The 57,225-nt window shown below is 71.3% G+C and carries 51 protein-coding genes (1 of these 51 running past the window's edge); 7 read left to right on the forward strand and 44 right to left on the reverse strand.

Annotated elements, in window-relative coordinates; translation table 11 throughout:
• Positions 1-277 precede the first annotated feature (277 nt).
• Positions 278-1,552, reverse strand: a complete 1,275-nt coding sequence (locus tag ACZ7EG_RS36315; RefSeq protein WP_471088527.1) for an ROK family transcriptional regulator — start codon at positions 1,550-1,552, stop codon at positions 278-280.
• Between the two features lie 136 nt (positions 1,553-1,688).
• Here ACZ7EG_RS36315 and ACZ7EG_RS36320 point away from each other — a divergent pair, with 136 nt between their 5' ends.
• Positions 1,689-2,894 carry an MFS transporter gene (locus tag ACZ7EG_RS36320; protein ID WP_471088529.1) on the forward strand — a complete coding sequence of 402 codons (1,206 nt, stop codon included), beginning with the start codon at positions 1,689-1,691 and terminating at the stop codon, positions 2,892-2,894.
• An 86-nt stretch (positions 2,895-2,980) separates the two neighbouring features.
• The gene (locus ACZ7EG_RS36325; protein ID WP_471088531.1) at positions 2,981-4,375 is read left to right on the forward strand and encodes a uracil-xanthine permease family protein; all 1,395 of its coding nucleotides are present in this window, start codon (positions 2,981-2,983) and stop codon (positions 4,373-4,375) included.
• Here the strand turns inward: ACZ7EG_RS36325 and ACZ7EG_RS36330 are convergent.
• Complete coding sequence (locus ACZ7EG_RS36330) at positions 4,339-5,484, reverse strand: glycoside hydrolase family 6 protein (protein ID WP_471088625.1); 1,146 nt, start codon at positions 5,482-5,484, stop codon at positions 4,339-4,341. The two genes, ACZ7EG_RS36325 and ACZ7EG_RS36330, sit on opposite strands and share 37 nt — an antisense overlap.
• Positions 5,485-5,659: 175 nt before the next feature.
• Here ACZ7EG_RS36330 and ACZ7EG_RS36335 point away from each other — a divergent pair, with 175 nt between their 5' ends.
• Positions 5,660-6,370, forward strand: coding sequence for a DUF5995 family protein (locus ACZ7EG_RS36335; RefSeq protein WP_471088533.1), 711 nt, complete (start codon positions 5,660-5,662; stop codon positions 6,368-6,370).
• Here ACZ7EG_RS36335 and ACZ7EG_RS36340 read toward each other — a convergent pair.
• Both ACZ7EG_RS36340 and ACZ7EG_RS36345 read right to left on the reverse strand, forming a co-directional pair.
• Complete coding sequence (locus ACZ7EG_RS36340; RefSeq protein WP_471088535.1) at positions 6,367-8,064, reverse strand: flavin monoamine oxidase family protein; 1,698 nt, start codon at positions 8,062-8,064, stop codon at positions 6,367-6,369. The genes ACZ7EG_RS36335 and ACZ7EG_RS36340 overlap by 4 nt on opposite strands.
• 53 nt (positions 8,065-8,117) lie before the next feature.
• Complete coding sequence (locus ACZ7EG_RS36345; protein ID WP_471088537.1) at positions 8,118-8,906, reverse strand: carbon-nitrogen hydrolase family protein; 789 nt, start codon at positions 8,904-8,906, stop codon at positions 8,118-8,120.
• A 308-nt stretch (positions 8,907-9,214) separates the two neighbouring features.
• Between ACZ7EG_RS36345 and ACZ7EG_RS36350 the strand changes: the two genes are divergently transcribed.
• Entirely contained in the window at positions 9,215-9,808 is a 594-nt protein-coding gene (locus ACZ7EG_RS36350; protein WP_471088539.1) for a Repetin, read from the forward strand.
• Here ACZ7EG_RS36350 and ACZ7EG_RS36355 read toward each other — a convergent pair.
• From ACZ7EG_RS36355 to rpe, 7 genes are all read right to left on the reverse strand, one after another.
• Positions 9,777-10,973, reverse strand: coding sequence for an MFS transporter (locus ACZ7EG_RS36355; RefSeq protein WP_471088541.1), 1,197 nt, complete (start codon positions 10,971-10,973; stop codon positions 9,777-9,779). The genes ACZ7EG_RS36350 and ACZ7EG_RS36355 overlap by 32 nt on opposite strands.
• A gap of 136 nt (positions 10,974-11,109) precedes the next feature.
• On the reverse strand, positions 11,110-11,562 hold the full coding sequence (locus tag ACZ7EG_RS36360) for an Lrp/AsnC family transcriptional regulator (RefSeq protein WP_352101059.1): 453 nt from the start codon (positions 11,560-11,562) through the stop codon (positions 11,110-11,112).
• A 10-nt stretch (positions 11,563-11,572) separates the two neighbouring features.
• Positions 11,573-13,042, reverse strand: coding sequence for an amino acid permease (locus ACZ7EG_RS36365; protein WP_471088543.1), 1,470 nt, complete (start codon positions 13,040-13,042; stop codon positions 11,573-11,575).
• Between the two features lie 498 nt (positions 13,043-13,540).
• Positions 13,541-14,983: a GuaB1 family IMP dehydrogenase-related protein gene (locus ACZ7EG_RS36370; protein WP_471088545.1), complete on the reverse strand. Its 1,443-nt coding sequence runs from the start codon at positions 14,981-14,983 to the stop codon at positions 13,541-13,543.
• Positions 14,984-15,091: 108 nt separating this feature from the next.
• Positions 15,092-15,463, reverse strand: coding sequence for a barstar family protein (locus ACZ7EG_RS36375; RefSeq protein WP_471088547.1), 372 nt, complete (start codon positions 15,461-15,463; stop codon positions 15,092-15,094).
• Between the two features lie 3 nt (positions 15,464-15,466).
• On the reverse strand, positions 15,467-16,510 hold the full coding sequence (locus ACZ7EG_RS36380) for a sugar-binding transcriptional regulator (protein ID WP_392121675.1): 1,044 nt from the start codon (positions 16,508-16,510) through the stop codon (positions 15,467-15,469).
• A 78-nt stretch (positions 16,511-16,588) separates the two neighbouring features.
• Entirely contained in the window at positions 16,589-17,275 is a 687-nt protein-coding gene (gene rpe, locus ACZ7EG_RS36385; protein ID WP_053668333.1) for a ribulose-phosphate 3-epimerase, read from the reverse strand.
• Positions 17,276-17,439: 164 nt separating this feature from the next.
• On the opposite strand from rpe, the gene ACZ7EG_RS36390 reads away from it, so the two are divergent.
• The gene (locus ACZ7EG_RS36390) at positions 17,440-19,581 is read left to right on the forward strand and encodes an MMPL family transporter (protein WP_471088549.1); all 2,142 of its coding nucleotides are present in this window, start codon (positions 17,440-17,442) and stop codon (positions 19,579-19,581) included.
• Here the strand turns inward: ACZ7EG_RS36390 and ACZ7EG_RS36395 are convergent.
• Positions 19,562-20,980, reverse strand: coding sequence for an RsmB/NOP family class I SAM-dependent RNA methyltransferase (locus ACZ7EG_RS36395; RefSeq protein ID WP_471088551.1), 1,419 nt, complete (start codon positions 20,978-20,980; stop codon positions 19,562-19,564). The genes ACZ7EG_RS36390 and ACZ7EG_RS36395 overlap by 20 nt on opposite strands.
• 186 nt (positions 20,981-21,166) lie before the next feature.
• Positions 21,167-22,099 (reverse strand): methionyl-tRNA formyltransferase, encoded by a 933-nt coding sequence (gene fmt, locus ACZ7EG_RS36400; RefSeq protein WP_471088553.1) that lies wholly within the window; start codon positions 22,097-22,099, stop codon positions 21,167-21,169.
• A gap of 324 nt (positions 22,100-22,423) precedes the next feature.
• Between fmt and ACZ7EG_RS36405 the strand changes: the two genes are divergently transcribed.
• Complete coding sequence (locus ACZ7EG_RS36405; RefSeq protein WP_471088554.1) at positions 22,424-22,969, forward strand: hypothetical protein; 546 nt, start codon at positions 22,424-22,426, stop codon at positions 22,967-22,969.
• A gap of 233 nt (positions 22,970-23,202) precedes the next feature.
• Here ACZ7EG_RS36405 and ACZ7EG_RS36410 read toward each other — a convergent pair whose 3' ends face one another.
• The 14 genes from ACZ7EG_RS36410 to pyrR form a co-directional block, all read right to left on the reverse strand.
• Positions 23,203-25,368 (reverse strand): primosomal protein N', encoded by a 2,166-nt coding sequence (locus ACZ7EG_RS36410; protein ID WP_471088556.1) that lies wholly within the window; start codon positions 25,366-25,368, stop codon positions 23,203-23,205.
• Positions 25,369-25,711: 343 nt separating this feature from the next.
• Positions 25,712-26,920 (reverse strand): methionine adenosyltransferase, encoded by a 1,209-nt coding sequence (metK, locus tag ACZ7EG_RS36415; RefSeq protein ID WP_344454672.1) that lies wholly within the window; start codon positions 26,918-26,920, stop codon positions 25,712-25,714.
• Positions 26,921-27,156: 236 nt separating this feature from the next.
• Positions 27,157-28,359, reverse strand: a complete 1,203-nt coding sequence (coaBC, locus tag ACZ7EG_RS36420; protein ID WP_471088559.1) for a bifunctional phosphopantothenoylcysteine decarboxylase/phosphopantothenate--cysteine ligase CoaBC — start codon at positions 28,357-28,359, stop codon at positions 27,157-27,159.
• A 114-nt stretch (positions 28,360-28,473) separates the two neighbouring features.
• Positions 28,474-28,746, reverse strand: coding sequence for a DNA-directed RNA polymerase subunit omega (rpoZ, locus tag ACZ7EG_RS36425; RefSeq protein ID WP_003988945.1), 273 nt, complete (start codon positions 28,744-28,746; stop codon positions 28,474-28,476).
• 68 nt (positions 28,747-28,814) lie between these two features.
• Positions 28,815-29,408, reverse strand: coding sequence for a guanylate kinase (gmk, locus tag ACZ7EG_RS36430; protein WP_471088561.1), 594 nt, complete (start codon positions 29,406-29,408; stop codon positions 28,815-28,817).
• Between the two features lie 58 nt (positions 29,409-29,466).
• A complete protein-coding gene (locus tag ACZ7EG_RS36435) occupies positions 29,467-29,790 on the reverse strand; it encodes an integration host factor (protein WP_003977346.1) in 324 nt (107 codons plus the stop codon).
• A 277-nt stretch (positions 29,791-30,067) separates the two neighbouring features.
• Complete coding sequence (pyrF, locus tag ACZ7EG_RS36440; protein ID WP_471088563.1) at positions 30,068-30,913, reverse strand: orotidine-5'-phosphate decarboxylase; 846 nt, start codon at positions 30,911-30,913, stop codon at positions 30,068-30,070.
• On the reverse strand, positions 30,910-32,016 hold the full coding sequence (locus ACZ7EG_RS36445; RefSeq protein ID WP_471088565.1) for a quinone-dependent dihydroorotate dehydrogenase: 1,107 nt from the start codon (positions 32,014-32,016) through the stop codon (positions 30,910-30,912). The genes pyrF and ACZ7EG_RS36445 overlap by 4 nt, the downstream gene beginning before the upstream one ends.
• 70 nt (positions 32,017-32,086) lie before the next feature.
• On the reverse strand, positions 32,087-35,395 hold the full coding sequence (gene carB, locus ACZ7EG_RS36450) for a carbamoyl-phosphate synthase large subunit (protein WP_471088567.1): 3,309 nt from the start codon (positions 35,393-35,395) through the stop codon (positions 32,087-32,089).
• Positions 35,388-36,530, reverse strand: coding sequence for a glutamine-hydrolyzing carbamoyl-phosphate synthase small subunit (gene carA, locus ACZ7EG_RS36455; RefSeq protein WP_471088569.1), 1,143 nt, complete (start codon positions 36,528-36,530; stop codon positions 35,388-35,390). Before carA ends, carB begins: the two co-directional genes overlap by 8 nt.
• Complete coding sequence (locus ACZ7EG_RS36460) at positions 36,527-37,096, reverse strand: PH-like domain-containing protein (protein ID WP_471088571.1); 570 nt, start codon at positions 37,094-37,096, stop codon at positions 36,527-36,529. Before ACZ7EG_RS36460 ends, carA begins: the two co-directional genes overlap by 4 nt.
• Positions 37,093-38,406 (reverse strand): dihydroorotase, encoded by a 1,314-nt coding sequence (locus tag ACZ7EG_RS36465; RefSeq protein WP_471088573.1) that lies wholly within the window; start codon positions 38,404-38,406, stop codon positions 37,093-37,095. Before ACZ7EG_RS36465 ends, ACZ7EG_RS36460 begins: the two co-directional genes overlap by 4 nt.
• A gap of 5 nt (positions 38,407-38,411) precedes the next feature.
• Positions 38,412-39,389 carry an aspartate carbamoyltransferase catalytic subunit gene (locus ACZ7EG_RS36470; RefSeq protein ID WP_471088575.1) on the reverse strand — a complete coding sequence of 326 codons (978 nt, stop codon included), beginning with the start codon at positions 39,387-39,389 and terminating at the stop codon, positions 38,412-38,414.
• A 106-nt stretch (positions 39,390-39,495) separates the two neighbouring features.
• The gene (gene pyrR, locus ACZ7EG_RS36475) at positions 39,496-40,062 is read right to left on the reverse strand and encodes a bifunctional pyr operon transcriptional regulator/uracil phosphoribosyltransferase PyrR (RefSeq protein WP_471088577.1); all 567 of its coding nucleotides are present in this window, start codon (positions 40,060-40,062) and stop codon (positions 39,496-39,498) included.
• 266 nt (positions 40,063-40,328) lie between these two features.
• Between pyrR and bldD the strand changes: the two genes are divergently transcribed.
• Positions 40,329-40,832, forward strand: coding sequence for a transcriptional regulator BldD (gene bldD / locus ACZ7EG_RS36480; RefSeq protein ID WP_018570201.1), 504 nt, complete (start codon positions 40,329-40,331; stop codon positions 40,830-40,832).
• 185 nt (positions 40,833-41,017) lie between these two features.
• Here bldD and nusB read toward each other — a convergent pair whose 3' ends face one another.
• The 17 genes from nusB to ACZ7EG_RS36565 all read right to left on the reverse strand — a co-directional run.
• On the reverse strand, positions 41,018-41,452 hold the full coding sequence (gene nusB, locus ACZ7EG_RS36485) for a transcription antitermination factor NusB (protein WP_471088579.1): 435 nt from the start codon (positions 41,450-41,452) through the stop codon (positions 41,018-41,020).
• A gap of 2 nt (positions 41,453-41,454) precedes the next feature.
• Positions 41,455-42,021 (reverse strand): elongation factor P, encoded by a 567-nt coding sequence (efp, locus tag ACZ7EG_RS36490; protein ID WP_030843148.1) that lies wholly within the window; start codon positions 42,019-42,021, stop codon positions 41,455-41,457.
• A gap of 53 nt (positions 42,022-42,074) precedes the next feature.
• Entirely contained in the window at positions 42,075-43,190 is a 1,116-nt protein-coding gene (locus ACZ7EG_RS36495; protein WP_471088581.1) for an aminopeptidase P family protein, read from the reverse strand.
• Between the two features lie 181 nt (positions 43,191-43,371).
• Positions 43,372-44,223 (reverse strand): Pro-rich N-terminal domain-containing protein, encoded by an 852-nt coding sequence (locus ACZ7EG_RS36500; RefSeq protein WP_471088583.1) that lies wholly within the window; start codon positions 44,221-44,223, stop codon positions 43,372-43,374.
• A gap of 163 nt (positions 44,224-44,386) precedes the next feature.
• Entirely contained in the window at positions 44,387-45,478 is a 1,092-nt protein-coding gene (gene aroB, locus ACZ7EG_RS36505; protein WP_471088585.1) for a 3-dehydroquinate synthase, read from the reverse strand.
• Complete coding sequence (locus tag ACZ7EG_RS36510; RefSeq protein ID WP_471088587.1) at positions 45,475-45,990, reverse strand: shikimate kinase; 516 nt, start codon at positions 45,988-45,990, stop codon at positions 45,475-45,477. Before ACZ7EG_RS36510 ends, aroB begins: the two co-directional genes overlap by 4 nt.
• On the reverse strand, positions 45,987-47,171 hold the full coding sequence (gene aroC, locus ACZ7EG_RS36515) for a chorismate synthase (protein ID WP_362047716.1): 1,185 nt from the start codon (positions 47,169-47,171) through the stop codon (positions 45,987-45,989). The genes ACZ7EG_RS36510 and aroC overlap by 4 nt, the downstream gene beginning before the upstream one ends.
• 168 nt (positions 47,172-47,339) lie before the next feature.
• The gene (locus ACZ7EG_RS36520) at positions 47,340-47,726 is read right to left on the reverse strand and encodes a hypothetical protein (protein ID WP_471088589.1); all 387 of its coding nucleotides are present in this window, start codon (positions 47,724-47,726) and stop codon (positions 47,340-47,342) included.
• Between the two features lie 51 nt (positions 47,727-47,777).
• The gene (locus tag ACZ7EG_RS36525) at positions 47,778-48,605 is read right to left on the reverse strand and encodes a shikimate dehydrogenase (protein ID WP_471088591.1); all 828 of its coding nucleotides are present in this window, start codon (positions 48,603-48,605) and stop codon (positions 47,778-47,780) included.
• Positions 48,606-48,616: 11 nt separating this feature from the next.
• The gene (gene mltG, locus ACZ7EG_RS36530) at positions 48,617-50,335 is read right to left on the reverse strand and encodes an endolytic transglycosylase MltG (protein ID WP_471088593.1); all 1,719 of its coding nucleotides are present in this window, start codon (positions 50,333-50,335) and stop codon (positions 48,617-48,619) included.
• A 120-nt stretch (positions 50,336-50,455) separates the two neighbouring features.
• Complete coding sequence (ruvX, locus tag ACZ7EG_RS36535; RefSeq protein ID WP_471088595.1) at positions 50,456-50,920, reverse strand: Holliday junction resolvase RuvX; 465 nt, start codon at positions 50,918-50,920, stop codon at positions 50,456-50,458.
• A 17-nt stretch (positions 50,921-50,937) separates the two neighbouring features.
• Complete coding sequence (alaS, locus tag ACZ7EG_RS36540; protein WP_471088597.1) at positions 50,938-53,610, reverse strand: alanine--tRNA ligase; 2,673 nt, start codon at positions 53,608-53,610, stop codon at positions 50,938-50,940.
• Positions 53,610-53,963 (reverse strand): hypothetical protein, encoded by a 354-nt coding sequence (locus ACZ7EG_RS36545; protein ID WP_306923142.1) that lies wholly within the window; start codon positions 53,961-53,963, stop codon positions 53,610-53,612. Before ACZ7EG_RS36545 ends, alaS begins: the two co-directional genes overlap by 1 nt.
• A gap of 9 nt (positions 53,964-53,972) precedes the next feature.
• On the reverse strand, positions 53,973-54,410 hold the full coding sequence (locus tag ACZ7EG_RS36550; RefSeq protein WP_471088599.1) for a DUF948 domain-containing protein: 438 nt from the start codon (positions 54,408-54,410) through the stop codon (positions 53,973-53,975).
• A 177-nt stretch (positions 54,411-54,587) separates the two neighbouring features.
• On the reverse strand, positions 54,588-55,202 hold the full coding sequence (rpsD, locus tag ACZ7EG_RS36555; RefSeq protein WP_031138994.1) for a 30S ribosomal protein S4: 615 nt from the start codon (positions 55,200-55,202) through the stop codon (positions 54,588-54,590).
• A gap of 303 nt (positions 55,203-55,505) precedes the next feature.
• Positions 55,506-56,861, reverse strand: a complete 1,356-nt coding sequence (locus tag ACZ7EG_RS36560) for a replication-associated recombination protein A (RefSeq protein WP_471088601.1) — start codon at positions 56,859-56,861, stop codon at positions 55,506-55,508.
• Positions 56,862-56,918: 57 nt separating this feature from the next.
• Positions 56,919-57,225 carry the final stretch of a vitamin K epoxide reductase family protein gene (locus ACZ7EG_RS36565; RefSeq protein ID WP_471088603.1) on the reverse strand. It continues 350 nt past the right edge of the window, so 307 of the gene's 657 nt are visible here — the last part of the coding sequence; its start codon lies off the right edge, out of view — the gene reads right to left on this strand; the stop codon is at positions 56,919-56,921.

Here is a 57,225-nt window from a genome sequence, read left to right on the forward strand (position 1 = left end):
GGGAGCGGCCGGGTGCGGGCGGGGAGCCAGCGGGACGGAGAGGGCCGGTCCGGGGCCTAGGCACCAGGGGGCAGGGCGACGGGCGGCAGCCAAGGGCGTCGCCCTGGCGAGGCGGTTCGGGAGCGGCCGGGTGCGGGCGGGGAGCCAGCGGGACGGAGAGGGCCGGTCCGGGGCCTAGGCACCAGGGGGCAGGGCGACGGGCGGCAGCCAAGGGGCAGGGCGGGAAGCGGCGGCCACGGGCGTCGGCGCCAGGACGCGACGGCCAGGGCGTCACGTCCTACCAGCCCGGGAACGGCTGTGGCAGCCGCTCCCCCGGCGGGAACAGTTCCTCCTGGGCGCGGTCCCGAGCCGTGAGCAGCGCACCTCGCAGGACCGCGCCGCCGCCCAGGGTGGCCGTACGTACCTCCGTCGGCAGCGGTGTCATCCGGCCGATGCGGTCCTGCACGCGTGCGGCGAGCTCCTCGCCGCCGGCCTGACCGACCTCACCCCCGAGCACCACGCACCCGGGGTCCAGGATCGCGACGACCGAGGCGACTCCGACGGCCAGGCGATCGGCGAGGGCGTCGAGGAAACGGTCGGCGGGGCCGGCAGGCGAGTGCTCCTCGGGGGGCCCGGCCGCCGCTCCCACTTCCCCGACCTGAGCCACCGCCCCCCGCACCACCCCGACCGCCGCCCGCACGACCCCCGCCTGCGACGCCTCCTGCCCCGGCTCCACCGGCACCCCGCACTCGGCAGCGAGTTCCACGACCGCAGCCGACGAGGCCAGGGAATGGAATCCCCCCTCGCAGCCCGTCGAGGACGGCAGCGCGGTCGTGCCGGGGACGGGGAGGAAGCCGATCTCGCCGGTGCCGCCGGAGGCTCCGCGGCGGAGGGCGCCGTCGAGGACCACGGCTGCTCCCGGTGCATGGCCGAGCCACAGCAGGACGAAGGTGTCCCGGTCCCTGGCCGCCCCGTCGCGCTGCTCGGCCAGCGCCGCGAGGTTCGTCTCGTTCTCGACACTGACGCGGGCCTCGGGCAGCCGCTCCTGGAGGGTGGCGACGAACCGGCGGTGCCACTCAGGCAGTCCGGAGGAGTCGCGCAGCTCGCCGCTGGACGGGTCGATCAGGCCGGGCGCCCCGATCCCCACGGTGTGCAGACGGTCGGCACCGGCTTCCTTGGCCACGCGCTCGACCAGCGTGACCGCCTGCTCCACGGCGGGGCCCGTGCCGGCGCCGTCCCCGATGGGCACCGACGCCTCGGCCAGCACCCGCCCCACCAGATCCGCGACGGCCACGGCGACACTCTCGGTACGGACGTCGAGGGCGGCCAGGTGCGCCCGGTCGGCGACGATGCCGTAGACCTTCGCGTTGGGGCCGCGTCGCTGCTCCCCCGCCTCGCCCACCACCGCGATCAGCCCGGCGGCGGTGAGGCGTTCGACGAGGTCGGCGACGGTGGGCCGGGACAGACCGGTCAGCTGCTTCAACTGCCCTGCCGTCAACGGCCCTTCCTGCTGGAGCAGACGCAGGGCGAGCCGGTCGTTGATGGCCCGGGCGGTGCTCGGGGATGCGGGCATGCGCGGATCCTCCCAGATCGACGGGGCCGTCGGCCGCGACCAGCGGAAAACCCTCTTATTATCAGGCAGGGTTCCTGATAGTTTACGCCCGCCACCGGTCACGGAACACGGCAGAGACCTTGAGGGGGACCGCAGAATGGGCAACGTGGTCGACGAACAGCGCGAGGTGAAGCGGTCCCGGTACGCCGTGGCCGCCGTCTTCGCCGTGCACGGCGCCGTGACGGGCTCGTTCGCGACCCGCGTGCCGTGGATCCAGGACCACGCGGGCGTGAGCGCGGGCCAGTTGGGGATCGCGCTCGCCTTCCCCGCGCTCGGCGCGTCCGTGGCGATGCCGCTCGCCGGCAGCATCAGCCACCGCTTCGGTGCCCGCAACGCACTGCGCGGGTTGATCGCCCTGTGGACGCTGTCGCTCGTCCTGCCGTCCCTCGCCCCGAACCTCCTCACGCTCTGCCTGGCCCTGTTCACGTACGGCGCGACGGCCGGCATGGCGGACGTGGCCATGAACGCGCTGGGCGTCGAGGTCGAGAACCGGCTCGGCCGGTCGATCATGTCGGGGCTCCACGGCATGTGGAGCGCGGGCGCCCTGGTCGGCTCGGCGGCCGGCACACTCGCCGCGCACCTCGGCTCCGACGCCCGGCTGCACCACGCCCTCGCCGCCGCCGTCCTCACCGTCGTCGGGGTGCTGTCCTGCCAGTGGGTGCTCGACCTGCAGCCCGCCGAGGACGAGGAGCCGCCGCCGCGGTTCGCGCTGCCGCCCCGATCGGCGCTGCTCATCGGCGCCATCGGGTTCTGCGCGGTGTTCGCGGAGGGCGCGAGCCTGGACTGGTCGGCGGTCTATCTGCGTGAGCAGCTGGAGACCTCGGCCGGTCTCGCGGCGGCGTGCACCACGGGCTTCACGCTCACCATGGCCGTCGCCCGGCTCGCCGGTGACAAGGTCGTGGACCGCTTCGGCGCCGTGCGGACGGTGCGGGCGAGCGGGGTGTTCGCCGTCCTCGGCGGGCTGCTGATCGTCGTCGCGGACCATCCGGCTGTGGCGATGAGCGGGTTCGCGCTGATGGGGCTGGGCATCGCCGTCGTCGTGCCGCTGTGCTTCGCCGCCGCCGGCCGCAGCGGTTCCAACCCGAGCCTGGCCATCGCGGGTGTCGCGACCATCACGTACACCTCGGGGCTGATCGCGCCGAGCGCGATCGGGATGCTGGCGCAGGCGACGAGCCTGATGGTGTCGTTCTGCCTGGTCACGGTGCTGTCGTGCGGCCTGGTGGCGTTCGCGGGTGTGCTGCGGCCCGGCGAGCGGACGAAGATCGGCCGGACGGACGCGGCGGTTCCCGACCCGCGGCTCTGAGGACACCCGCCCCGGTCATCAGCACGATGGGCGCACCCCGACAATGGTCCGGACACTCGCCCGCACGACGAAAGCGAAACCGCACCATGGATCTCGGCGTCCGCTGGAAACTGCACGGCGACGGACGCACCCCGGCGCCCGGCGCGGTGGTCCGCCCCGACGAGCGGCTCTCCTGGCCCCGCACGGCAGGCCTCGGCGCACAGCACGTCGTGGCGATGTTCGGCGCGTCCTTCGTGGCACCGGTCCTGATGGGTCTGGACCCGAACCTGGCGATCATGATGTCGGGCGTCGCGACCGTCGTGTTCCTGCTGGCCACCCGCGGCAGCGTGCCCAGCTACCTGGGCTGCTCGCTCTCCTTCGTCGGCGTGGCGGCGGTCATCCGGGCGCAGGGAGGCAGCAGCGCGACCGTCACGGGAGCCGTGTTCGTCGTCGGGGGCGCACTGTTCCTGGTGGGGCTCGCCGTGCGGCGGTTCGGCGCGCGGATCATCCACGCCGCGATGCCGCCGATCGTGACCGGCGCGGTGGTGATGCTGATCGGCTTCAACCTTGCGCCGGTGACGGCCTCGACGTACTGGCCGCAGGACCAGTGGACGGCCCTGCTGGTGATGCTGTTCACCGGGCTGGCGGTGGTCTGTCTGCGGGGCTTCTGGTCCCGGATCGCGATCTTCCTGGGGCTGGTCTTCGGGTACGGCATCTCCTGGGTGTTCGACCTGGTCTTCGGCAGGATCCACTCGGTGGACGCGAGCGGCAAGGTCACCGACCACTGGCGGCTGGACCTCTCCGGCGTGGGCCAGGCCGACTGGATCGGGCTGCCGACGCTGCACGCCCCGTCCTTCGAGTGGTCGGCGATCCTGGTCGCCCTGCCGGTCGTCATCGCCCTGGTCGCGGAGAACGCCGGGCATGTGAAGGCGGTCGGCGAGATGACCGGTGACTCGCTGGACGACAAGCTCGGCACGGCGATCGCGGCCGACGGCGTCGGCTCGATGCTGTCCACCGCGGTCGGCGGCCCGCCCAACACGACGTACTCCGAGAACATCGGCGTGATGGCCGCGACCCGCGTGTACTCGACGGCCGCGTACTGGGCCGCCGCCGGCTTCGCCCTGCTGTTCGGCATCTGCCCGAAGTTCGGCGCGGTCGTGGCGGCGATCCCGGGCGGCGTGCTCGGCGGCATCACCGTCATCCTGTACGGCATGATCGGCCTGCTGGGCGCGCAGATCTGGATCAATGCCAAGGTGGATCTGCGCAATCCGCTGAACCTGGTCCCGGCGGCTGCGGGCATCATCATCGGCGTCGGCAATGTCTCCCTGAAGTTCTCCGACACGTTCTCACTGAGCGGCATCGCGCTCGGCACGGTGGTCGTCATCACCGGCTACCACGCCCTGCGGGCCTTCGCCCCGTCCCACTTGAAGACGCAGGCGCCGCTGCTCGACGAGGGCACCTCCTCCTACGACGACGCCGAGTCGGACGAAGCCAAGTCGTAGGCGTACGAGGCCGTGAACGTCCCCGGCCTGCCCTTGCAGCCGTCCGACTCCCCCGGCAGCTTCACCCACAGGTAGGCGTCGATCCGCGATGCGCCTGTGCTCAGGGTCGGGGCCCGGCCGAGCTTGCGTCCCTCGGGGTCGCACCACTCGCCGTCGGGCGGGGCGCCGTTGCCGTTGCGGCTGGTGTCGATGACCGCGCCGAGGCTCGCCGGGCCGCCGAGCTCGTCGAGGATGCGCCGGTCGTAGGCGACCTCGTCGGCGGTGGTGTGGAAGTTGGAGACGTTGCTGAAGATGCCGTCGGAGGATACGGGCGAGGCGGCACCGGCCTGTCGCAGCCAAGCAGCCTGTCTGGCGGGCGCGTTCCAGCCCGAGTGCCCCGCGTCGAAGTACACACGAGCCCGGGGGTTGGCGGCCTTCAGCACCCGGCCGGCCCGGGCCAGAGAGGCGAAGCGGTCCGCGCGTGCGCCTGCGGAGAGGCACTCGGTCTGGGCGACCGAGTCCGGCTCCAGGACGACGATGACCTCTCCGGAGCCCAGCCCCGCCGCGAACCGGTCGATCCACGCGTCGTAGGCGTCCAGATCGGGCGCCCCGCCCTGGGAGTGGCCCCCGCAGTCCCGGCCGGGGATCGTGTACGGCACGACGACCGGGACGCGGCCCAGCGCGGCCCCGCCCGACGTCACCGCGGCGACCCGGGCGGTGACGGTCTGCGGGGAGTAGTCGGCGAACCAGACGGCCGCCGGCTGCTCGGCGATACGGGACGCGATGACCGCGTGCCGGGGGTCGCCGGAGTGGGAGCGGACCCAGTCGAGCACCTGGGAATCGGGGTGGCGGTAGAGCCGTCCGGGCACGGTGGTGGTGTGTTCCCTCTTCGTCCCGGTCCGTGACGGCGACGGGCTCCGCGTCCGGCGCGCGGACGGCGCCGGTGAGGGGGAGGCGGACTCGGTGGTGGGCGGCGCGGACGGCGACGGCACGGCCGGCAGGGGCGCCGGGCGGGGCGACGCCGACACCTCGGCGGGCGCGGCCTCGTCCGTGGCCGGTCTGTCGTCGAATCCGGAGAGCACGCCCGCGACGGCGCCGGCCGCGACGACGACGGAGGCCGCCACGACCATCGCGCCGCGCCGGGCTGCGCGCCTGCGCCCGGCCCTGCGGGCGGCCAGGCGCTGGGCACGCGAGCCTGCCACGGTGCTGCTCCCCCTCCCCCGGCGGCGGACGGTGTTCCCCCGTTCCGGGGAAGCGCCGGGCCCGCCGGTACTCCCGCCAGCCTAGAGCTGCGACTCTGCCCGCATGCCGCGATGCGAACAACTCCCCCCAGCCGTGGACACTCCGGTCGACACCGTCATCTCCCGTATGCGCGCCCTCGACGCGGCCCTGCACCCGCGGGACGGGGTGGCGGTGTTCAACCGTGTCTACCTCGCCGTGACGGAGGCGGTGGACCGGTACGTCGACGCCGGCCGGTTCGCGGACGCCCACGCCGCGATCACGCTGGACGTACGGTTCGCGCAGCGGTACCTGGCGGCCGTCGAGCCGGCGGCGGACGAGCGGCGCCCACCCGCCTGCTGGCGGCCGCTGTTCCAGTTCCGCCGCCACCCCGGAGTACGTCCCCTGCAGTTCGCGCTGGCGGGCATCAACGCGCACATCGGGCACGATCTGGCGCTGGCCGTCGTGGACACCTGCCGTACGCTCGGCTGCGCACCCGTCGATCTGGAGGACGAGTTCGACATGGTGGGCGATCTCCTCGTCTCGCTGGAGGAGCGCATCCGCGACGATCTGATGCCGGGACCCGACCTTTTCCGGATCGCCGACCCGCTGACCCACCTGCTCGGCTCCTGGAGCCTGGACCGCGCCCGGGACGCGGCGTGGACGGCGGCCCGGGCTCTGTGGGCCCTGCGTGATCTCCCCGATGTCGCGGGCGAGTTCACCGAGCGCCTGGACACGGCGGTGGGCTTCGCGGGGCGCATGCTGCTCACGCCCCTGGCCGAGCCGGGCTTCCGCTAGTCCTCCGGCAGTTCGACCGGCGCGATCTCGTCGAAGAGGTCGCCCGGGCCCGGGTTGGTCGGGTCGGTCGTACCGCCGAGGTGGTGCATGACGCCCCAGACCGCGTTGAGGGCGGTCTGGATGGCCCCCTCGGCCCAGCCGGCCGTCCAGGAGATGTCGTCGCCGGCCAGGAAGATGCCGCGCTTGTCCTCGGGCAGCCGGTCCTGCATGAAGTGCGTGAACAGGCGCCGCTGGTAGCGGTAGTGGCCGGGCAGGTTGGCCTTGAACGCGCCCATGAAGTAGGGCTCGTTCTCCCAGGAGACCGTCACCGGGTTGCCGATGATGTGCCCCCGGATGTCGACCTTGGGATAGATCTCGCCGAGCGACTTCAGCATGACCTCCATCCGCTCGTTCGCGGACAGCGGCAGCCACTTCAGACTGTCGTCGCACCAGGTGTAGGACAGGCAGATGACGGCGGGCTTGTCCGGGCCGTCGTCGAGCAGGTAGGTCCCGCGCGTCATACGGTCGGTGAGCGTCATCGACATGACGTCCCGGCCCGTCTCCTCGTCCTTGTCCAGCCAGAAGGGCCGGTCGACCGGCACGAACAGCTTCGAGCTCTCCATGTAGTGGGTGCGCTCGATCGCCGTCCAGTGGTCGATCGGGAAGAGCGAGTCGTCGCAGGCGATCTTCGACAGCAGCATCCAGGACTGGGCGGTGAAGATCGCCGCCTGGAAGGTGCGGATGTCGCCGTCCGCGTCGGTCACCGTGATGCGGTTGCCGGCGGTGCGGTGCAGCCGGGTCACCGCCGGGCGGGGCTCGCCACCCTCGTGCAGGGTCGCGAGCGAGGTCCCCTGTGCCCAGTGGACGATCTTCTGCGGCTCGCGCTCCCACAGACGCAGCGGCAGCTGCTGGGAGCCGCCGACGATGCCGCGGTGGTGGTCGTCCGCCTCGGTGTAGACGACGCGCAGGATCTCCAGGATGGAGTTGGGGAAGTCGGTGTCCCAGCCGCCCGTGCCGAAGCCGACCTGGCCGAAGATCTCGCGGTGCCGGAAGGACTTGAACGCCTCGGAGTCGCAGAGGAAGCCGTAGAAGGTCTGGTTGTCGAGCTTCTCGACGAGCTTGGACCAGATCTCGCGGATGCGCGGGACGTCCCGCTCGCGCAGGGCCCGGTTCATGTCGGAGAAGTCGGCGCCCTCCTCCAGGCACCGGTTCCACGCCTCGGCGACGTCCCGGTAGACCTGCGGCAGGTCGCCGATCGTCTCGGCGTAGTGCGACTCGCCCTTGAGGTCGACGACGGTCGAGGGGGTCGCCTCCGACAGCGGGTTGGGGAACGGCCGCGTGTGAAGGCCGACCAGGTCGATGTAGTGCTGCAGGGCCGTGGAGGACGGCGGGAAGCGCATCGCGCCCATCTCGGCGGTGAGGGACTCGTCGCACCCGTCGAAGCCCACCGTGCGCAGCCGGCCGCCGATCTGGTCGGCCTCGTACACGACCGGCTTGAGACCCATCTTCATCAGCTCGTACGCGGCGACGATGCCGGACAGGCCGCCGCCGATGACCGCGACCTCCGTGCCGTGCTCGGTCGCGGGGATCTGCCCGAGGCCCGCCGGGTGGGCGAGGAAGTCGTCGTAGGCGTACGGGAAGTCCGGGCCGAACATGGTGATCGGCGGCTGCTGCGCGTCAGCGTGCTCGACGGCGTTGGGCACGGTGGACGTCATGGGGTACGGACTCCTTGCACGGGGACGAACGGGCGGTTCGGGTTCAGGGGGGTTCAGACGAGCGGGCCGTACAGGCCGGGCCGCCGGTCCCGCAGATACGGGTTGTTCTCGCGCGATGCGGCGAGGAAGGCCGGGTCGACGTCGGCGAGCACGAGTTCCTCACCGCGTCCGGCCCGGGTCCGGGCCACCCCGTCGGGCCCGGCGAGCGTGGACAGCCCCACGAACTCGAACTCGCCCTCCCGGCCGACCCGGTTGACGTACGCGACGTACATCTGGTTCTCGAAGGCGCGCACCGGGATCATCGACTCGGCGACGAACTGGAACGGGTGCATCTGCGCGGTGGGGACGAGGAGCAGATCGGTGCCGGCCAGGGCATGGGCACGGACGTTCTCCGGGAACTCCACGTCGTAGCAGATCAGAAGACCGACCCTGAGGCCGTCGATCTCGGCCTGGACGACCGGCAGGTCCCCGGGGGTGAAGTGGTCGCGCTCGAAGCAGCCGAAGAGGTGCGTCTTGCGGTGGTTGGCGAGGCGGGTGCCGTCGGCGGAGATCAGCTGGACGGAGTTGAACACGGACTCGCCGGCCCGCTCGGGGTAGCCGTAGGCGATCGCCAGGCGGTGGCTCGTCGCGATCTCGGCTACGGCGTCCGCGCAGTCGCCGTCGGCGGACTCGGCGAGCCGGCCGATCTCGTCGCCGATCGCGTACCCCGTCAGGAACAGCTCGGACGTGACCAGCAGCCCGGCGCCCGCGGCGGCGGCCCGGCCCGCGGCCTCGTCGAGGACCTTGAGGTTCTCGACGGTGGAGCCGGGTCGGCCGGAGCTCTGGAGCAGGGCGGTACGCATGCGTGATCCTCACCGGGCGGAAGGGGGATTGGGGGACCTTTGGGGGCCACGTAGACGGTACGGGCGGCTGACCAGGGCGGACAAGCAGGAGCCGTTGCGCGCCGGTGAACGGTTCGTTGCGTGCGTGGCGGGCCCGGCGGCGATTCGTTGCGCGCCTCGGGTCGGACCCGCGCTCCTCCCCGGAGCGCAGCTCCGTGCGGTCTCCCCCGCCGTACGGCGGAGGCGGGGTCCCGCCCCGGGCGCGATGTCCTGCCCCCGCCGGGCCGGGAGAGTAAGGGCTGTCCACTCGACCTGCGGAAAGGAACGCAATGAAGCGCCGTACGAAGATCGTCGTGCTCGGCTCCGCGCTGCTCCTCACGGCCGGGGTGGCCTCGGCCGCGACCGCGTCGGACACACCCGGGCAGCGGGCGACCGCGTCGGACACACCCCGGCAGCGGGCGACCGCGTCGGAACCCCGCCCTCGGGAGGCCGCAGCCCTCACCGGCACCGCCAAGCTGTACCGCTCGGCCGGGGACGACATCACCTTCTCGTTCGACGCGCATCTGGCCGCCGAGGACAAGGCCGACCCGTCGAAGGCCACCGGCACCTTCGAGTTCAGCCACTACCTGAACGGCGAGGGCGCCCGGGCCGAGGTGAAGGTCGACTGCCTGCTGACCGGGGGCAAGGTCGCCGTCGTCTCCGGCGTCGTCACCGAGTCCGACCTGCCGGGTGCCGAGGGCAAGCGGGTCGGCGTCACCGTGCACGACCTCGGCCGCCATGACCGGCTCGGCTACAGCTGGGCCGCCACGGGCAGCCCCGTCGACACCAAGGCGCTGCCCAAGTGCGTGAGCTCCGCCCCCTTCGAGAAGGTCGAGAAGGGGACGGGCGACTTCACGGTCGTGCCGTGGCAGCCCGAGCTCTAGCCAGGGCCAGGGCCGTCACCAGGTAGGGAAGGGCGAGTACCGCGAAGACCGTGCTGTGCGCCATGTCGGTGCCGAGCAGCGCGTACACGCCGAACGTGGCGACCGTGGCCAGCTCGGTGCCCAGGCCCGCCACGGAGGTGAGCGTGGCCCGGCGGGAGTCGTCGATGCGGTGCTGGAGCCGGACGTCGGCCAGTACCTCGGCCAGCTGGAACCCGGCGAAGGCGAGGCCGAGGAGGACGACTCCGGTCAGTGAGCGGGCCAGGGCTCCCACCGCGAGGGCGAGGGCGGCGCCCGTGAGCAGCACCGCGAGCCCGGTCGTGCCGAGGCGCTCGGCCGGGCCTGTGAGGAGGCTGCCGACGGTGACGCCGGCCCAGATCAGCATGACCAGATAGGGCACCGTCGCCTCGGCGAAGCCGATCTGCCGGATCAGCAGGGGGGTGTACTCGTCGAGTGCGCCCCACACGGCGGCCACGGCCGGGATCAGCAGCACGGCGCCGCGTACCGCACGGTCCCCGCGGACCTCGGCGAACCCGGCCCGCACGGCCGTCGCCCAGTTGTCGTCGGCGCTCTCCGGCCGCACCCGGTGTTCCGGGAACCTGGTCGCGGTGACGGCGGCCAGGACGCAGGCCAGGACACTCGCGGCAGCGACGGCCGGGTAGCCGCCCAGGCCGAGAACGGGCCCCGCCAGGCCGGTGGAGGCCACCGTGCCCACCATCCGCGCGGCCCGGGCCCGGCCCATGACCCGCGCGTACCGGTCGGCGGCACCGAGCCGGTCCAACTCGTCGTAGACCAGCGCTTCCAGAGCGCCGGAGCCGAGGGCCCCGCCCGCGCCCCACAGGACGAAGCCGGCCGCGAAGGCCCCGTACGACGGGACGGCCACCCACAGAGCGAAGCCGCCGGCGGTGAGCAGCGGGCCGATCCACAGCAGCCTCCGGCGCGACATGGCGTCGGCCCAGGCGCCGGAGGGCACTTCCAGCACCACCGAGGTGATCGACCACAGGCCGAACAGGGAGGAGATCTGCCAGAGCGACATGCCGGTGTCGGCGAAGAGCAGCGCGTACACCGGGTAGAGCAGGACGAAGTCGTCGAGGAACGCGTAGCCGTACAGCGTGCGCGTCAGACGGCGGGCACCGGTCGCCTGCACGCGTGCGGGTGGGAGTGTCATGAGGCCTTCCCGGAAGGACGGATCGGACGCCGGAGGTACGGCGGCCGAGGCGGTCCTCGGGAGGCACGGCTGGTGGATCAATGTCGCCAGGTCATGACACCCAGGCTAGAGGTGTGGCGTGCGCCGGGCCACGGAGTTACGTGGGCGAACCCGACGAGAAGCGCCGCAGCAGCGGCGAGAGCACGAGCACGGACTTGGTCCGCTCGACGAACGGTTCGCCCGCGATCCGTTCCAGAACCCGTTCGAAGTGCCGCATGTCGGAGGCGAAGACCTGGGCGACCGCGTCCGCGTCCCCCGTGACGGTGGACGCGGCCACGACCTCCTGGTAGCGCTCCAGGCCCCGCTGGATGGTCTCCGGGGAGGTGTTCCCGCGGCAGTAGATCTCGACGAACCCCTCGGTCTCCCAGCCGAGGGCGCCCGGGTCCACCCGTACGGTGAAGCCGGTGATGGCTCCGGTGGCCCGCAGCCGGTCCACGCGCCGTTTCACGGCGGGCGCGGACAGGCCGACGAGTGAGCCGATGTCGGCGTAGGAGCGGCGGGCGTCCTCGGCGAGGGCGTGCACGATGCGTTCGTCGAGATCGTTCAGCACAGTGGGTCGTTCACTTTTCGGATGGCGCGAGTCGGGATCGGCGGTAGCCGTACAGGAAGTAGAACATGAGCCCGGCGGCCATCCAGACACCGAAGACCACCCAGGTGACGGTCGGCAGGCTGCCCATCATCCAGATGCAGAAGGCGAAGCCCAGCGCGGGCAGGACCGGGGAGAGCGGCACTCGGAAGGTGCGCGGCATGTCCGGCTTGGTCCGGCGCAGCACGACGACGGCCACGTTGACGAGCGCGAAGGCGAACAGGGTGCCGATGCTGGTGGCGTCGGCGAGCTGCCCGAGCGGGACCGCGGCGGCCAGGACACCGCAGAACAGCGACACGATCAGGGTGTTGGCGCGGGGGGCGCCGGTCTTCGGGTGGACCTTGGCGAACACCTTCGGCACGAGACCGTCGCGGGACATGGCGAACAGGATGCGGGTCTGGCCGTACAGCACGGTCAGCACCACGCTCGCGATGGCGATGACCGCGCAGAACGCCAGCAGGGTTCCCCAGAAGGTCTGCCCGGTGACCTCGCGCATGATCTGGGCGAGGGCGGCTTCGGAGTCGGTGAAGCCCTTCCAGGGCTTGGCGCCGACCGCGACGGCGGCGACGAGGACGTACAGCGCGGTGACGATGACCAGCGACAGCATGATCGCGCGCGGCAGATCGCGCTGGGCGTTCTTGGCCTCCTCGCCGGCGGTGGAGGCGGCGTCGAAGCCGATGTAGGAGAAGAACAGCGTGGCGCCGGCCGCGCTGACGCCCGCCATGCCGAGCGGCATGAAGTTCTCGTAGTTGCCGGAGCGGAAGCCCTGGACGCCGATGGCGCAGAACAGCACCAGCGCGGCGATCTTCACGATCACCATGACGGTGTTGGCGCGGGCGGACTCGCGGGCGCCGCCCAGCAGGAACGCCATCGCGAGCAGCACGACGATCAGCGCCGGCAGGTTGAACACGCCGCCGTCGCCGGGCGGGGCGGACAGGGCGGCCGGGATGGTGACGCCGATGGTGCCGTCGAGCAGTTCGTTGAGGTACTCGCCCCAGCCGACGGCGACGGCGGCCACCGACACGCCGTACTCCAGGACCAGGCACCAGCCGCATATCCAGGCGATCAGCTCACCCATCGTTGCATACGCATACGAATACGAGGATCCGGAGACCGGGATGGTGCCGGCCAGCTCGGCGTAGGACAGGGCCGAGAACAGGGCGGTGAGTCCGGCGATCACGAAGGCGAGGGTGACGGCCGGGCCCGCCTTGGGGACGGCCTCGCCGAGGACGACGAAGATGCCGGTGCCCAGCGTCGCGCCGATGCTGATCATGGTCAGCTGCCACAGCCCGAGGGTGCGGCGCAGTGACCCACCCTCGCCCTGGCCACCCTCCGCGACCAGGCGTTCCACCGGCTTGCGGCGCATGAGGCGCGCGCCGACGCCGGGGGGTTCGGAGGCCGCCGTGGGGCCTGGGTTCTGCGGGGGTGCGCCTTGGTCGAGCACGCGCTGGCTCCTTATCGCTGCCGTTCAGGGCGGCGGGGACCGCGGGCGCCCTTGAGCAGGGACCCACCGAGCGGAGTCCCCGCCGCGCCACGTACGAGGCGACAGCCTACGAGCATCGGCGTTGCTGGTGAAATGCAGCAACCTTGCGCATACGCGTAAGATCATTGCGTTCCTGGTGGTTCGACGGGTGTTCGTTGCGGGGGGGCTGTCGAGCGTTGCGCGAGGCCCCTGCAGAGGGCCTCTGACCAGGAACGCGCAGGGATCGGCTCGCCCGTGCCGCACACCGTCGGAGCCCAGGTGGACCCGGCGGTCGACGAACGCCACCGTGGGCGAAACGGGCGACGTGGTGGCCGTCGACGCCGTGGGGCGGCATGAAGCGCTCCAGCACCTCGATGTCCCCGGCCCCGCACTCGGCGATCTCCCTGCACCGACGGCAGGACCCGGCGTGCGGAACGGCCCCCGGCTTTCACCGGGGGCCTCACGAAGGGTGTCGGGGCGTCAGCTCCAGCTGGCGTGCAGGGGCTTGCCCTCCGCATAGCCGGCGGCGCTCTGGATACCGACGATGGCCTTCTCGGCGAACTCCTCCAGGGAGCCGGCACCGGCATAGGTGCACGAGGAGCGGACGCCCGCGATGATCGAGTCGATCAGGTCCTCGACGCCCGGGCGGGCCGGGTCGAGGAACATCCGGGAGGTGGAGATGCCCTCCTCGAACAGCGCCTTGCGGGCGCGGTCGTACGCCGACTCCTCCGAGGTGCGGTTGCGCACGGCCCGGGCGGACGCCATGCCGAAGGACTCCTTGTAGGCGCGGCCCTGGGCGTCGTGCTGCAGGTCGCCCGGGGACTCGTAGGTGCCGGCGAACCAGGAGCCGACCATGACGTTGGACGCGCCGGCCGCGAGGGCCATGGCCACGTCACGGGGGTGGCGGACACCACCGTCTGCCCACACGTGCTTGCCGTACTTCTTCGCCTCGGCGGCGCACTCCAGGACGGCGGAGAACTGCGGCCGGCCGACGCCGGTCATCATGCGCGTGGTGCACATGGCGCCGGGGCCGACACCGACCTTGACGATGTCCGCGCCCGCCTCGATCAGGTCGCGCACGCCCGCGGCGGCGACCACGTTGCCCGCGACGATCGGCACCTGCGGGTCGAGGTCGCGCACCAGCTTCAGGGCGCTGATCATCGACTCCTGGTGACCGTGCGCCGTGTCGATGACGAGCGCGTCGACGCCCGCGTCCAGCAACTCCTGGGCCTTGCCCGCGACGTCGCCGTTGATGCCGACGGCGGCGGCGATGCGCAGCCGCCCCCGCGCGTCGGTGGCCGGCGTGTAGAGGGTGGCGCGCAGGGCGCCCTTGCGGGTCAGGATGCCGGCGAGCGTGCCGTCCTGGTTGACCGCGGGGGCGTAGCGGCGGTTGGCGTGGTCGAGGGTGTTGAAGGCCTCGCCCGGGTCCTTGTCCGCGTCGATGAGCAGCAGATCGCGGGACATGACCTCGGCGAGCTGCGTGAAGCGGTCCACACCGGAGAGGTCGGAGTCGGTGACCACGCCGATGGGCTTGTGGTTCTCGTCGACGACGACACCGGCGTTGTGCGCCCGCTTGGGCAGCAGCCCCAGCGCGTCCGCGACGGTCTGGTGCGGGGACAGGATGATCGGGGTGTCCAGCACCAGGTGCCGGCTCTTCACCCAGGAGACGACGTCGGTGACCACGTCGTTCGGGATGTCCTGGGGTATCACCACGAGGCCGCCGCGGCGGGCCACGGTCTCGGCCATGCGGCGGCCGGCGATGGCGGTCATGTTGGCGACGACGAGCGGGATGGTGGTGCCCGTGCCGTCCGGGGAGCCGAGGTCGACGGCCTGCCGCGAGCCCACCGAGGAGCGGCTCGGCACCATGAAGACGTCGTCGTACGTCAGGTCGTACCCGGGCTGGATGTCATTGAGGAAACGCACGTGCTGCACATCCCAGTCGATCAGAGGTGACCCCCGGACCGGCCGGCCAGGGGGAAAGAGCACGTACTTCATTCTCCCATGGCGGACCCCCGACCGACCCCCAGCGGATCATCCAGGCTGGTCAGGGGGCCTCTCGGAGGATTCTCCAAGGCCGAGGGTCACGAAGAGCCCCGGGCCCCGGTCCGTCGCCTCGGCGAAGATCTCCTCGGCGACCTGCCACTCCTCGGGCCGCGTCTCGGCGTACGTCCGCCAGCCCCGCACGACCACCAGCAGTCCCCGCTCCCCGGCTCCCTCGGGCCAGAGGGCGGGGTCGGCCAGGCAGTCGGCGAGGGCGTCCCAGTTGCGGCCGAACCAGTCGGGCAGGGCCAGATCACGGGCGCAGCGGTCCATGAGGCCCGCCTTGTCCGTGACCCCGTCCAGGTCCAGGACGAGCACGATCCGGCCCGCCGGGTCGTGCACGCCGTGCTCCGGTCCGGCCACCCGTCAGACCCCGTCCGGGTCGGACCGGTTGAGCGCGGACTTCGGCGCCGGTCCGGCCGTCATCAGATAGTCGGCGGCCGAGGTGTCCGTCACCAGGCTGGTGACGAGCCCGGACCGCAGCACCGCGTCGATCGCGGGTCCCTTGCGCTGCCCACCCGCGATGGCGACGACCTCGGGAATCCGGCGCAGCTGGTCGGCCTTCACGGTGATGCACCGCTCGCCCAGGTCCCGGCCGACCCGGCGACCCTCGGCGTCGAAGAGGTGCGCGGACATCTCGGCGGCGACACCGAGGGAGGCGTAGTGCGCACGCTCCTCGTCGCTGAGCATGTCGTGCACCGTGGAGATGCCCGGCTCCCAGGAGCCGATGGAGACACAGGCGACGGTGACCTTGTCGAAGTGCTCGAAGGCACGGGCGATCCCCGTCTGGTTGCGCAGTGCCGTGGCCGTGGCCGCGTCGGGCAGCAGCATCGGGGCGTAGATGGGGTGGGCGTCCCCGCCGGACACCTGAGCGGCGCGGCGCACGGCCTCCACCGAGCCGCGCTCGGCGGTCCCGGCGTCGTACACACCGGTCAGCTGCACCACCGTGCAGGGCGGCAGCCGGTCGAGCGCCGCCGCCATGTGGATGGTGGAGCGGCCCCAGGCCAGGCCCAGCACATCCCCCTCGTTGACCAGTTCGCCGAGCAGGTCGGCGGCCACTTCTCCCAGGTTCTCGGGGTCGGGCGTCTCCTCGGCCTCGGCCGGGGACTCGACCACGACGGCGTGCCTGAGGCCGTAGCGGGCGCGGAGCGCGTCCGAGCGCTCGGCGTCCAGCTCGGCCGGCACACGGATCTCGATACGTACGAGATCCCGTTCGAGGGCGGTCTCCAGGACCCGGGCCACCTTGAAGCGGCTGACGCCGAACTCCTCCGCGATCTGGATCTTGGACTTCCCCTCGAGGTAGAAGCGGCGGGCCATGGCCGCCGCCTGCACCAGCTCAGCGGGTCCCATCCGCATGGCTGACCGGCCCGCCGACATACCCGACACGGCGATCTCCTCACTGCTGTTCACACTCTGGATTCGCCGTTCATCCTTGCAGATGTGGCGCGGTCGATCAGCCCTGATGAGAGCCGTTCACTTTGCTGTGGCTCAGTGGTTGCAGGCCCAGGAGGCCTTCGCCGTCGCCGCATCGGCCTGGGTGCGTAGTGCACGTACCGCTTCGGCCGGGTCGTTTGCCCCGTAGACCGCCGATCCGGCCACGAAGACGTCGGCTCCGGCATCGGCGCAGCGCTCGATGGTGGAAGCCGAAACTCCGCCGTCGACCTGGAGCCAGAGCTCCAGTCCGTGCTTGCTGATCAACTCGCGGGTGCGGCGAATCTTCGGAAGCATGATGTCGAGGAAGGCCTGTCCCCCGAAGCCCGGTTCGACCGTCATGATCAGCAGCATGTCGAGCTCGGGGAGCAGGTCCTCGTACGGCTCGATGGGGGTCGCGGGCTTCAGGGCCATGGAGGCACGGGCGCCCTTGGCACGGATCTCCCGGGCGAGCCGGACCGGAGCTGCGGCGGCCTCGACATGGAAGGTGACCGAACCGGCCCCCGCTTCCACGTACTGGGGCGCCCACCGATCGGGGGCCTCGATCATCAGGTGGCAGTCCAGCGGGGTGTCCGTCGCACGGGCCAGCGACTCTACGACCGGCACGCCGAGCGTGAGGTTAGGGACGAAATGGTTGTCCATGACGTCGACGTGGAGCCAGTCGGCTCCTTCCACGGCCTTCGCCTCGTCCGCGAGGCGGGCGAAGTCTGCGGACAGAATGCTGGGGTTGATCTGCGCGGCCATGTCCTAAGACTGCCATGCCCTCCAAGGGTTGTGGGCATCGGTCCCCGGTGGAACCGGTGGTACGTCGACCGCGGGCCGTCGTGGGGTGCTCGCGCCCACGCGCCGGGGCCGCACGCGTCACCGCACCGCGCCCCTTGCGGGGCGCTTCCGCTGAGGGGGATGACATGAAGCAGGGCGTCGCGCACCTCGTCTGCGGGCGGCGGGCCAAGTGGCTCGTGCTGGTCTTCTGGGTGGTCGTGCTGGTCGTCGCCGCGCCGCTGGCCATGAAGCTCACCGACGCCCAGGACAACGACGCCGCGTCCTGGCTGCCGGGGTCCGCGGAGTCGACGCAGGTGCTGCAGATCTCCGAGGACTTCCGGCCGGAGCAGATCCCGGCGGTGGTCATCTACGCGCGGGAGAGCGGCCTGACGCCGCAGGACCGTGCGGAGATCGCCGAGGACGTGCGGCAGCTGAAGCAGCTCAGCGACCACGGCATCATCGGTGAGCGGACGCGCGGGCCGGTGTTCGACCGGCAGGTCGACCCGCGGGCGGCGCAGGTCTTCGTGCCGATCCTGATGGACGAGGAGGGCTGGGAGCGGATCTCACCGGCCGTGGACTCCATCCGCGACGACGTGGGCACGGGCGGCGACGGGTTGTCCGTGCACATCACGGGCCCGGGCGGCACGTCGGCGGACTTCGCCGAGGCCTTCGAGGGCATCGACTCGACTCTGCTGCTCTCGGCGATGGCGGTCGTCATCGTCATGCTGCTCATCACCTACCGCAGCCTGACCCTGCTGCTGGTCCCCCTGATCGCGGTGGTCTGTGCCCTGTTCACCGCCCAGGCACTGATCTACCTGCTGGCCGAGCACGGCGGCCTGACGGTCAACGGCCAGAGCGCAGGCATCCTCACGGTGCTGGTCTTCGGGGCGGGAACGGACTACGCCCTGCTGCTGGTGGCCCGCTACCGGGAGGAACTGCGCCGGCACGAGGACCGGCACGAGGCGATGGCCCTGGCCCTGCACCGCGCCGGCCCCGCCGTGCTCGCCTCCGGCGCGACGGTCGTGCTCAGCATGCTGGTGCTGCTGGCCGCCGAGATGAACTCCACGAGCGGCCTGGGCCCGGTGGCGGCGATCGGTGTCGCCGTCGCGGTGGTGGCGATGATGAGCCTGTTCCCGGCCCTGCTGGTGATCTTCGGCCGGTGGATCTTCTGGCCGGTGGTCCCGCACTACGGCACGCCCGATCCGACCGAGCGGGGCGTCTGGGCCCGCACGGGCCGTCGTATCGCCAACCGCCCGCGGATGATCTGGGCCGTGACGGCGCTCGCGCTGGCGGTCTGCTCGCTGGGCCTGATCCAGCTTCGCGCGGAGGGCATCGGCAACGCGGACGCGTTCACCGGGAAACCCGACTCGATCACCGGCCAGGAGGTGTCGGCGCGCTACTTCCCGGCGGGCAGCGGCGACCCCCTGGTCATCGTCAGCAACCAGGCGCAGGCCGTGCAGGTGGGCCGCACCGTCGCCGGGACCCCGGGTGTGGTCCCCCAGTCCCTCGGTCTGCCACCCGGCACCAAACCGTCCTTCGAGGGCAAGGTGCTCTTCGAGGCCACCATGACCGCCCCCTCGGACAGCGAGGCCGCCAAACAGACGGTCGAGCGGGTGCGGGACGCCGTGCACGCGGTGCCGGACGCCGACGCCAAGGTGGGCGGCGGTACGGCGGCCCTGCTGGACATGGACAAGGCGACCACGCACGACAACATGCTGATCATCCCGCTGGTGCTGGTGGTCGTCCTGCTGATCCTGTGCGGCCTGCTGCGCGCCCTGGTCGCCCCACTGCTGCTGGTCGGGACGGTGATCCTGTCCTTCGCGGCGGCGCTCGGCATCAGCGCGCTCGCGTTCCGGTACGTCTTCGACTACGCGGGCGAGTCGACCGACTTCCCGCTGTTCGTCTTCGTCTTCCTGGTCGCCCTGGGCATCGACTACAACATCTTCCTGACCACCCGCATCCGCGAGGAGGCGGCCCGCCAGGGCACCAGAGCGGGCGTCGTCACGGGCCTCGCCGCCACCGGCGCGGTCATCACCTCCGCCGGTCTGGTCCTGGCCGGTACCTTCGCCGCCCTCGGCACCCTCCCGATGGTCGCCTTCGCCGAGATCGGCTTCACCGTCGCCCTCGGCGTCCTCATCGACACCTTCATCGTCCGCTCGGTCCTGGTGACCGCGCTGTTCCTGGACGTCGGGCCGAAGGTGTGGTGGCCGCACCGGCTGGCGCGCCACGACGGCGGCACACCGGACCGGGCGGCCGTGACAGCGGGAGTCAGCCGGTCCGGCGAATGAGCGCCAGATACATCGCGTCGGTCCCGTGCAGATGCGGCCACAGCTGCACATCGGGCCCGTCGCCCAGGTCCGGTACGCCGGGCAGCAGCGGCCGGGCGTCGACGAGGTCGGTGTCCGGGTGCTGCTTGAGCACGTCGGCGACGACGGCCCGGGTCTCGGCGAGGTGCGGCGAGCAGGTCGCGTAACCCACGACACCGCCGACCCGCACCGACTCCAGGGCGGTGCGCAGCAGCCCGCGCTGCAGCGGCGCGAAGCCCTCCAGGTCCTCGGGGCGGCGCCGCCAGCGTGCCTCGGGGCGGCGGCGCAGGGCGCCCAGGCCCGTGCACGGCACGTCGACCAGCACCCGGTCGAAGCTGCCGGGCCGCCAGGCCGGGCGCGTGCCGTCGGCGGCGATCACCTGATACGGCCCGGGATTGCCGTCCAGCGCCTTCGCGACGAGGCCGGCGCGATGGGTCTGCTTCTCGGAGGCGACGAGCAGGGCGCCCCGCTCGGCAGCCAGCGCGCCGAGCAGCGCGGCCTTGCCGCCGGGCCCCGCGCATCCGTCCAGCCAGCGCCGGTCGGGCCCGTCCAGGGGCGCGTTGGCGAGGGCGATCGCGACGAGCTGGCTGCCCTCGTCCTGTACGCCCGCGCGCCCGTCCCGCACGGCCGCGATGGCGCCCGGCTCCCCGCCCTCGGTCAGCCGCACGGCATAGGGCGACCAGCGGCCCGGTACGGCGGCGTCCTCGTCGAGCAGTTCCTCCGCGGTGGCCCGCCCGGGCCGGGCCACGAGCGTGACCTCGGGCCGGTCGTTGTCGGCGCGCAGCAGCTCCTCGACGCCGTCGCGCCCACCGCCGAGGGAGTCCCACAGCGCGGACACGACCCACCGCGGATGGGAGTGGACGACGGAGAGATGGTCCTCGGGGTCCTCGTCGTAGGGGGGCGCGACCCGCTCCAGCCAGCCGTCCAGATCGTCCTGCGCGACCTTGCGCAGCACGGCGTTGACGAACTTGGCCCGCCCGTCGCCGAGCACGACCCGAGCGAGCTCGACGGTGGCGGACACCGCCGCGTGCGTCGGGATGCGGGTGCCGAGCAGCTGGTGCGCGCCGAGGCTCAGCACATCCAGCACCGGCGGGTCGACCTCCCCGAGCGGCCTGTCCACGCAGGACGCCAGGACCGCGTCGTACGTCCCCTGGCGACGCAGCGTGCCGTACACCAGCTCGGTGGCGAGCGCGGCGTCCCGGGCATCGAAGTCGTCGTTCTCCCGCGCTTTGCGCAGCAGCGGGGGCAGTACGAGGTTGGCGTAGGCGTCCCGCTCGTCCACGGCCCTCAGTGCCTCGAAGGCGAGGATGCGGACGGGGTCCTTCTTGGGCCTGCGGTAGGGCTTGCCTGACGTGCGGGCTCGACGGGGCTGTTCGCTCACGAAAAAGGTGCTCCGGGGGTGAGAAGAAGTGCGCCGTCCAGCCTACGCCGCCGGGTGCGGTCGGGAGCCGCCAGCGGGGTGCCGGCCGCGTGAGCGGGCCTGCCCCGGCTCATCCTCCGAGCTGCTCCCCCTCGCCGATGCGCACCCCGCGAGGGGTGCCTGCCGCGTGAGCGGGCCTGCCCCGGGTCATCCTCCGAGCTGCTCCCCCTCGCGGATGCGCACCCCGCGCGCCCAGTCCGCCGCCCGCATCGGCTTCTTGCCCTGGGCCTGCACCCACAGCAGCTCGACAGCGTACGAGCCGGTGCCCGCGTACACGTTGTTCTTCCCGGCGGCGATCCGCCCCGGGGCGAGGTCCGTCCGGTCGGGAACGGGGGTGACCTGGATGAGCTTGAGCCGCTCACCGCGGAACGTGGTCCACGCGCCGGGGGCCGGGGTGCAGCCCCGCACCATCCGGTCGACCCGCAGCGCGGGCGCACTCCAGTCCAGGTGCGCGTCCTCGACGTTGACCTTCGGAGCGAGGCTGATCCCGTCGGCGGGCTGAGGTACGGCCTTCAGGGTGCCGTCCTCGATGCCGTCCATGGTCGCCGCGAGCAGCCCGGCACCGGCGAAGGCGAGCCGCGTCAGCAGGTCCCCGCTGGTGTCGGTGGCCCGGATCTCCTCCGTCACCGTCCCGTACACCGGACCGGAGTCGAGCCCCTCCTCGATCAGGAAGGTCGACGCCCCGGTGATCTCGTCACCGGCCATGATGGCGTGCTGTACGGGCGCGGCACCGCGCCAGGCCGGCAGCAGAGAGAAGTGCAGATTGACCCAGCCGTGCGCGGGGATGTCGAGGGCCACCCGGGGCAGCAGCGCCCCGTAGGCGACGACGGGGCAGCAGTCCGGCCCGATCTCCCGCAGCCGCTCCAGGAACTCGGGGTCCTTCGGCTTCGCGGGCTTCAGCACCTCGATCCCGGCCTCCTCCGCCCGCTCGGCGACGGGCGACGCGACGAGCCTGCGTCCGCGCCCGGCCGGCGCGTCGGGCCGCGTGACGACGGCGGCCACCTCGTGCCGCCCGGAGGCGAGCAGAGCGTCCAGAGCGGGAACGGCGACCTCGGGTGTACCGGCGAAGACCAGCTTCATGGGGTGGTGGGGGCCTCTCGGGCGGGGACGATGACGGGCAACGCCCAAGTCTATGAGCCGGAAACGGAAAGCCGCCGACAGCGCTCGACCCCCATGGGAGACCCGGGCCGGCCGGCTGACGGTTTCGGGCGGCGCGCGAGCGGGAGACATGAGCCGATGGCCGAAGGCCGAGGCGCACAACCCGCGCAGACAGGCGCACGCATGTACTCCCACGCCCCCACACCGTGACCCGCGGAGCGAATCCGCGTTGGTCAAGACAGAGTTGACCACAACGGGCCGCGATCGCGGCCCATTCCTTTCAACGCCGGTTCGAGAGGCTTGTTCATGGCCGACCACGCAACCCACGACGCCCAGGCTCGGGCCAGCCTGCACTTGCTGGTGCGGGACATCGAGCGGGTCCGCCGGCAGGTGGACGCACTGCGCACCCTGACCGCGCAGTTGGGCAACGTCTACCGCCCGCGCCGCTCCGGCTCCTCCACGGGCTTCGTCGTCTACGGACGCGCTCCCGCCCCGACGGTACGTCTCGCCCAGGAGCTGCGGGACAGTGTCGAGACCCTGGTCACGGCGGCCGTGGACTTCGACCGCTCACTCGGGTTCTCGTGGGACGCGGTGGGCTCCGCGCTCGGAGTCACCAAGCAGGCGGTCCACCGCCGTTACGGCGCCCGCCGCGCCACGGCCCAGTCGGCCGCGCCCGAGCCCGAGCGCACGCCGGAGCCGACGGGCGGCCGCTCGGTCAATGTGACGACCGGCCTGCCCACGGTTCCGACGGTCCCCGCGGCCCGTTCCATGCCCACGCAGCCGACGGCCGGCAGCCCCGCTCTCCGTGACGAGGTCAGGCCGACGGTTTTCCCGGGCCCGCGCAACGGCTGACGAACGCGCCTCTGCCCTGCCCTCTCGGACCGTTTCCGGGAGGGCGGCCGCGTATCCGGCCGGAACCCGCCGGACGACTCCCGCCACCGCTGCCACACCGCACTCGGCGGCCACCCACCGATCAGCCGTGTGAACAACGCTTCAGGTCAACGAACCCAGCGCCTGACCTGGCATGAGCGGCGCCGACCACTCCGTCGTCCGCAGCGATTCCTCGTGCCGGTCCGAGGGGACGCTCATCCGATGTCGGCCGGGTCGATCCGCACCCAGACCCCGGCACCGGTTCCCGCCCCACCGCCGCTCCCCCGGGCCATCCGGGCGGCCTGTGCGGCTTTGAGTGCGGCGGCCAGCGCGGCGCCCCTGCCCGGCGGCACCCGCAGCAGCGCCCGCTCCCACTGCTCGCCGGGCGGCGGCGCCCCCGCCCTGCGAGGTCGCCCGGGCGCGGGGACGGGCAACGGCACCGGCCCCAGCACCTCGGCCTCGGGCGGCAGTTCGGCCGCACCGAGGAATTCGGCCACCGCATCAGGCGGGCCCGACACGGCCGCCATCCGCGACACCGGCGGAAACCCCAGCTCGGCCCGCTCGGCGAGTTCCCGCACCGCGTGACCCACGGGGTCCCAGCGGACGAGCGCCTGCACGGGCCGCAGTGTCGGCTCGGCCACGACCACCACCGTGCCCCCGGCCGACTGCGGCCGGACCAGGGACGCGGCCGCGATCCACCGCCGCAGCGCGTCCTCCCCTGCCCGCAGATCGGGCCGCCCGAGCATGGCCCACCCGTCGAGCAGCAGCGCCGCCGCGTACCCGCCCTCGGCGACCGGCTCGGCCCCCGGTGTGCTCACGACCACCGCGGGCGCCCCCGGCACCGTGTCGAGCACGTGTTCCCGCCCCGAGGTGCGTACCGGTACGGCGGGGAAGGCCCGGCCCAGTTCCTCGGCGGTCCGCCGGGCCCCGACGACCGAGGCGCGCAGGCGGAACGAACCGCACTCGGGACAGTGCCAGCCGCTCTCCTCGCGTCCGCACCACCCGCAGTTCAGGGCACCGCCGTCCGGTGCCTCCAGCGGCCCGGAGCAGTGCCGGCAGCGCGCGGGCGCCCGGCACTGGGCACACGCCATGCGCGGCACATACCCGCGGCGGGGCACCTGCACCAGCACCGGGCCGTGCCGCAGGCCGTCCCTGACGGCCTGCCAGGCGAGGGTCGGCAGCCGGGCGGCCCGGGCGGCCTCGTCCCGGGCGAGATCCTGGTCCCCGACGGTCCGGACGAGCGGAGCGGCTCCCCGCACCTGGTCCCGGCCGGCGACGAGCGGCCGCGCCCAGCCGCTCTCGACGAGCTGCGCGGCCTCCACCGTGCAGCTCCAGCTCCCCAGCAGGAAGCCGCACTTGTCCTGGGCGGCCCGCAGCAGGAGCACCTCGCGGGCGTGGGGCTGCGGGGCGTGCTGCTCACTGTGGCTGTCGTCGCCGTCGTCCCAGAGGGCGACCAGGCCGAGATCCTGGACGGGCGCGAACATGGCGGCCCGGGTCCCGATCACGGCCCGTACGGAACCGCGCCGCACCGCGAGCCACTGCGCGTAGCGCTTCTCGGGGCCGGCGTCGGCGGTGAGCACCGCGTGCCGCCCCTTCCCCAGCAGGGAGGTCAAGGCGGCGTCGACCCGTGCGACCGCCCGCCCGTCGGGCAGGACGGCGAGCGCCCCCCGCCCGGAGGCCAGCGTCCCGGCGACGGCCCGGGCCAGCTCCTCGCTCCACTGCGGCCCGGGCAGCGCGTTCCACACGGCCCGGGGCGCTCCGCCGGACACCAGGGACTCCAGGAAGGCCGCCCCACGCTCGTACCGCTGCCAGCTTCCCGCCTCGGGCGCCGGAGGCGGTGGCAGCGGGTCGGGTGAGGGCCGCTGCTCGGCTCGGGCGTTGCGCGGCGGGACGGCGAGTTGCAGGACGTCGGCGAGGCTGCCCGCGTACCGGTCGGCGACCGCCCGGGCCAGCCCCAGCAGTTCCTCGCTCAGCACCCGCTCGGGCGACACGACCTGGGCGAGGGCGGCCAGCGGCCCGGAGTAGTCGGACTCGGCCAGCCGCTCGACGAGGAATCCGTCGATCAGTCCGCCGCCCTCGCGGCGCCCTTCGCGCACGCGGTGCCGCCCGGCCCCGAACCGGACCCGCACGCGCACGCCCGGCTGGGCGTCCGCGTCCAGCTCCTCGGGCACGGCGTAGTCGAAATACCGGTCGAGATGGAGCACGCCCTTGTCGACGAGGACCCGCGCGACGGGCCGTTCCTTGGCGAGCGCGGCCCCCCGCCAGGTCCGCGGCTTGGCCCGGGGCGTCTTCGCCTTGCGCACACTGTCCCGGATGAGCGCGAGCTGCTCGGGCGGCGCACCCTCCGCGCCCCCGCCCGACTGTCCGTTCTCGCTGCTCACGCCTGCATTCTTACCAAACAGCACTGACAACCGGCAGCGCCCGAGTTCCCCGGCGGCGACGGCGTTCACTCGCCTTGGACCACTCGGCCACGCCTGCGGGCACGGCCCGGCCGGCGGCGGGATTCGAACCCGCGGGGCTCCTGAGAGCCAGAAGTATCCGTCGCCTTCGCACCGGGCGCCCCGGCACGCCTCCAGCGTAGGGACCGCCCGTCGCTGCCCGCGAACCGTTTTGCACGCCGCCAGGGGGAGGAGAGGGGCGGAGGAACAGGGCCCCCCGGCTGCACTACGAGGCCCGGCTCCCCGAAGGGGGCCGGGCCTCGTCACGATGCCGTGGGACCGGGGACTACAGCCCCGCGGCCTTGCGCAGCGCGTCCACGCGGTCCGTCCGCTCCCACGTGAAGTCGGCGAGCTCGCGGCCGAAGTGGCCGTACGCCGCGGTCTGGGAGTAGATCGGGCGGAGCAGGTCGAGGTCGCGGATGATGGCGGCCGGACGGAGGTCGAACACCTCGTCGATCGCCTTCTCGATCTTCTCCGTGTCGATCTTGGCGGTGCCGAAGGTCTCGACGAACAGACCCACCGGCTCGGCCTTGCCGATCGCGTAGGCGACCTGGACCTCGCACCGGGTGGCCAGACCCGCGGCGACCACGTTCTTCGCGACCCAGCGCATCGCGTACGCGGCGGAGCGGTCGACCTTGGACGGGTCCTTGCCGGAGAACGCGCCACCGCCGTGACGGGCCATGCCGCCGTAGGTGTCGATGATGATCTTGCGGCCGGTCAGGCCCGCGTCACCCATGGGACCGCCGATCTCGAAGCGGCCGGTGGGGTTGACCAGGAGACGGTAGTTCTCCGTGTCGAGCTTGATGCCCTCGTCCAGCAGCGCCTTCAGCTCCGGCTCGACGACGAACTCCTTGATGTCCGGAGCCAGCAGCGAGTCGAGGTCGATGTCGGAGGCGTGCTGGGAGGAGACGACGACGGTGTCCAGACGGACCGCCTTGTCGCCGTCGTACTCGATGGTGACCTGCGTCTTGCCGTCCGGGCGCAGGTAGGGGATGGTGCCGTTCTTGCGCACGTCGGACAGGCGCTTCGACAGACGGTGGGCCAGGAAGATCGGCAGCGGCATCAGCGTCGGCGTCTCGTCCGTCGCGTAGCCGAACATCAGGCCCTGGTCGCCGGCACCCTGCTTGTCGAGCTCGTCCTCGTCGCCTTCGACACGGGACTCGTACGCCGTGTCCACACCCTGGGCGATGTCCGGGGACTGGGCGCCGATGGACACCGACACGCCGCAGGACGCGCCGTCGAAGCCCTTCTTGGAGGAGTCGTAGCCGATCTCGAGGATCTTGTTGCGGACCAGCGTCGCGATGTCCGCGTACGTCTTGGTCGTGACCTCGCCGGCCACGTGCACCAGGCCGGTCGTGATCAGGGTCTCGACGGCGACCCGGGAAGACGGGTCCTCGCGCAGGAGCGCGTCGAGAATGGTGTCGCTGATCTGGTCAGCGATCTTGTCGGGGTGACCCTCGGTCACGGACTCCGAGGTGAAAAGGCGACGGGACACAACGCTCCCTGAGGTTGCAGCGGCTGCTGGCTGATCATTGGCGGACGGCGGGGGCTGCACCCGGCGCCGTCCGTGGAACAGTTTACGGGTCACGCTTCGGCCACGGTCCCCCTGTCTCGCCACTCGGGAGTGCTGTGACCTGCGGCACGGGCATTCTGCCCAATGGCGAGCGACGTTGGCCAGAGGCGCCACGCCCCGGTCGACCCGTTTTCGAGCGGGTACACGGCGATCGGACCTCAGCGCAGCCGCTCGGCCACCAGGTCCCACACCGTTTCGGCCAGAGCTTCCTTGGGGCCGTGCGACACGGCGGTCTCGCTGCCGTCGGCGCCGAGCACGACCGCCTCGTTCTCCTCGGAACCGAAGGTCTTGCGCTCCCCCACCTCGTTCACGACCAGCAGGTCGCAGCCCTTGCGCTTGAGCTTGGTGCGGCCGTTGGCGAGGACATCGTCCGTCTCCGCGGCGAAGCCGACGATCACCTGTCCGGCGCGGGCCCGGTCCGCGGAGATCTCCGCGAGGATGTCCGGATTCCGCACCAGGGTGATCGGCTCGGGTTCCTGGCCGTCCTTCTTCTTGATCTTTCCCGACGCGTACGCGGCCGGACGGAAGTCGGCCACCGCGGCCGCCATCACCACGGCGTCGGCGTCGGGTGCGGCACGCAGCACCGCCTCGCGCAGCTCCACGGCGGTACCGACCGGGACGATGTCGACGCCCGCCGGGGCGGGCAGGGTGCTGTTGGCCGCGATCAGCGTGACGCGGGCGCCTCGGGCGGCGGCGGTACGGGCGAGGGCGTAGCCCTGCTTGCCGGAGGAGCGGTTGCCGAGGAAGCGGACGGGGTCCAGGGGCTCGCGGGTGCCGCCGGCACTGACGACGACATGCCGGCCCTCGAGGTCGGGCTCGGTGACGCCCCGCGCCAGCACACGGCGGCAGACCTCGAAGATCTCGCCCGGGTCGGGCAGCCGGCCCTTGCCGGTGTCGACGCCGGTGAGGCGCCCCACGGCCGGCTCGATGACGAGGGCGCCACGGCGGCGCAGCGTCGCCACGTTCTCCTGGGTGGCCGGGTGCTCCCACATCTCCGTGTGCATGGCGGGCGCGAAGACCACCGGGCAGCGGGCGGTGAGCAGCGTGTTGGTGAGGAGGTCGTCGGCGAGGCCGTGGGCCGCCTTGGCGAGCATGTCGGCGGTGGCGGGGGCGACGACGACCAGGTCGGCGTGCTGCCCGATGCGGACGTGTGGGACCTCGTGCACGTCGTCCCACACCTCGGTGGAGACGGGGTTGCCGGAGAGCGCGGACCAGGTCGCGGCGCCGACGAAGTGCAGCGCGGAGGCGGTGGGCACCACGCGCACGTCGTGGCCCGACTCCGTCAGCCGCCGCAACAGCTCACAGGCCTTGTACGCGGCGATGCCCCCGCTGACCCCCAGAACGACCTTCGGCTTGTCCACGTCTCTCCCCGGACCTCGGCAACCGGCACACCGTACGACTCCATGACACACCACAGGCCCGGCAGTCGGCCTGCCGGGCCTGTGGATAAGTCAGCGTCAAGCTGTAGATCCTATTTACTGCGCCGGGCCCTCGACGGCCTCGGACGTCAGGAGCCCCGCGTTGATCTCGCGGAGGGCGATCGAGAGCGGCTTCTCGTGGACGTGGGTGTCGACGAGAGGACCGACGTACTCGAGGAGACCCTCGCCGAGCTGCGAGTAGTACGCGTTGATCTGGCGGGCACGCTTGGCCGCGTAGATCACGAGGCTGTACTTCGAGTCGGTGGCCTCGAGGAGCTCGTCGATCGGCGGGTTGATGATGCCCTCGGGCGCGGAGATGGAAGAGGACACGCTCTACCTTCCGATGGATGGGAAAGATTCTGTCGGGGTGATCGGCCGGCCGGAACGGCCGGCGATGGTCACACGACGTCCATCAAGGCTAGCAGCTCGCGCGCCACGTCCTCGACGGAGGTGTTGACCAGGGTGGTGTCGAACTCCGGCTCGGCCGCGAGTTCGATCTTCGCCGCGTCGAGCCGGCGCTCGATCACCTCGGGCGGTTCGGTGCCCCGCCCGGTGAGTCTGCGCACGAGCTCCTCCCAGGAGGGCGGAGCCAGGAACACCAGCTGGGACTCGGGCATCGACTCCCGGACCAGGCGGGCGCCCTGCAGGTCGATCTCCAGGAGCACGGGTTCGCCGTTCTCCAGTCGCTCCTGCACGGCCGCACGCGGCGTGCCGTAGCGATTGCCGGCGAACTCGGCCCACTCCAGCAGTTCCCCGTTGGCGATGAGCTTGTCCATCTCGTCGTCGGAGACGAAGAAGTAGTGGACTCCGTGCTGCTCGCCGGGGCGGGGCTTGCGGGTCGTCGCCGACACGGAGAGCCAGACCTCGGGGTGTGCCTTGCGCATATGGGCGACGACCGTGCTCTTGCCGACCCCGGAGGGGCCGGAGAGCACGGTCAGCCGCGGACGTACGTCCGGGGGTACGGGGGACGTCCCCCGGGGTGTTGCAGCCATGCAGCGATTATCCAGCAATCGCGGAGTGCCCGGGACTCGCTTCCCCGGACTGCCCGGTTCAGGAGCCGGTGCTGCCGAACTCGCGCTCCAGGGAGGCGATCTGGTTGGAACCGAGGCCACGCACCCGGCGGCTCTCGGAGATACCGAGTCGCTCCATGATCTGCTTGGCGCGGACCTTGCCCACGCCCGGCAGCGACTCGAGGAGGGCGGAGACCTTCATCTTGCCGATGACGTCGTTCTCCTGGCCCTGCTTGATGACCTCGTGAAGGGAGGCGCCGGAGTGCTTGAGTCGATTCTTGACCTCGGCCCGCTCCCGGCGAGCCGCGGCGGCCTTTTCGAGCGCGGCTGCGCGCTGTTCAGGGGTAAGGGGCGGAAGAGCCACGCCTACGTCACCTCGGATGTCGAACTGTCGGATACGGACCGGTGAGGAACCTAGTCGCCCCACACCTGGGGAGCCACGAGCAACACACGCTTGCCCGTTCTCTCGTCGGAGACTAGCGGGCAAGTCCGCCGGAGTCATTGAGAACAGCGGAAAAGTCCTGGTCAGCCTTCATCTGAACGGACATTTAGGACATACTGCCCCGGATTTGAGGATGTATTCAGGCTCAGAGCCGTTCCGGACCACTCATCGGAGGTCTCACCGGGAGGTCCGGACCGCCTCACGAGGACGTCACGGCCTGACGGATCTCCTCCGCGAACCGCTCCGCGGCGTCACGCAGAGCGACCGCGTCGGGACCGTGGCGTAGCACTCCGCGGCTGACGTTCGGCACGACGTTGCGCACCGCCGCACCGAAGACCCCGGGAAGATCGGCCGGCTTGGCGCCCTGGGCGCCGATACCGGGCGCGAGGAGCGGGCCGTTGATGTCCAGGTCGTACGTCGACAGATCACCGAGGGTGGCGCCGACGACCGCGCCGAAGGACCCCAGGGGCTCCTCCCCCGTGTTCTCGGCGGCCAGGTGCGCGAGCATCGTCGCTCCGACGTTCCGGCCGTCGGAGCGAACGGCGTGCTGGACCTCGCCGCCCTCCGGGTTGGACGTCAAGGCCAGCACGAACAGTCCCGCGCCGTTCTCCCGGGCCAGCGCCACGGCCGGGCTGAGCGATCCGTAGCCGAGGTACGGCGAGACCGTCAGGGCGTCGGAGAACAGCGGCGCGTCCTTGTGCAGGAAGGACTCGGCGTAGGCGGCCATGGTCGAGCCGATGTCGCCGCGCTTGGCGTCCATCACGACCAGCGCGCCCGCCGCCCGGGCCTCGGCGACCGACTTCTCCAGCACGGCGACGCCGCGCGAGCCGAAGCGCTCGAAGAACGCGCTCTGCGGCTTCAGCACGGCGACCCGGTCGGCCACCGCCTCGACGACCGTGCGGCTGAACCGCTCCAGGCCCGCCACGTCGTCGTTCAGGCCCCACTCGGCGAGCAGGGAGGCGTGCGGGTCGATGCCGACGCACAGCGGGCCGCGCTCGTCCATGGCCCGGCGCAGGCGCACGCCGAAGGGTTCGAGACCACTCATGCCGTCTTCCTCACGTCGGCGCCCACCGCGTCGGCGAGCGTGGCGTAGGGGCTCGTGGCCAGGCGTGCGGCGAGCCCCTTGTGGATCGCGCGGCCCCAGAAGGGCCCCTCGTAGATGAAGGCGCTGTAGCCCTGGACCAGCGTGGCACCGGCCAGGATGCGCTGCCAGGCGTCCTCGGCGTTCTCGATGCCCCCGACACCCACCAGGGTGATCCGGTCGCCCACGCGCGCGTAGAGACGGCGCAGGACCTCCAGGGAGCGTTCCTTCAGGGGTGCCCCGGACAGGCCGCCGGTCTCCTTGACCAGGGAGGCGTCGGACTTCAGGCCGAGTCCCTCGCGCGCGATGGTGGTGTTCGTGGCGATGATGCCGTCCAGTCCGAGCTCCACGGCCAGGTCGGCTACGGCGTCGACGTCCTCGTCGGCCAGGTCCGGCGCGATCTTGACCAGCAGCGGGACGCGGCGCGCCGGCACGGTGCGGTCGGCGGCCTCGCGGACGGCGCTCAGCAGGGGGCGCAGGGCTTCGGTGGCCTGGAGGTTGCGCAGGCCGGGCGTGTTCGGCGAGGAGACGTTCACGACCAGGTAGTCGGCATACGGCGCGAGCCGCTCGGCGGACTTCACGTAGTCCGCGACGGCCTCCTCCTCGGGGACGACCTTGGTCTTGCCGATGTTGACGCCGACGACCGGCTTGAAGACGGGCGTGCGGGAGGCCAGGCGGGCGGCGACACGGAGCGAGCCGTCGTTGTTGAAGCCCATGCGGTTGATCAGCGCGCGGTCCTTGACCAGGCGGAACAGCCGCTGCTTGGGGTTGCCGGGCTGGGGTTCGCCGGTGACCGTGCCGATCTCGACGTGGTCGAAGCCGAGCATGGCCATGCCGTCGATGCCGACGGCGTTCTTGTCGAAGCCCGCGGCGAGCCCGAAGGGGCCGTGCATGCGCAGGCCCATGGCCTCGGTGCGCAGCTCCTTGTACCGGGGCGCGAGGGCGGCCGCGAGGAAAGTGCGCAGCACGGGCACGCGGGCGGCCAGGCGGATCCAGCGGAAGGCCAGGTGGTGGGCCTGCTCCGGGTCCAGCCGCTTGAAGACGAGACGGAAGAAGATCTTGTACATGGTGTCCTCACGAGGACATGGCGTCCTCACGAAGAGGGGGACACCGTTTCCGGTGTCCCCCTCGGGGCTGCTAGTCGCGGGCCGCGGTCAGGTGTTCCGCGTGTTCCTGGAGAGATCGGACGCTCACGTCGCCGCGGTTGAGGGCGTCGATGCCCTGGACCGCCGCCGCAAGGGCCTGGACCGTCGTCAGGCAGGGCACGGAGCGCGCCACGGCCGCCGTACGGATGTCGTAGCCGTCGAGGCGGCCGCCCGTGCCGTACGGGGTGTTGACGATGAGGTCGACCTCGCCGTCGTGGATGAGCTGGACGATGGTCTTCTCGCCGTTCGGGCCGGTGCCCTCGGACTGCTTGCGCACGATCGTGGCGTTGATGCCGTTGCGCTTGAGGACCTCGGCGGTGCCGGACGTGGCGAGCAGCTCGAAGCCGTGCGCGACCAGCTCGCGGGCCGGGAAGATCATCGAGCGCTTGTCGCGGTTGGCGACCGAGATGAACGCGCGGCCCTTGGTGGGCAGCGGGCCGTAGGCGCCGGCCTGCGACTTGGCGTAGGCCGTGCCGAAGACCGAGTCGATGCCCATGACCTCGCCGGTGGAGCGCATCTCCGGGCCGAGGACCGTGTCGACGCCGCGGCCGTGGATGTCGCGGAAGCGCGACCACGGCATCACGGCCTCCTTGACGGAGATCGGCGCGTCGAACGGCAGCTCGCCGCCGTCGCCGGTGGCCGGGAGCAGGCCCTCGGCGCGCAGCTCGGCGATCGTGGCGCCCAGCGAGATCCGGGCGGCGGCCTTGGCCAGCGGTACCGCCGTCGCCTTCGAGGTGAAGGGGACGGTGCGGGACGCGCGCGGGTTGGCCTCCAGGACGTAGAGGATGTCGCCCGCGAGCGCGAACTGGATGTTGATCAGGCCGCGGACGCCGACGCCCTTGGCGATGCCCTCCGTGGAGGCGCGCAGGCGCTTGATGTCGAAGCCGCCGAGCGTGATCGGGGGCAGGGCGCACGCCGAGTCACCGGAGTGGATACCGGCCTCCTCGATGTGCTCCATGACGCCGCCGAGGTAGAGCTCCTCGCCGTCGTAGAGGGCGTCGACGTCGATCTCGATCGCGTCGTCGAGGAACCGGTCGACGAGGACCGGCCGCGAGGGGCTGATCTCGGTCGACTCGGCGATGTACGCCTCCAGGCGCGTCTCGTCGTAGACGATCTCCATGCCGCGTCCGCCGAGGACGTAGGAGGGGCGGACCAGGACCGGGTAGCCGATCTCGTCGGCGATGGCCTTGGCCTCGGAGAAGGTCGTGGCCGTGCCGTGCTTGGGGGCGGGGAGGCCGGCCTCCTTGAGCACACGACCGAAGGCTCCTCGGTCCTCGGCGGCGTGGATGGCCTCCGGGGAGGTGCCGACGATCGGCACGCCGTTGTCCTTGAGCGCCTGCGACAGGCCAAGCGGCGTCTGGCCGCCGAGCTGGACGACGACGCCCGCGACCGGTCCGGCCTGCTGCTCGGCGTGCACGATCTCCAGCACGTCTTCGAGCGTCAGCGGCTCGAAGTACAGCCGGTCGGAGGTGTCGTAGTCCGTGGAGACGGTCTCCGGGTTGCAGTTGACCATCACGGTCTCGTAGCCCGCGTCGCTCAGTGCGAAGGAGGCGTGGACGCAGGAGTAGTCGAACTCGATGCCCTGGCCGATGCGGTTCGGGCCGGAGCCCAGGATGATGACGGCCGGCTTCTCGCGGGAGGCGACCTCCGTCTCCTCGTCGTAGGAGGAGTAGAAGTACGGCGTCTTCGCGGCGAACTCGGCGGCGCAGGTATCGACCGTCTTGTAGACCGGGCGGATGCCGAGCGCGTGCCGGACCTCGCGGACGACGTCCTCACGCAGGCCGCGGATCTCGCCGATCTGCTGGTCGGAGAAGCCGTGCCGCTTGGCCTCGGCGAGCAGGTCGGTGGTCAGCTCGGGGGCCTCGGCCAGCTCGTCGGCGATCTCCTTGATCAGGAAGAGCTGGTCGACGAACCAGGGGTCGATCTTCGTGTAGTCGAAGACCTCCTCGGGCGTGGCGCCGGCGCGGATGGCCTGCATGACCGTGTTGATGCGGCCGTCCGTGGGGCGGACCGAGTCGCGCAGCAGCTGGTCCTTGTCGCCGGGCTCGCCGACGAAGGTGAACTGGCTGCCCTTCTTCTCCAGCGAGCGCAGCGCCTTCTGGAAGGCCTCCGTGAAGTTGCGGCCGATGGCCATGGCCTCGCCGACCGACTTCATGGTGGTGGTGAGGGTGGAGTCGGCGCTCGGGAACTTCTCGAAGGCGAAGCGCGGGGCCTTCACGACCACGTAGTCGAGCGTCGGCTCGAAGGAGGCCGGGGTCTCCTGCGTGATGTCGTTCGGGATCTCGTCCAGCGTGTAGCCGACGGCGAGCTTGGCGGCGATCTTGGCGATCGGGAAGCCGGTCGCCTTGGAGGCGAGCGCCGAGGAGCGGGACACGCGCGGGTTCATCTCGATGACGATGACCCGGCCGTCCTCGGGGTTCACCGCGAACTGGATGTTGCAGCCGCCGGTGTCGACGCCGACCTCGCGGATCACGGCGATGCCGATGTCGCGCAGGGTCTGGTACTCGCGGTCGGTGAGGGTCATCGCGGGCGCGACGGTGATCGAGTCGCCGGTGTGCACGCCCATGGGGTCGAAGTTCTCGATGGAGCAGACGACCACGACGTTGTCGTGCTTGTCGCGCATCAGCTCCAGCTCGTACTCCTTCCAGCCGAGGATGGACTCCTCCAGGAGGACCTCGGTGGTCGGGGAGAGCGTGAGGCCCTGGCCTGCGATGCGGCGCAGCTCCTCCTCGTCGTGGGCGAAGCCGGAGCCGGCGCCGCCCATGGTGAAGGAGGGGCGGACGACGACGGGGTAGCCGCCGAGCGTGTCGACGCCGGCCAGGACGTCGTCCATGGAGTGGCAGATGACCGAGCGGGCGGACTCGCCGTGGCCGATCTTCCGGCGTACGGCCTCGACGACCTCCTTGAAGAGGTCGCGGTCCTCGCCCTTGTTGATGGCCTCGACATTGGCGCCGATCAGCTCGACGCCGTACTTGTCGAGGGTCCCCGCCTCGTGCAGCGAGATGGCCGTGTTGAGGGCCGTCTGGCCGCCCAGGGTGGGCAGCAGCGCGTCGGGGCGCTCCTTGGCGATGATCTTCTCGACGAACTCGGGGGTGATCGGCTCGACGTAGGTGGCGTCGGCGATCTCCGGGTCGGTCATGATCGTCGCCGGGTTGGAGTTCACCAGGACGACCCTGAGGCCCTCGGCCTTCAGGACGCGGCACGCCTGGGTGCCGGAGTAGTCGAACTCGGCGGCCTGGCCGATGACGATCGGGCCGGAGCCGATGACCAGGACGGACTGGATATCGGTGCGCTTAGGCACGCTGGCCCTCCATCAGGGAAACGAAGCGGTCGAACAGGTAGGCGGCGTCGTGCGGGCCGGCTGCCGCTTCGGGGTGGTACTGGACGCTGAAGGCGGGGCGGTCGAGGAGCTGGAGCCCCTCCACCACGTTGTCGTTCAGGCAGACGTGGGACACCTCGGCGCGGCCGAACGGGGTCTCGGAGACCTGGTCGAGCGGGGCGTCGACGGCGAAGCCGTGGTTGTGCGCGGTGACCTCGACCTTGCCGGTCGTGCGGTCCTGCACCGGCTGGTTGATGCCGCGGTGGCCGTACTTCAGCTTGAAGGTGCCGAAGCCGAGCGCGCGGCCCAGGATCTGGTTGCCGAAGCAGATGCCGAAGAGCGGGGTGCCGCGCTCCAGGACGCCCCGCATCACGGAGACGGGGTGGTCGGCGGTGGCCGGGTCGCCCGGGCCGTTGGAGAAGAACACGCCGTCCGGGTTCACCGCGTAGATGTCCTCCACGGTCGCGGTCGCCGGGAGGACGTGCACCTCGATGCCGCGCTCGGCCATGCGGTGCGGGGTCATGCCCTTGATGCCGAGGTCGACGGCGGCGACGGTGAACTTCTTCTCGCCGATGGCCGGGACGACGTAGGGCTCGGTGGTGGCGACCTCGGCGGAGAGGTTCGCGCCCTTCATCTGCGGAGCTTGCTGGACGCGGGCCAGCAGTGCGGCGTCGTCCTGGACGGTGTCACCGCTGAAGATGCCGACGCGCATGGCGCCGCGCTCGCGCAGGTGGCGGGTGAGGGCGCGGGTGTCGATGCCGCTGATGCCGACGACGCCCTGGGCGTCCAGCTCCTCGTCCAGCGTGCGCCGGGAGCGCCAGCTGGACGGCACGCGCGCGGGATCGCGCACGACATAGCCGGAGACCCAGATCTTCCTGGACTCCATGTCCTCGTCGTTGACGCCCGTGTTGCCGACGTGCGGGGCGGTCATGACGACCACCTGGCGGTGGTAGGAGGGGTCGGTGAGGGTCTCCTGGTAGCCGGTCATACCGGTGGAGAACACCGCTTCGCCGAAGGTCTCCCCCACGGCCCCGTAGGCGCGGCCGCGGAAGACCCGGCCGTCCTCCAGGACGAGTACGGCGGGAGTTTTGGCGGCTCCCCTGGTGGAGGTGGTCATCGTTCGGCGCCTTCCCTGGTGTTCGTTTCGATCATGGAATTGATGGTCTCGACCCACTCGGTGTGCTCGGCCGCGTGCTCGGAGCGGAACCCGGAGTCGATCAGCCGGTCGCCGTGCTCCCAGGTGACGACGAGCAGGCCGCCCTCGGTGAGCACCTTGCCGGCGATGCCCTTGTCGAGCCGGGCCTCGCGCAGCGCCGCGGCCGGGACGAAGAAGTCGTCCGCGCCGGGGCGTACCACGTCGAGGCCGGTGTCCGTCAGGGTCAGCTCGGCTCGGCTGCGGGTGCCCAGGCCGTGCGCGACGATGCGGTCGAGCCACTGCCCGGCGGTGGTGGAGCCGTGGTAGCGGCCGCTCAGGGAGAGCTTCGCGGGGCCCGGGTCGTCCGGCGCGACGGGCAGCTCGGGCAGGTCGCCCTGGAGGGTGCCGCGCCACTTCCAGCCCTCGCGCATCAGCCAGTAGACGAGCGCGACGAACAGCGCGAGGCCGACGACCCAGCCGATGCGGGCGGCCCAGTCGGTCACTTGCGCCGATTCCCTCTCGGCGGCCAGCAGGAGTACAGGTGTCACGTGAGCTTCCCGTCGACGAGCGTGGCCTTGCCCCGCAGCCACGTGTGCGTCACACGGCCCGGCAGCTCACGCCCCTCGTAGGGGGTGTTGCGGCTGCGCGAGGCGAAGCCCGCGGGTTCCACCAGCCCACGGTATGCCGTGTCGACCAGGGTGAGGTTGGCGGGCTCACCTGCCGAGACGGGACGGCCGTGGCCCGTGGCCCGTCCGATCTGCGCGGGCTTGACGGACATCCGGTCGGCGACGCCGGCCCAGTCCAGCAGACCGGTGTCGACCATGGTCTCCTGCACCACCGACAGCGCGGTCTCCAGGCCGACCATGCCCATGGCGGCCGCGGCCCACTCGCAGTCCTTGTCCTCGTGCGGGTGCGGGGCGTGGTCGGTGGCGACGATGTCGATCGTGCCGTCGGCGAGCGCTTCGCGCAGGGCCATCACGTCGCGCTCGGTGCGCAGCGGCGGGTTGACCTTGTAGACGGGGTTGTACGTGCGGACCAGCTCGTCGGTGAGGAGCAGGTGGTGCGGGGTGACCTCGGCGGTGACCTGGATGCCGCGGGACTTGGCCCAGCGGACGATCTCCACGGACCCGGCGGTCGACAGGTGGCAGATGTGGACGCGGGAGCCGACGTGGTCGGCGAGCAGGACATCCCGGGCGATGATCGATTCTTCGGCCACCGCGGGCCAGCCCCCGAGGCCCAGCTCGGCGGAGACGATGCCCTCGTTCATCTCGGCGCCCTCGGTCAGCCGCGGCTCCTGCGCGTGCTGGGCGACGACACCGCCGAAGGCCTTCACGTACTCCAGGGCCCGGCGCATGATCACGGCGTCGTGGACGCACTTGCCGTCGTCGGAGAAGACGGTGACGCCGGCGGCGGACTCGTGCATGGCGCCCAGCTCGGCGAGCTTCCTGCCCTCCAGGCCGACGGTGACCGCGCCGATGGGCTGGACGTCGCAGTAGCCGTGCTCCTTGCCGAGCCGCCAGACCTGCTCGACGACACCCGCGGTGTCGGCGACCGGGAAGGTGTTGGCCATGGCGAAGACGGTGGTGAAGCCGCCGGAGGCGGCGGCGCGCGTGCCGGTGAGGACGGTCTCGGAGTCCTCGCGCCCGGGCTCGCGCAGGTGGGTGTGCAGGTCGACCAGGCCCGGCAGCAGCACCTTGCCGTCGGCCTCGACAACGGTCACATCCTGCGCGCCTCCGGCACGACCGGCGCCCTCGGCGGACAGCCCCGTGCCCACCTCGGCGATGGTGCCGCCGTCGATCAGGACGTCCTGCGGCTCGCCGCCGAGCACCTTCGCACCACGGATCAGGATCTTGCTCATCTGTCTTACTTCTCCTCGGTGCGGGGGTGGGTGACGGCGGGTTCGTTCCCACCGAGCAGCAGATACAGAACGGCCATCCGGATGGACACTCCGTTTGCGACCTGCTCGACGACGGTGCAGCGGTCGGAGTCGGCGACCTCGGCGGTGATCTCCATGCCGCGGACCATCGGGCCGGGGTGCATCACGATGGCGTGCTCGGGCATCCGGGCCATGCGGTCGCCGTCGAGCCCGTAGCGCCGGGAGTACTCGCGCTCGGTGGGGAAGAACGCGGCGTTCATGCGCTCGCGCTGGACGCGCAGCATCATCACCGCGTCGGACTTGGGCAAGGTGCTGTCGAGGTCGTAGGAGACCTCGCAGGGCCAGGTCTCGATGCCGACCGGCAGCAGGGTCGGCGGGGCGACGAGGGTGACCTCGGCGCCGAGGGTGTGCAGCAGGTCGACGTTGGAGCGGGCGACCCGGCTGTGCAGGACGTCACCGACGAGCGTGATGCGCTTGCCTTCGAGGTCGCGGCCGAGTCCCGCGTCCGGGCCGATCAGGCGGCGGCGCATGGTGAAGGCGTCCAGCAGGGCCTGGGTGGGGTGCTGATGGGTGCCGTCACCGGCGTTGACCACCACCGCGTCGATCCAGCCGGAGTTGGCGAGGCGGTACGGGGCTCCGGAGGCGCCGTGCCGGATGACGACGGCGTCGACGCCCATCGCCTCCAGGGTCTGGGCGGTGTCCTTCAGGGACTCGCCCTTGGAGACGCTGGAGCCCTTGGCGGAGAAGTTGATGACGTCCGCGGACAGCCGCTTCTCGGCGGCCTCGAAGGAGATCCGGGTCCGGGTGGAGTCCTCGAAGAAGAGGTTGACGATCGTGCGGCCGCGCAGGGTCGGCAGCTTCTTGATCGGCCGGTCGGCGACCCGGGCCATCTCCTCGGCGGTGTCGAGGATCAGGACGGCGTCGTCGCGGGTGAGGTCGGCGGCCGAGATGAGATGACGCTGCATCTGTCAGGCTCCGTAAGGCAGTTCATTCGGGAGGTTCGGGGCAGGCGGGCGCGCGCGGAGGGGCGCGCACTGAGCCGGCGTACGACAGCGGCGTACGCCTGGAGCGCTACCGGGGGGTCGGCTTGGCACCGAGCAGCACGGTGTCGCGACCGTCCTCCTCGGCGAGCTGGACCTTGACCGTCTCCCGCAACGACGTGGGGAGGTTCTTGCCGACGTAGTCGGCCCGGATGGGCAGTTCGCGGTGACCGCGGTCGACGAGGACGGCGAGCTGCACCGCGCGCGGGCGCCCGAGGTCGTTCAGCGCGTCGAGGGCGGCGCGGATGGTGCGGCCGGAGAAGAGCACGTCGTCGACGAGGACGACGAGCTTGCCGTCGAGGCCGTCACCGGGGATCTCGGTGCGGGCCAGCGCCCGCGGGGGGTGCATGCGCAGGTCGTCGCGGTACATGGTGATGTCGAGCGAGCCGCAGGGAACCTTGCGCTCGGTGATCTGCTCAAGCTTGTCCGCGAGTCGCCGGGCGAGGAAGACGCCCCGGGTCGGAATGCCGAGGAGCACCACGTCGTCGGCGCCCTTGGCGCGTTCGACGATCTCGTGGGCGATGCGAGTCAGTACCCGCGCGATGTCGGGCCCTTCGAGGACGGGCCGGGCATCGGACTGCGTGTCGTGCGTGTCCATACGAAACGGACCTCCTTCTCCGCCTCACGGGACGGACCTTAAAGGACGTCGAGATTGCGCCATACACGGTAGCAGGTCCCCGTGATCGCCCGTACGGCCCCCTTGGATCACCCACTCGGCGCAACGGAACGCCGATACCACGGAAGAGTCGGTGCGGACCATTCGGCTTGACGCGGCAGAGTAACGCTGCGTAACCTCACAGTGAGTTACCAGCCGCGCGGCCTGGCACCCACGCCAGACGCGTCGACACAGTGCCGGGGAGCTATATGTCCAGCGAATACGCCAAACAGCTCGGGGCCAAGCTCCGGGCGATCCGCACCCAGCAGGGCCTTTCCCTCCACGGTGTCGAGGAGAAGTCCCAGGGACGCTGGAAGGCGGTCGTGGTCGGTTCGTACGAGCGCGGCGACCGTGCCGTGACCGTACAGCGCCTTGCCGAGCTGGCGGATTTCTACGGCGTCCCGGTGCAGGAACTGCTTCCGGGCACGACCCCGGGCGGGGCCGCCGAGCCGCCGCCGAAGCTGGTCCTGGACCTGGAGCGGCTGGCCACGGTGCCGGCCGAGAAGGCGGGTCCCCTTCAGCGCTACGCGGCCACGATCCAGTCGCAGCGCGGTGACTACAACGGCAAGGTGCTGTCGATCCGCCAGGACGACCTGCGCACACTGGCCGTCATCTACGACCAGTCGCCGTCGGTCCTGACGGAGCAGCTGATCAGCTGGGGTGTCCTGGACGCGGACGCGCGCCGCGCGGTGGCGTCCCACGAGGAGGCCTGACCGCTCCGCGGGTCCAGCAGACGGGTCCAGCAGAAACGTGCCGCCGGGGCGGCCGAAACCGTATGGTTCTCGGCCGCCCCGGCGGCGTTGTCACGGGTTACGGCCGGACAGAGGTCCAGGGACGTGCGCGCATGCCGGAGGGCCCGCAGCGGTGACGCTGCGGGCCCTCCGGCATGTGGTCCGTCTCAGACCTCGTCGCGGCGGAGCGACGGCTTGAGTTCCTTCAGCCGGCCGAGCAGGCCGTTCACGAACGAGGGCGACTCGTCCGTGGAGAACTCCTTCGCCAGCTGCACCATCTCGTCGAGGACGACGGCGTCCGGCGTCGCGTCGACCCAGATCAGCTCGTAGGCGCCGAGCCGCAGGAGGTTGCGGTCGACGACGGGCATCCGGTCGAGGGTCCAGCCGACGGAGTACTGCGCGATCAGCTCGTCGATGCGCTTCGCGTGCTTCGCGTAGCCCTCGACCAGCTCCATCGTGTACTCACTGACCGGCGGCTGCCGGGTGTCCGCCCGGGACAGCCGGACCCAGTCCGCGAGGACGGTCAGCACCTCGGCGCCGCGCTGGTCCCCCTCGAAGAGGATCTGGAAGGCGCGCTTACGGGCCGTGTTGCGGGCAGCCACGGTTAGCTGTTCACCCGGCCGAGGTAGTCGCTGGTGCGGGTGTCGACCTTGATCTTCTCACCGGTGGTGATGAAGAGGGGCACGTTGATCTGGTGGCCGGTCTCCAGGATGGCGGGCTTGGTGCCGCCGGTGGAGCGGTCGCCCTGGACGCCCGGCTCGGTCTCCTGGATGACGAGCTCGACGGCGGCGGGCAGCTCGACGAAGAGCACCTCGCCCTCGTGCTGCGCGACGGTGGCCGTGAAGCCCTCGATGAGGAAGTTCGCGGCGTCGCCGACGGCCTTCTTATCGACGTGCAGCTGGTCGTAGGTCTCCATGTCCATGAAGACGAAGTACTCGCCGTCCATGTAGGAGAACTGCATGTCGCGCTTGTCGACGGTGGCCGTTTCGACCTTGACGCCGGCGTTGAAGGTCTTGTCGACGACCTTGCCGGAGAGCACGTTCTTGAGCTTGGTACGCACGAAGGCCGGGCCCTTGCCGGGCTTGACGTGCTGGAACTCGACGACGGACCAGAGCTGGCCGCCTTCGAGCTTGAGCACCATGCCGTTCTTGAGGTCGTTCGTGGAAGCCACGGTTGCGGAATCTCCTGGACTGACGTACGACCCCGGGGCACGCACCTGCCTGGCTACAGGGCGAGCAGCTCCTTGGTCGTGATGGTGAGTAGCTCGGGTCCGCCGTCCGCCTCGGGGCGGACGACGAGCGTGTCATCGATCCGGACACCGCCCCGGCCCGGGAGGTGGACCCCCGGTTCGACGGTGACTGGCACGCAAGCGTCCAGTTTACCCATGGCCGCGGGACTCAATTGAGGGTCCTCGTCGATTTCGAGCCCTACACCGTGTCCGGTCAGGGCCGTGAGGCCCTCCGTGTGCCCCGCGGAGTCCAGGACCTGGCGGGCGGCGCGGTCGACGTCCCGGCAGGCGGCGCCGGGTACCAGGCTCTCACGCCCGGCCCGCTGGGCGGCGAAGACCAGGTCGTACAGCTCGATCTGCCAGTCCGCGGGAGCGGTGCCGATGACGAAGGTGCGGCCGATCTCGCAGCGGTAGCCGCGGTACGTCGCGCCGAGGCATACGGAGAGGAAGTCTCCCTCCTCGACCCGGCGGTCGGTGGGCCGGTGTCCGGGCCGGCCGGAGTTCGGGCCGGTGGCGACAGATGTCGGGAAGGCGGGCCCGTCCGCCCCGTGGTCCACGAGTCGCCGCTCGAGTTCCAGGGCGAGGTGGCGCTCGGTTCGACCGACGAGGATCGACTCCAGCAGCTCACCGAGGGCCTGGTCGGCGATCTCGGCTCCGATGCGCAGGCAGGAGATCTCCTCCTCGTCCTTGACGACCCTGAGCTGCTCGACCGCGCTGCCGAGGCCCGCCAGGCGCAGGCCGGGGGCGACCGAGCCCAGGGCGCGGTACCGGGCCACGGTGAGGTGGTGCTCCTCCACGGCGAGGGACTCGGCGTCCTGGCCCACGGCGAGGCGGGCGGCCGCGACGGCCGGGTCACCACCGCCGACGCCGGGCAGGGTGTGGACGCGCAGAGCCTCGTCGGGGCGCTCCTGTGTGGGGCGGTCGGCCGTCGGTCCGGCACAGACCAGGAGGTCCTGCTCCTCGGTCCTGCCCAGCAGCAGAACGGCGCCGTGCGGGGCGGCGCCCGCGAGATAGCGCACGTTGGCGGGGCGGGAGACCAGCGCCGCCGCGCTGCCGCCCGCGTTGCAGTATTCCCTCAGACGCGTCCGGCGGGCCGCGTACACCTCTGACATGACCCGAGCGTATGAGCTCCGCCGGTTTTGCGCCGGTTGAGGGCGTCTGAGTGGGCGGTGCCTGGTGCAGCGTGCCGTTCGGGAGACGGGGTGCCGCGCGGGGTCGTATGCCGTCCGCGGCTGTGTGGGGGCTTGTCGCGCAGTTCCCCGCGCCCCTGAGGGGCGCTCGGCTGAAGGGTGCTCACCACTGGGGCGGGCTGGCGATCGACCTGGCCAGGACGTCGTCCAGGACCCTCGCCGTCTCCGGGACGTCCAGCTGGGAGTTGTCGATGATCGGCAAGCCGGATCCGTACCAGCCGGCCATGCGGCCGTGGATGCGGGCGACCTCCTCGTCCGACAGCCGCCGGTTGCCCGAGCGCTGCGCGTTGCGTTCGAGGACGATGTCCAGCCCGGGCAGGAGGACGACCGGCAGCAGGCCCGGTCCGACGTGGCGCTTCCAGCCGCCGAGGCCGACGACCGGACGGTCGGGGAAGACCGCGTCGTCGAGGATGCACGAGATGCCGTTGGCCAGGAAGTTCCGCGCGGCGAAGCCGCAGGTGCGGCGGGCCAGGCGGTACTGCGCCTCGGAGTTGTCGTTCCAGCCGGACTGGGGGTCGGCGAAGCCGGAGCGGACCCACTCGCGTACGTCGTCGAGGCTGATGTGGGCCGTGGGGACCCGGCGGTGGTCCGCCCAGTACTTGGCGACGCTGGTCTTGCCCGCACCCGCGGGGCCGATGAGCAGCACCGCGAGAGTCGTACCGGCGGGATCGGGAACCGTCGCGGCGGGCGGGGCCATGGGCATGGCGACGGGGCCGCCGGGCGGCAGCGGCACATGGCCGGTGGTCTCCGGCGCCGACGGGGCGCAAGCGGAGACCGGTCCGGGCGGGGGCGCCGGATATCCCGGCGCCGGGGGCGGCGGGGGTACGGGCACCGAGCCCTGGTGGGCGCCCGCGTTCGGCGGGACCGGGTGATGTGCGGCCGGCGACCAGCCCGTGGCCGGTCCGTGCCCCGGCTGATGGGGCGGCGGCAGCGGAGAACCCACTGCGTGCTGCATCCGGTGCCACTCCGTCTCGTACAGGCGATGGGCGCTGACAGGGGTCGGAATCCCCCTGCTACCGAACGGTACCGCCCCCGGTCGTCGATGTGTGAACGGCCGGGGGCGACCCGAAGTGCCCGTCTCCGTAAGGTGAATTCGGGCGGAAGGCGCGCCGGAGGACTTACTGCCCGACTTCGCCGTACGCGGCGAGCAGCACGGCCGGATCGGGTCCTTCCAGGACGGTGGGCTTGGCCAGACCGTCGAGGACGATGAAGCGCAGCAGGTTGCCGCGGGACTTCTTGTCGACCTTCATGGTCTCCAGCAGCTTGGGCCACTGGTCGTGCCGGTAGTGCAGGGGCAGTCCGACCGCTTCGAGGATCGTGCGGTGGCGGTCGGCCGTCGCGTCGTCCAGCCGGCCCGCCAGGCGCCCCAGTTCGGCGGCGAAGTGCATGCCGACCGCGACCGCCGCGCCGTGGCGCCACTTGTAGCGCTCGTTCTTCTCGATGGCGTGGCCGAGGGTGTGGCCGTAGTTGAGGATCTCGCGCAGGCCCGACTCCTTCAGGTCCGACGACACGACGTCGGCCTTGACCCGGATGGAGCGCTCGATGAGCTCGGCGGTGTGCGGACCGGCCGGGGTGCGGGCGGCCTCGGTGTCGGACTCGATGAGGTCCAGGATCACCGGGTCGGCGATGAAGCCGGCCTTGATGACCTCGGCGAGGCCGGAGACGTAGTCGTTGACCGGCAGGGAGTCCAGCGCGGACAGGTCGCAGAGCACACCGGCGGGCGGATGGAAGGCGCCGACGAGGTTCTTGCCCTCGGCGGTGTTGATGCCGGTCTTGCCGCCGACGGCCGCGTCCACCATGGCGAGCACGGTGGTCGGGATGGCGATCCAGCGCACGCCGCGCAGCCAGGTGGCGGCCACGAACCCGGCGAGGTCGGTGGTGGCGCCGCCGCCGACGCCGACGATGACGTCCGTGCGTGTGAACCCGGACTGGCCGAGCGCCTTCCAGCAGTAGGCGGCGACCTCGGCGGTCTTGGCCTCCTCCGCGTTGGGCACCTGGATGGCGATGGCCTCGTAGCCCTGCTCGGCGAGGTCGGCGCGCAACGCGTCACCGGTCTCGGCGAGCGCCTCGGGGTGGAGGATCGCGACCCGCTGGGCCTTCTCGCCGATCAGTCCGCCGAGTTCACCCAGCAACTGCCGGCCCACCAGGACCTCGTACGGGTCGGTGCCCGCCGTGCCGCCGACCTGGATCCGGGTGACTGCCTCGCTCATGCTTCCTTCAACTCCAGTGCGTCCAGGGCGGCTTCGGTGACCTCTTCGGGCGAACGGCCGTCGGTGGCGACCACGGCCGTGGCGACCTCTTCGTACAGGTGGCGGCGGGCCTCCATCAGCTCGCGCCACTGCTTGCGCGGGTTGACCGCGAGCAGGGGGCGGGCCGCGTTGAGGCCGGTGCGCTTGACCGCCTCCTCGACGTCCATCGACAGGTACGCCACGCGCTGCCCGGCGAGCAGCGCGCGCGTGTCGGCGTCGAGGATGGCGCCGCCGCCCAGGGCCAGGATGCCGTCGTGCTCGGCGAGTGCCCGGTGCACGGCGGCCTTCTCGATGGCGCGGAAGGCGGGCTCGCCCTCGTCGACGAAGATCTCGGCGACGGTCCTGCCCTGCGCGGCGACGATGTCGTCGTCGGTGTCCCGGTAGGAGACGCCGAGCCGCTCGGCCAGCAGCTGCCCGACGGTGGACTTGCCCACGCCCATCGGGCCGACCAGGACGACCAGCGGGCCGCTCATCGGATGGCGAGGTTGTCGAGGTACGACGTCACGTTGCGGCGGGTCTCGGCCACCGAGTCGCCGCCGAACTTCTCGGCGACCGCGTCCGCGAGCACCAGGGCCACCATGGCCTCGGCGACGATGCCGGCGGCCGGGACCGCGGAGACGTCGGAGCGCTGGTGGTGGGCCTGCGCCGCCTCGCCGGTGGTGACGTCCACGGTCTGCAGGGCACGCGGCACGGTCGCGATCGGCTTCATCGCGGCGCGGACGCGCAGCAGCTCACCGGTGGTCAGACCGCCCTCGGTGCCGCCGGAGCGGCCGGTGGTGCGCCGGATACCGTCGTCGGTCCTGACGATCTCGTCGTGCGCCTTGGAGCCGGGCACGCGGGCCAGTTCGAAACCGTCGCCGATCTCGACGCCCTTGATCGCCTGGATGCCCATGAGCGCGCCGGCGAGCCGGGCGTCCAGCTTGCGGTCCCAGTGCACGTGCGAACCGAGACCGACGGGCACGCCGTACGCGAGGATCTCGACGACACCGCCGAGGGTGTCACCGTCCTTGTGGGCCTGGTCGATCTCGGCGACCATCGCCTTCGACGCGTCGGCGTCCAGGCAGCGCACGGGGTCCGCGTCCAGCTTCTCGACGTCGGCGGGCGTCGGGTACACGCCCTTGGGCGCCTTCGCCGCCGCCAGCTCCACGACATGGCTGACGATCTCGACGCCGGTCGTCTCCTTGAGGTACGAGCGGGCCACCGCGCCCAGCGCGACGCGAGCGGCCGTCTCCCGCGCGGAGGCGCGCTCCAGGATCGGCCGGGCCTCGTCGAAGCCGTACTTCTGCATGCCCGCGAGGTCGGCATGGCCGGGGCGCGGCCGGGTCAGCGGGGCGTTGCGAGCGAGCCCGTCGAGGATCTCCGGGTCGACCGGGTCGGCGGCCATGACCTGCTCCCACTTGGGCCACTCGGTGTTGCCCACCATGATCGCGACCGGGGAGCCGAGGGTGAGGCCGTGCCGGACGCCGCCGAGGAAGGTGACCTCGTCGCGCTCGAACTTCATCCGGGCACCGCGGCCATAGCCCAGGCGCCGCCTCGCGAGATGGTCCGCCACCATGTCCGTGGTGATCGGCACGCCGGCGGGAAGGCCCTCCAGCGTCGCGACGAGTGCGGGACCGTGGGACTCCCCCGCGGTCAGCCAGCGCAACCTGCTCAACGGTGCTCCTCAGTGCTCGCGCTCTGGTACTGCCCTGCGTACGCGCCTCGTCGCGTACGGCGACGGCGTGACCGGGTGCGCGGCCCGGTCCGCCATCTCCGATCCTCCCACGCCGGAGCCCTGGGCCCGGCGGCCGGTCCATCAAGCGGACGCGTGCGCGGACGGGCCCTAGCCCTGACGCTGCTGCGGCGCGTACGCGCCGAGGAAGTCGGCGCCGCTCGGCTGCTGCGCGGTCAGGTCCTGCTGCGGGGCGTACGCCCCCAGGTGGTCGGCTCCGCTGCCCTGCTGCTGTGCCGACTGGGTCTGCTGCGGCGCGTACTGCCCCAGGTAGTCCGCACCGCGCCCCTGTCCGTACTGTGCGGCGGCGTGGACCGGCTGCCCGGTGCGGACGGCACGCCGGTAGGCGATCTTGCGCCTGATCTTGACGACCCACGACGCGACGACGGCGAGCACGATCAGGGCGAGCACCGTGATCTGCACCCAGTCGGGCAGGAACCCCAGCAGGGACTCGAATATCTGGGACTTGACGGACGCCTGAGGCAGACCTGCGGACATGACGGACGTTCCCCTCCCCTGTTCCGCCCCCTGCGGAACCGAGAGCGGATCTTAGCGGGCCGCGAGAGCCCGCTCGCCCGCTTTTCGCATGGCGTCCAGGGGCGCCGGGGCCAGCCGCGTCATCTGCTCGACCTGGAGCACGGCCTGGTGCACCAGCAGGTCGAGACCGCTGACGACGGCGCCGCCGTACGCCGACCAGCGGGCGGCGAGGTCGGTCGGCCAGGGGTCGTAGAGGACGTCGAAGAGGGCTGCCGGGCGCTCCGGTACGGACCGGGCGAGGGCGTCGGTGACACCGGCCGGCGTGGTGCTGATCACCAGAGGGGCGCGCAGGGCCTGCTCGGCGTCGGCCCAGTCGGCGATACGGACGGCGACGTCGAGCCGCTCCGCCCACTGCCGCATCTCGGTGGCCCGGGCCTCGCTGCGCACGTACACGGCGATCTCGCCCGGGCAGATCCGGGACAGCGCGGCCAGCGCGGAGGAGGCGGTGGCGCCGGCGCCGAGGACGGCGGCGGAGTCGACCTCGGCGATGCCGTGCTCGCGCAGGGCGGCGACCATGCCGGGGATGTCGGTGTTGTCGCCGATCCTGCGGCCGTCCTCCGTGCGGACGACGGTGTTGACGGCGTCGACGGAGGCGGCGGTCGCGCTGATCCCGTCGAGCAGCGGAATCACGGCTCGCTTCAGCGGCATGGTCAGCGAGAGCCCGGCCCACTCGGGGCCGAGCGTCTCGAAGAACGCGGGCAGCCCGGCCTCGTCGACCTCGAACCGGTCGTACGTCCAGCCTTCCAGGCCCAACTCCTGGTAGGCGGTGCGGTGCAGGACCGGGGAGAGCGAGTGGGCGATCGGGGAGCCGAGTACGGCGGCTCGGCGTGGTGCGGCCATCAGGGTCTTCCTCAGTTGTTCCGCGAGGCGTTGAACTGGTCGACCAGCTTCTGGTGTTCGGCGTTCGTCTTCGTGAACTTGCTGGTCTTGCCGTCGAGCGAGATGAAGTAGTACCAGCCGTCGTCCGTCGGGTTGAGGGCGCCCTTGATCGCGTCCTCGCCCGGGTTGTCGATCGGGCCGGGCGGCAGACCCTTGTGGAAATACGTGTTGTACGGGTTGTCGTACGTCCGCAGCTCTTCCAGAGTCAGGTCGATCTTGCTCTGGTTCTTGATGTAGTTGTAGGTGGAGTCGAACTCCAGCATGCCGTTGGTCTGCGGGTTCCCGGGCTTCATGCGGTTGTAGACGACCTCGGCCATCTTGCGGAAGTCGTCGTGGCTCGTGCCCTCGGCCTGGACCAGGCTGGCGACGGTGACGAGCTGCCACGGATCCTCGAGTCCGAGGCTCTCGGCCTTCTTCTCGACCCCGAGCTTCTCGTACGTCGCGGTGGCCCGCTGGACCATCTGCTTCAGGACGGCCTCGGGCTTCTGCCCCTCGCTCACGCCGTAGCTGGAGGGGTAGAGGAAGCCTTCCAGCGGGTCCTTGACCTCTTCGTGGTTCTGCGCCCACGCGGGCAGGCCGAGCTTCTTGTAGTCCTTCTTGGCGACCGCGGCGGTGGTGCCGGCCTTGACCTTGAGGCGCTTGTCGATGAGTCGGTAGATGTCGGCGTTGCGCTTGCCCTCCGCGATGATCAGGTTGTCGCGGCTCTTGGGGCTGAGCATCAGTTCGACCGCGTTTTCGGCCGACATTTGCTTCTGCAGCGTGTACACGCCGGCTTGGATGGTCCGGCCGTCCGGATTGCCGGCCTGGGCCGAGACAAAGGCGTCGACGCTCTTGACCACACCGGCGGATTTCAGTGCCCGCCCGATCGCATAGCCGTCCGCGCCCTCGGGAATCTCGACGGACACCTGCTGTCCATTGCCCCCACCCGCGAAGTCCGGGGCGTCGGCGAAACGATCCTGGTAGAACTGGTAGCCGAAGTAGCCGGCGCCTGCCAGGCCGCCGCCGAGAATCACGACGACCAGCAGGCAGGCCATGCCGTTGCGGCGCTTCTTCGGCTTGCCGCCGCGTCCCCGCTTGTCGTCGCGACCTCGACGACCCTCCGGCTCCTCGCCGTCGTCATCGTCGTCCCCGCCCGCGAAGAAGGCGTGTTCGCCCTGGTCGGGGCCGGGGTCCCATTCCGGTTCCGGCGCGCGCTCGGCCTCACGCCGGCCGGGCGGCTCCGGGGGTGGATACGCCTCTGGCGTGCCGTAGTAGTCCTGCTGGCCCCCGCCATGGGCGCCGACCTGCTGCCCGTACGGATCCTGGGACTCACCGGAGTACGAGACCTGCTGGTGGGGGTCGTCGGCCCAGCCTCCGGTGTCGTACTGCTGCTGGTGATAGCCCTGGGCCTGCTGATGTCCTGGGTCCTGCTGCCCGGGGTACTGCTGGTGGCCGTGGGCCTGTGCCGCGTACTGCTGGTCGTACGGGTACTGCTGCTGCGTCTGACCGTATCCGGCCTGGTCAGCGGTGCCCCAGTCGCCGTACTGCGACTGCTGCGGCTGCTGCGGCTGCTCCGGATAGTGCTGCGGCTGGCCGCCGTAGGGGGACTGCTGACCCTGATGGGCCTGCTGTCCCTCCCATCCGCCGTCCCCGTACAACGGGTCCTCCGGATGCCACGGTTCGGAGCCTTGGCCCCGGCCATACTCAGTCATCGATCCCCTAGAGCCGCGAGGCGGCGGTCGCGTGGCTTCCGGCTCGGCTCCCGTCCGCCTCTTGCTGTGCGGCGGCCGTTCGAATGCCGTCGCATCGCGCGGAACGTTACCGTATCGCGATCAGATGACCACTTCGACGCCTTCGCCGGGTGCTTTACCTGACATCCGTTCGGATTCGAGAGCCTGTTGCAGGATGATCACGGCTGCCGCCTGGTCGATGACGGACCGGCCCTTCTTGGATTTCACGCCGGAGGCGCGCAGCCCTTGGCTGGCCGTCACCGTTGTCATGCGTTCGTCGACGAGCCTCACCGGAACCGGGGCGATCAGGCGGGCCAGTTCCTGGGTGAAGCCCCGGACCTTGACCGCGGCCGGGCCCTCGCCCCCCTTGAGGGAGCGCGGGAGTCCGACCACCACCTCCAGGGGCTCGTACTCCTCGACGAGTTGCTTCAACCGCCGCTGGGCTGCGGGGATGTCACGCCCCGGGACCGTCTCCACCGGGGTGGCGAGGATCCCGTCGGGGTCGCACGAGGCGACCCCGATGCGGGCGTCCCCGACGTCGATCGCGAGTCGACGTCCTCTGCGCATGCTTTCCGACCCGTCTCTTACTTGGCCGTCTCGGTGACCAGGCGCTCGACGGCGTCCACGGCGTCGCCGATGGCAGCCGGGTTCTGGCCGCCGCCCTGGGCGACGTCCGGCTTGCCGCCACCGCCGCCGCCGAGGGTCTTGGCGGCCGTACGGACCAGGTCGCCGGCCTTCAGACCGCGCTCGCGGGCGGCCTCGTTGGTGGCGATGACCGTAAGCGGCTTGCCGTTCGCCACCGCGAACAGGGCGACCACGGCGGCCCGTCCGCCCTGGATGCGTCCGCGCACGTCGAGGACGAGCTTGCGGAGGTCGTCGGCGGTCGTGCCGTCCGGTACCTGACCGGTCACGACAGCAACGCCACGGATGTCCTTGGCCGACTCGGCGAGACCGGCGGCGGCCTGCAGGACCTTCTCGGCGCGGAACTTCTCGATCTCCTTCTCGGCGTCCTTCAGCTTGCCGAGCATGGCGGAGACCTTCTCCGGGAGCTCCTCCGGGCGGCCCTTGATCAGCTCCTGGAGCTGGGCGACGACCGTGTGCTCACGGGCGAGGAAGTTGTAGGCGTCCACGCCGACCAGGGCCTCGATCCGGCGGACACCCGAGCCGATGGAGGACTCGCCGAGCAGCTTCACCAGGCCCAGCTGGGCGGTGTTGTGCACGTGGGTGCCGCCGCACAGCTCCTTGGAGAAGTCGCCGATGGTGACCACGCGGACGCGCTCACCGTACTTCTCGCCGAACTCGGCGATGGCGCCCTGCTTCTTGGCCTCGTCGATGCCCATGACGTCGGCACGGACGTCGAGGTCGCGGGCGAGCACCTCGTTGATCTTCTGCTCGACGTCGGTCATCACGGCCGTCGGAACGGCGGACGGGGAGCCGAAGTCGAACCGGAAGCGGCCGGGCTGGTTCTCGGAACCGGCCTGGGCGGCCGTCGGGCCGAGGGCGTCGCGCAGGGCCTGGTGCGTCAGGTGGGTGGCCGAGTGGGCGCGGGCGATGGCCTTGCGGCGGCGGTCGTCGATCGAGGCGTGGGCCTTGGCGCCGACGGTGACCTCGCCGACCTGGACGACGCCCTTGTGGACGTAGACCCCCGGGACCGGCTTCTGGCAGTCGCGGATCTCGATGACGGCACCGGTGTCGACCTTGATCTTGCCGGTGTCGCCGATCTGACCGCCGCCCTCGGCGTAGAACGGGGTGCGGTCGAGGACGATCTCGACCTCGTCGCCCTCGGTGGCGGCCGGCGAGGAGGCGCCGTCGACGAGGATGCCGACGATCGTGGACTCGCTCTCGGTGTCGGTGTAACCGATGAAGTCGGTGGCACCGGCCTGGTCGGCGATCTCGCGGTAGGCGCCGGCGCCGGCGTGCCCGGTCTTCTTGGCCTGGGCGTCGGCCTTGGCGCGCTCCCGCTGCTCCTTCATCAGGCGGCGGAAGCCGTCCTCGTCCACGGAGAGGCCCTGCTCGGCGGCCATCTCCAGGGTGAGGTCGATCGGGAAGCCCCAGGTGTCGTGGAGCAGGAAGGCCTTGTCGCCGGCCAGGACGGTGCCGCCGGCGGCCTTGGTGTCGGTGACGGCCGTGTCGAGGATGTTGGTGCCGGCCTTCAGCGTCTTGAGGAAGGCGTTCTCCTCGGCGAGGGCGACCTTCTCGATGCGCTCGCGGTCGGTGATGAGCTCGGGGTACTGCTGGCCCATCATCTCGATCACGGTGTCGATCAGGTCCTTCACGACCGGACCGGTGGCGCCGAGCAGGCGCATGTTGCGGATGGCGCGGCGCATGATGCGCCGCAGCACGTAGCCGCGGCCCTCGTTGCCGGGGGTGACACCGTCGCCGATCAGCATCACCGAGGTGCGCATGTGGTCGGTGACCACGCGCAGGGAGACGTCGGAGTCGTGGGCGTCGCCGTAGCGGACGCCGGTCAGCTCGGTGGCCTTGTTGATGACGGCCATCGAGGTGTCGATCTCGTACATGTTCTGCACGCCCTGCAGAATCATGGCGAGGCGCTCGAGGCCGAGGCCGGTGTCGATGTTCTTGCTGGGCAGTTCGCCGAGGATCTCGAAGTTGTCCTTGCCGATGCCCTCGCCCCGCTCGTACTGCATGAAGACGAGGTTCCAGATCTCCACGTACCGCTCGTCGTTGACGGCGGGGCCGCCCTCGACGCCGAACTCGGGGCCGCGGTCGTAGTTGATCTCGGAACACGGGCCGCAGGGGCCGGGGACGCCCATGGACCAGTAGTTGTCCTTCATGCCGAGGCGCTGGATGCGCTCCTTCGGCACGCCGACGACCTCGTGCCAGATGCGCTCGGCCTCGTCGTCGTCCTTGTAGACGGTGATCCACAGGCGCTCGGGGTCGAGGCCGTAACCGCCCTTGTCCTGGGCGCTGGTGAGCAGCTCCCAGGCGTACTTGATGGCGCCTTCCTTGAAGTAGTCGCCGAAGGAGAAGTTGCCGCACATCTGGAAGAACGTGCCGTGGCGGGTGGTCTTGCCGACCTCTTCGATGTCGGGCGTGCGCACGCACTTCTGGACGCTGGTGGCGCGCGAGAAGGGCGGCTTGACCTCGCCCAGGAAGTAGGGCTTGAAGGGCACCATGCCGGCCGGGACGAGGAGCAGAGTCGGGTCGTCCGCGATGAGCGACGCCGAAGGGACGACGGTGTGACCGCGCTCCTCGAAGAAGCTCAACCAGCGGCGGCGAATCTCAGCCGACTCCATCAGTGGTCCTCATTCCGGTTGTACGGGTACGTCTGGTACGTCGAACCCTCGACGTACTTCGGGTTGTTGCGGTTCTCGATGGCGATGTGACGCCGGGGGCCGGGCAGCTCGGGATTCTCGTTGATCCCGAGGGCGTCGCCCAGTTCGGCCTCCCGCACGGCCATGTTGTCCCGGACGTCGAGCGCGAAGCCCACCGCGCGGTCCTTGATGCGGTGACCGGCCTCGATCGCCTTGTTGCCGGCGGTTCTGGCGAGGCTCTCGGGGGTCAGCTGCTTCAGCTTGCGATTGACCTTGGTGGTGGCCCACACACCGGCGGCGACGCCCGTGGTGAACCAGAAGGTACGGCGGAACATCGCTGGCTCTCAGTCCCTCTTCCCTCGGGCGCTGCGCCGGGTGACCGTACGGCCCACGATCACGGTACGCCTGGACTTGGCGGGCACGTCCTCCTTGCCGCCGCCGAGGGCCCGGCGTACGCCGTAGCCGAAGGCCGCGACCTTGACCAGGGGGCCGCCGAAGGTGGAGGCGACGGTGGTCGACAGCGCCGAGGCGTTCGACGTGACCTCCTGGACGTCGGAGGCGATCGAGTCGACCCGGTCGATCTGGGTCTGCGCGGAGCGCACCGCCGCGGAGGCGTCGGCCAGCAGCGGGACGGCCTGGTCGGTCACGTCCGCCACGAGCTTGGTGGTCGCCTTGAGCGTCTGGGCCACCCTCGCCAGCGCGACGGCGAGGAAGGAGACCAGGATCGCCCAGAAGACGGCCACCAGGATTCCGGCAACCTCTCCACCGGACACTGTGTGCACCCGCTCCCTGAAACGTGCCTGAACATCGAAAAAGTCGTGCGACGAGCCTATCGCGCCGGGGGTGGCGCTCCGTACCGGATTACCCTCCGGCACCGGGTCGATCGCGAAAGCCCGCCGCCTCGCCCGCCCGGAGGGGCGGGGAGACGGCGGGCTGAGGTACCGCGTGCCTGCCGTGGATCAGCGGGCGTAGTACTCGACGACGAGCTGCTCGTCGCAGATCACCGGGATCTCCTTGCGGTTCGGCTCGCGGTCCAGGCGGAACGCCAGGGACTTGAGGTTCACCTGGAGGTAGCGCGGGGTCTCACCGTCGGGGGCGAAGCCACCCTCACGAGCGATCGTGAAGAGGGTCTTCTCCTTGGAGCGCTCGCGGACCTGCACGACGTCGTCCGGACGGACACGGAAGGAGGGCTTGTCGACCTTCTTGCCGTTGACCGCGATGTGGCCGTGGACGACCATCTGGCGGGCCTGGTAGATCGTGCGGGCGATGCCCGAACGCAGAACCAGGGCGTCGAGACGACGCTCCAGCTCGATGATCAGGGCCTCACCGGTCTTGCCCTGGACCTTGGAGGCACGCTCGTAGGCGCGGACGAGCTGGCGCTCGGACACGTCGTACTGCGCGCGCAGACGCTGCTTCTCGAGCAGACGGACCTTGTAGTCCGAGTTCTGCTTGCGGCCGCGGCCGTGCTCACCCGGCGGGTAGGGGCGGGCCTCGAAGTACTTGACGGCCTTCGGGGTCAGCGCGATGCCGAGGGCACGCGACTTCTTGACCTTGGGGCGGGACTGGTTCGCCACTGTTTTTCGCTTTCGTTGTATCGGCTTGTCAGGGTTGTGGGAGGTCGCATCCGCAGCCGGGGAAACCCTCCTCGGTCCTGGTGGACCGCGGTGGGCAGCCGCTCCCCTGGTCTGGGCACATACGTGCAGCACGCGAGTGGCCCACCGGCCGGTCCCGTCGGGCGACGGGGGGTGGTGGGCTGCCCGCGACACCGTTCGACGGTGCGCGACGCTCCTGGAGCCGATCCCGGAGGACCGGGCTCCGGCCGACTGTCCCGTTCTGACTGCACGGGACGCGGCACTCCGGACGAGTTTACAGGGTGCTCAGGACCGCTTTCGACCGAGGTTCTTCCGGGTCCACTCCACCGCGTCCGCGTAGCGGGCCTCCGCGCCGTGCCGGGTCGGCTCGTAGTACTCGCGGTTCTTCAGCTCGTCCGGGGCGTACTGCTGGGCCGCGATGCCCTCGGGCAGGTCGTGCGGGTAGACGTAGCCCTGGCCGTGGCCGAGCTTGGTCGCGCCCTTGTAGTGGCTGTCGCGCAGATGGGCGGGGACGGGTCCGGCGTGACCCTTGCGGACGTCCTCCAGGGCGGCCCCGATCGCGGTGGTCGCGGCATTGGACTTGGGTGCCAGGGCGAGGGCGATGGTGGCGTGGCTGAGGGTGAGGGCGGCCTCGGGGAAGCCGATCATGGCGACGGCCTGGGCGGCGGCGACCGCCGTCTGCAGGGCGGTGGGGTCGGCCAGGCCGATGTCCTCGCTGGCGGAGATCATCAGGCGCCGGGCGATGAAACGGGGATCCTCACCGGCCTCGATCATGCGGGCCAGGTAGTGCAGGGCCGCGTCGACGTCGGAGCCGCGGATGGACTTGATCAGGGCGCTGGCCACGTCGTAGTGCTGGTCGCCGTCGCGGTCGTACTTCACGGCGGCCCGGTCGACCGTCTCCTCCAGGGTGGTCAGGCCCACCTCCGCCTCGTTCTTGTCGAGAGCGGCTCCGGCGGCCGCCTCCAGGGCGGTCAGGGCGCGGCGCGCGTCGCCGCCGGCGATGCGCAGGAGGTGGCTCTCGGTCTCCTCGGGGAGGGTGACGGCGCCCCCCAGGCCCCGCTCGTCGGTGAGGGCGCGCCGGATGAGGGCCCTGATGTCGTCGTCCGTGAGCGGTTCCAGGGTGAGCAGCAGCGAGCGGGACAGCAGGGGGGAGATCACCGAGAAGTACGGGTTCTCCGTCGTCGCCGCGATGAGCGTCACCCAGCGGTTCTCGACGGCCGGCAGCAGGGAGTCCTGCTGGGCCTTGCTGAAGCGGTGGATCTCGTCGAGGAAGAGGACGGTCTCCTTGCCGTACCCGCCGGAGGCGCGGCGGGCGCCGTCGATGACCGCGCGGACCTCCTTGACGCCGGCGGTGATCGCCGACAGCTCCACGAAGCGGGCGTCGGTCGCCTTGGAGACGACGTAGGCCAGGGTGGTCTTGCCGGTGCCGGGCGGGCCCCACAGGAGCACCGAGGAGGGACCGGCGGGGCCGCCGGAGGCCTCCCCCACCAGCCTGCGCAGGGGTGAGCCCGGCTTCAGCAGATGCTGCTGGCCCACGACCTCGTCGAGGGTGCGCGGGCGCATCCGCACCGCCAGGGGGCTGCTGGACGGCTCCTTCTCCTGGCGGTCTTCGGCTGCGGCGGTGAACAGGTCGGGCTCCACGTCAGAAACCCTAAATCACCGCACTGACAGTCCGCCCGGGGCCCGCAACGGCCCGGATCAGCTGAGCCAGAAGTCCCACCAGCGGGTCAGGATCAGCATGCCGATGATGCCGATGTGCAGCACCGGCATGACCCACGTGAACTCGCCGAAGAAGCTCTTGAGCCAGCTCGGGGCGGGCAGGAAGCCCTTGCGGATGTTGAACGACGTGACGTACCAGAACATCAGGATCGTGGCGACCCAGGCCAGGCTGCACCACAGGCACAGCGCGTTGATCCGGTACAGGGACTGGAACATCAGCCAGGCGCAGAAGCTCACGCCGAAGAGGCAGCCGGCGTTGAAGGTGAGCCAGTACCAGCGCGGGAAG

This window comes from Streptomyces sp. NPDC037100, from assembly GCF_055606225.1.

Bases quoted from the DNA above. Each gene is read 5' to 3' on its own strand.
- bldD (WP_018570201.1), top strand. From the start codon at position 40,329: ATGTCCAGCGAATACGCCAAACAGCTCGGGGCCAAGCTCCGGGCGATC.
- ACZ7EG_RS36525 (WP_471088591.1), bottom strand. From the start codon at position 48,605: ATGGCCGCACCACGCCGAGCCGCCGTACTCGGCTCCCCGATCGCCCAC.
- ACZ7EG_RS36325 (WP_471088531.1), top strand. From the start codon at position 2,981: ATGGATCTCGGCGTCCGCTGGAAACTGCACGGCGACGGACGCACCCCG.
- rpe (WP_053668333.1), bottom strand. From the start codon at position 17,275: ATGGCCGCGCAGATCAACCCCAGCATTCTGTCCGCAGACTTCGCCCGC.
- ACZ7EG_RS36495 (WP_471088581.1), bottom strand. From the start codon at position 43,190: ATGTCAGAGGTGTACGCGGCCCGCCGGACGCGTCTGAGGGAATACTGC.
- pyrF (WP_471088563.1), bottom strand. From the start codon at position 30,913: ATGAGTGGTCTCGAACCCTTCGGCGTGCGCCTGCGCCGGGCCATGGAC.
- ACZ7EG_RS36390 (WP_471088549.1), top strand. From the start codon at position 17,440: ATGAAGCAGGGCGTCGCGCACCTCGTCTGCGGGCGGCGGGCCAAGTGG.
- ACZ7EG_RS36355 (WP_471088541.1), bottom strand. From the start codon at position 10,973: ATGACACTCCCACCCGCACGCGTGCAGGCGACCGGTGCCCGCCGTCTG.
- ACZ7EG_RS36340 (WP_471088535.1), bottom strand. From the start codon at position 8,064: ATGACGTCCACCGTGCCCAACGCCGTCGAGCACGCTGACGCGCAGCAG.
- ACZ7EG_RS36405 (WP_471088554.1), top strand. From the start codon at position 22,424: ATGGCCGACCACGCAACCCACGACGCCCAGGCTCGGGCCAGCCTGCAC.
- alaS (WP_471088597.1), bottom strand. From the start codon at position 53,610: ATGGAGTCGGCTGAGATTCGCCGCCGCTGGTTGAGCTTCTTCGAGGAG.
- ACZ7EG_RS36465 (WP_471088573.1), bottom strand. From the start codon at position 38,406: ATGAGCAAGATCCTGATCCGTGGTGCGAAGGTGCTCGGCGGCGAGCCG.
- ACZ7EG_RS36335 (WP_471088533.1), top strand. From the start codon at position 5,660: ATGCCGCGATGCGAACAACTCCCCCCAGCCGTGGACACTCCGGTCGAC.
- ACZ7EG_RS36345 (WP_471088537.1), bottom strand. From the start codon at position 8,906: ATGCGTACCGCCCTGCTCCAGAGCTCCGGCCGACCCGGCTCCACCGTC.
- ruvX (WP_471088595.1), bottom strand. From the start codon at position 50,920: ATGCGCAGAGGACGTCGACTCGCGATCGACGTCGGGGACGCCCGCATC.
- ACZ7EG_RS36350 (WP_471088539.1), top strand. From the start codon at position 9,215: ATGAAGCGCCGTACGAAGATCGTCGTGCTCGGCTCCGCGCTGCTCCTC.
- ACZ7EG_RS36445 (WP_471088565.1), bottom strand. From the start codon at position 32,016: ATGTACAAGATCTTCTTCCGTCTCGTCTTCAAGCGGCTGGACCCGGAG.
- ACZ7EG_RS36470 (WP_471088575.1), bottom strand. From the start codon at position 39,389: ATGCAGCGTCATCTCATCTCGGCCGCCGACCTCACCCGCGACGACGCC.
- gmk (WP_471088561.1), bottom strand. From the start codon at position 29,408: ATGGCTGCAACACCCCGGGGGACGTCCCCCGTACCCCCGGACGTACGT.
- fmt (WP_471088553.1), bottom strand. From the start codon at position 22,099: ATGAAGCTGGTCTTCGCCGGTACACCCGAGGTCGCCGTTCCCGCTCTG.
- aroB (WP_471088585.1), bottom strand. From the start codon at position 45,478: ATGAGCGAGGCAGTCACCCGGATCCAGGTCGGCGGCACGGCGGGCACC.
- ACZ7EG_RS36320 (WP_471088529.1), top strand. From the start codon at position 1,689: ATGGGCAACGTGGTCGACGAACAGCGCGAGGTGAAGCGGTCCCGGTAC.
- ACZ7EG_RS36510 (WP_471088587.1), bottom strand. From the start codon at position 45,990: ATGAGCGGCCCGCTGGTCGTCCTGGTCGGCCCGATGGGCGTGGGCAAG.
- ACZ7EG_RS36315 (WP_471088527.1), bottom strand. From the start codon at position 1,552: ATGCCCGCATCCCCGAGCACCGCCCGGGCCATCAACGACCGGCTCGCC.
- ACZ7EG_RS36520 (WP_471088589.1), bottom strand. From the start codon at position 47,726: ATGTCCGCAGGTCTGCCTCAGGCGTCCGTCAAGTCCCAGATATTCGAG.
- mltG (WP_471088593.1), bottom strand. From the start codon at position 50,335: ATGACTGAGTATGGCCGGGGCCAAGGCTCCGAACCGTGGCATCCGGAG.
- ACZ7EG_RS36500 (WP_471088583.1), bottom strand. From the start codon at position 44,223: ATGCAGCACGCAGTGGGTTCTCCGCTGCCGCCGCCCCATCAGCCGGGG.
- pyrR (WP_471088577.1), bottom strand. From the start codon at position 40,062: ATGGACACGCACGACACGCAGTCCGATGCCCGGCCCGTCCTCGAAGGG.
- ACZ7EG_RS36545 (WP_306923142.1), bottom strand. From the start codon at position 53,963: ATGTTCCGCCGTACCTTCTGGTTCACCACGGGCGTCGCCGCCGGTGTG.
- carA (WP_471088569.1), bottom strand. From the start codon at position 36,530: ATGACCACCTCCACCAGGGGAGCCGCCAAAACTCCCGCCGTACTCGTC.
- ACZ7EG_RS36330 (WP_471088625.1), bottom strand. From the start codon at position 5,484: ATGGTCGTGGCGGCCTCCGTCGTCGTCGCGGCCGGCGCCGTCGCGGGC.